A 57,671-nucleotide genomic window follows, 5' to 3' on the forward strand; every position below is an offset into this window, starting at 1 on the left:
CGCCACCAATGGCCACCACGCGCTGCACTTTTCCACGCCAGCGCGTAACCCATTGGTCGATCTCCTGGGGTGAGGCTTCATGAGCGACAATCTCACTACCGACTAAGCATGGTGCCAGTGTATCCGCCAATGAGCCATAAATAGGCCCATTAAGAAATGAACGGCAGGTGAAAAGTAATGTTGGCTGCGGCTCACTGCGCAGCAACGGAATCAAACGCTGGATAGTGCCATGACCAAACCAGGTTTGCCGGTTGGTAATCATCAGGCTTGAAGCCATGTTCGTCACCTTATACCTGTCATACCTCAAGCTCTAGAAGTCAATATCAGAGATAAACAACAAAGAGCAAACATTGATAACGGAGGTTAATCTTCATCAAAACCGGAATTAAACAGTTCAATGACCGCCGCCAAGGCCTGCTGTTCCTCTGGCCCGCTGGCTTCGATCTCAATATGGCGACCCTGAGCAGAGTCCAACATCAGCAGCGCAATCACGCTGCTGGCCTCTGCCTCTGTCCCACTGTCATTACGTAATAACACTTCGGCATCAAAGCTCTGCACTAACTCAAACAACTTCATGGCAGGCCGCGCATGCATCCCCAAGCGGTTTTTGATCTCTACCGTTTGCCTGACCGTCATTGCTTACGCTTTTCCAGCGTGCGGTGACGTGACTGCACATTCTTACCGCGCGAACGAAAATAATCCGCCAGTTGTTCCGCCACATAAACCGAACGGTGCTTACCCCCGGTACAACCAATCGCTACAGTCAAATAGCTACGATTATTGGTCTCTAACATCGGCAACCACTGTTCCAGATAGCTGCGCGTCTGATAGATAAAATTGTGAACTTCCGTATGACGATCAAGAAACGCCGCCACCGGTTTATCCAGACCGGTCATCGGCCGCAGTTTGGGATCCCAATGCGGGTTGGGTAGAAAACGCACATCAAATACATAATCCGCATCGATAGGAATGCCATGCTTGAAGCCAAAGGATTCAAATACCATCGTCAGTTCCCGCTCACGCTTACCTAACAGGCGGGTACGCAGCATCTCAGCCAACTCGTGAACTGACATTTCAGAAGTATCAATGATCAGATCAGCGCGCGAACGTAATGGCTCCAGCAGATCATTTTCTTCATCAATGGCACTTTCCAATGACAGGTTTTTAGCCGAGAGTGGGTGCAGACGACGAGTATCACTGTAACGACGGATCAAGGTGTTACGATCAGCATCGAGGAAAAGGAGTTGCGGCGAGAAGCTCTCTGGCAACTGAGTCATCGCATACTCAAAAACTTCCGGCGATTCCGGCATATTACGCACGTCAATACTCACCGCGGCAGAACTATTGCGCTCAGCCAATGTTTGGGCAAGCTGTGGCAGCAGTACCACTGGCAGGTTATCAACGCAGTAAAAACCCATGTCTTCCAGCGCCCGCAAGGCGACAGATTTTCCAGAACCGGAACGGCCGCTGACTATCATCAGCACCATGTGGCAACTCTCCCTGACATTAGCGTGGTGGTAACACCACGGTTAGGTTTAATAAACAATACAGGCGCTTTCCATACAGGAAGTCTCTGCCTATGTTTACTCGGTGATAATCTGGTACAGTTCTTCATCACTTTGCGCCGTCCGCAAGCGGCGACACACCGTTTTATCAGCCAATCGTTTGGCGACCAGCGACAAAGTATGCAAATGAGTTTTACATTGATCCGCCGGGACCAGTAATGCAAAAAGTAGATCCACCGGTTGATTATCAATGGCATCAAAGGCAATAGGTTGGTCAAGACGGATGAAAACACCTACCGCTCGCAACGTGTCTTCCTCCAGTTTGCCATGCGGGATGGCGATACCATTACCGATCCCTGTGCTGCCCATTCGTTCCCGCGTGAGAACCGCATCAAAAACCACCTGTGAAGGCAGGTTAAGCTGAGTCGCGGCCAATTCACTGATAATCTCCAAAGCTCGCTTCTTGCTGGTGCAGTGTACCGAGCTTTTGGTGCACTCGATGTTTAGCACCGAGCTTAATTGCATTATTTCGTTGTTCATCTTATTTTCACTTAAAACTGCCTCACTCCGCGCTCTTATCAGTAAAAAAGTGAACTTGATTGCGGTGATAAAACAGTTTTCGCCTATTTAACCCTGATGGCTTATCAGCACCAGCCGTTGTAGTAGATAAGGTGCCGATGGTCGTTATGTAGCCAACTCAGCTACGATATGGGCCACCACCGCATACGACGGTGGTAGCCCAGAATGTCAGTATTGTTTTAGTTTGTCTTTATGTTTGTTCAATTGACGCGCCAATTTGTCGATCAGGCAATCAATCGCGGCGTACATATCTTCTTTTTCCGAAGAGGCGTGCAACTCGCCGCCATTCACATGCACCGTTGCTTCCGCAATCTGCTGCACCTTTTCCACACTGAGTACGACATACACCTGATTGATGTGGTCAAAATACTGTTCGAGTTTGGCAAATTTATTATTGACGAACTCACGCATAGGTTCGGTGATTTCGATGTGGTGTCCGGTAATGTTGAGCTGCATAATGTCTTCCTTCTCTATTGAGGTCAAACCAACTTTTTACGTTGATTAGACGGCGGGATGGACAAAGACTCTCGATACTTGGCGACAGTACGCCGAGCTACCATGATCCCTTGTTTGGAAAGCATTGTAGCCAGTTTGCTGTCGCTAAGCGGCTTAGCGGGATTTTCCGCCGCAATTAATTTCTTCACTAACGCCCGGATTGCCGTTGAAGAGGCTTCACCGCCACTATCGGTATTCACATGACTGGAGAAGAAATATTTCAACTCGAAAACACCACGCGGACTGTGCAGAAACTTCTGCGTCGTCACGCGCGATATTGTCGATTCATGCATCTCCACAGCCTGAGCGATATCCGCCAGTACCATGGGTTTCATAAACTCGTCGCCCTGTTCAAAAAACGCCTGCTGCTGCTCAACAATACAACGTGTCACCTTGAGCAGTGTTTCGTTCCGGCTTTCCAAGCTTTTAATCAGCCATTTCGCTTCTTGCAGATTGCTGCGTATAAACTGGCCATCTGCATCATTACGTACACTGTTGCCCATTGCCGCGTAGTGCTGGTTGATTTTCAGACGTGGAATACTATCTGTATTAAGTTCCACCAACCATTGGTCTTGCCCCTTACGCACCAGCACATCAGGGATTACATACTCTGACTCGCCGGTGTTGATCGACTGCCCTGGCCGCGGCTCAAGAGACTGGATCAACACCATCACCTCTTTTAGTGTATCTTCTTTTAGCCGAGTTGTTCGCATCAAGCTACGAAAGTCATGATTAGCCAGTAAATCTAAATGTTCACTGATGATCAACCGGGCTTGTTCAAGATAGGGGGTCTCTTTAGCATATTGCGACAACTGGATCAGCAGGCAGTCACGCAGATCACGAGCGGCGACGCCGACTGGGTCAAAACGCTGTACGCGCTTCAATACCGCCTCAATCTCATCCATCGCCACATTATCATCACCAATACTCTCGAGAATATCGTCCAGCGATACGGTGAGATAACCGGTATCGTCAACAGCATCAACAATCGCAGTAGCAATCGCGGCATCAGTATCAGAGAACGGCGTCAGTTCCACCTGCCACATCAGGTAGTCCTGCAAGGTTTGTGTGGTCTCCCCCTGATAGACCGGCAATTCATCATCACGATAATCGGTACCGGTACCAGACGGGGTGCCCGCCGTATAGATTTCATCCCAAGTGGCATCCAGCGGCAACTCCTCGGGCATCTCCTTTTGCTCCAGCGCCGTGCTGGTATCCATCTCTTCAGTATCGACGGTTTCTTTAGCATCAATTTCCTGATGCTGATCCTCAAACTGTTCAAGCAGCGGGTTGCTCTCTAACGCCTGTTGAATCTCCTGCTGAAGCTCAAGCGTAGACAGCTGCAACAAGCGTATCGCCTGTTGTAGTTGAGGGGTCATCGCCAGCTGTTGGCTCAACCTGAGTTGCAAACCTTGCTTCATAATCTTCTGTTTATTTCCATTAGCAGCGAACTGTGGACGGACGACTGCAATCTAAAGGCGGAACTCTTCGCCCAGATAAACGCGCTTCACCTGTTCATCCGCTAAAATAACGTCCGGCGTACCATGCGCAATCAGTTTGCCCTGGCTGACGATATAAGCATGTTCACAGACGTCTAACGTTTCACGCACGTTGTGATCAGTAATCAATACGCCCAAGCCACTGTCGCGCAGGTGCTCGATAATCTTTTTGATATCGATAACAGAAATCGGGTCAACACCCGCAAAAGGTTCATCCAGCAAGATAAATTTGGGATTAGCAGCCAGTGCCCGGGCTATCTCCACCCGGCGGCGTTCACCACCGGAGAGTGACTGGCCCAGGTTGTCACGCAGATGAGAGATATGGAACTCTTCCATCAACTCAACGGCGCGATCATCGCGCTGCTCATGTGTGAGGTCAGAGCGGATCTCTAACACCGCCATCAAATTATTGTAAACACTCAATCGACGAAAGATTGAGGCTTCCTGAGGCAGGTAGCCAATGCCACGGCGGGCACGAGCATGCAGCGGCAAAATACTGATGTCTTCGTCATCGATCACAATGCGCCCGGCATCACGCTGAACGATACCGACCACCATATAAAATGTGGTGGTTTTACCTGCACCATTTGGCCCTAATAGACCGACAATTTCGCCAGATTTCACTTTCAGACTGACGTCTTCAACGACTTTACGGCCTTTATAGGCTTTCGCCAGATTTTCTGCGATGAGTGTTGCCATAGATGATTAGTTACTCTTCTTTTGAGCGTTTTTGTCTTGCAACTGTGATGGGACCAACACGGTGGTCACGCGTCGGCCTTTATCGCTAAACGCCTGCATCTGTTGTTGCTGCACCAGGTATGTAATACGATCCCCCTGAACGTTGCTGTCAAGCTGTTCAAGGAAAGCATTACCCGTCAGTGTCACCAATTGGATTGCAACATCATAACGCACTTTCTGCGCATGGCCTTTCACCAGTTTGCCATCGTCCTGCATCTGCTGGAAGGTGACGGGGTTACCGAACGCCTCAATAAAGGTTTTGTTCTGATCACCGTCAGGACGAGTCACCACCACTTTATCGGCTTTGATCTCAATCGTCCCTTGCCTGATCACCACCTCATCAGTAAAGGTGCTGACATTGGTTTGCATATCCAGTGACTGTTTCAACGAATTGATGTTGATCGGTTGATCAGCGTCAGATTTCAACGCTAATGCTGACGTGCTGGCGGTTAAAACCAGGCTGACGATCAATAGATTACGGAGTTGTGTTTTTACTTGGAATTTCATAGTTGGTCTTAACCTTATCAATCAGCTCAGCGGTTTTTTCCCGCAGATTGCCACGCATTCTCATTCCGTTAGAGGTAAAATTCGCCCCGAACAGCGTCACTTCATCATCGGAAGAAACATCTTGGGTTATCAGATTAATCTGAGCATTATCTGTTTTGATTTTTTCCAATTGCGAGGTCGTCGTCAAACTGTTCACCTCAACGTTACCATACAGATACAGCATACGATCTTTGGTCAACTTGGCACGATCTGCACGTACTGACCAAGTAGCCAGCGCATTAGTATCAAATAACGTCATCACCGGTTGAGTAAACCAGGTTACTTCATCCTCGGTGTAATGATTAACCTCTTCTGCCACCAGTTTATAGCTCAACTTACCTTCTGGGTTATAAACCACCGTCACCGTATGTTGACTCTGATAAGTCGGCATCTGATTATTGACCGGCATGGTGCCACTGTCATGGCTAACCTCAGTCATATTCCAGCCGATCAACGCCAGCACAATCACCAATAAAATAAGGGTGATACCCAATTTGGCTCTACTCATATCGACAGCCCTTTGGCGCCCTCCAGCTTATTTTGGGCCAGAAGGATCAAATCGCACAATTCACGAACGGCCCCACGCCCACCCGCAATGCGGGTGACATAATGAGCCCGCGGCAACAGCAGAGGATGAGCATCCGCCACCGCCACTGCCAACCCTACCTGGGCCATGACCGGCCAGTCGATCAGATCATCGCCAATATAAGCAATCTCTTCCGGCACCATTGATAGTTTATCCAACAGTTCCCGGAAGGCCAAAAGCTTATCGGACTGCCCTTGATACAGGTGTGTAATATCCAGCGTTTTTGCCCGGTCTTCCAACAATTTAGCTGAGCGACCTGTAATGATAGCCACTTCGATACCGGATGTTTTCAGGCAGCGGATACCGTAGCCATCGCGCACATTGAAGACTTTCAGCTCTTCACCCTGGTTGCCCATATAGATAAAACCATCTGATAGTACACCGTCAACATCACAAATCAGCATACGGATCTTACCGGCACGCGCCATTACGTCTTCAGTTACCGGCCCGTAGCAGGTTTCAACCAAACTCATTCAGTTCGTTCCTTGTATTAAACGACGCCAGCACGCAGCATATCATGCATATGTACCACACCCAGCAATTGGTCGCCATCAGCAACCAGCACTGCAGTAATATGGCGTTGTTGCATCAGGTTAAGCGCATCAACCGCCAACATGTTTGGCCGCACTCGAATACCCCCTGAGGTCATGACATCAGCGATCTTGGCATTGTTGAGATCAATACCCATATCGAACACCCGACGTAAGTCACCATCAGTAAAGATACCAGCAATTTTCATCAGGTCATTGCAGACAGCAGTCATACCCATATTTTTACGCGTAATTTCCAGCAAGGCATCTCGCAAGGAAGCTTCTGCACTGACGTGTGGCATCTCATCACCGGTGTGCATAATATCACTAACGCGTAACAACAGACGACGCCCTAAAGCCCCACCTGGATGAGACAAGGCAAAATCCTCCGGCGTAAACCCACGGGCTTTCAGCAATGCGACTGCCAAAGCATCCCCCATCACCAGCGTGGCGGTGGTACTGGTGGTGGGTGCCAAACCCAGCGGACAAGCTTCCTGCGGGATCTTGATGCAAAGGTGGACATCGGCAGCTTTACCCATGGCACTTTCCGGGTTGCTGGTCATGCAAATTAGCCGGATCTGCAGGCGTTTTAAGACCGGAATCAATGCCAGAATCTCATTAGACTCACCGGAATTAGAGATAGCCAACACAATGTCCTGTGCTGAGACCATGCCAAGATCACCGTGGCTGGCTTCCGCCGGGTGTACAAAAAACGCCGGAGTGCCGGTACTGGCCAAGGTAGCGGCAATTTTGTTGCCAATATGGCCGGATTTGCCTATCCCCATCACCACCACTTTACCACTGCATCCGGCAATCGCTTCACAAGCGCGGGTAAAATCCCCATCAATATACTGCTCAAGTTGAGCCAGACCTTCGCGTTCAATTTGTAGTACTTCTTTGCCGGCCTGCTGAAAATCAAAACCTGGTTGCAACTGGATAGATGACATACACATTCCCATCGATTTTTACCCGCTATCCGTCAGGAACGGCGGTATTGGCTCTCTCTTGGTGCTATAGGACAAAGCCATATGAACTGAAAGGGTTGAAAAACAGCACTGCAAGATACGTAATAAATCCACATAATAACAGAGCCCCCGCCAGATGACCGATACGATGTTTGCGACCAATACAAAGGACGGTAAGCAACATGCTGGCGGTCAACATCACCCAGTAATCGCGCTGGAAAGCCGCAGGATCAATACTGCCCGGTGACAACAGCGCCGGGATACCCAACACAATGACGGTGTTAAAAATATTTGACCCGATGATATTACCGACGGCCATATCATCTTCGCCTTTTAATGCACCGGCGATAGATGTCGCCAGTTCAGGTAGGCTGGTACCAATCGCCACCACGGTCAGGCCAACCACCAATTCACTCATATCAAAGTAATGCGCAATCACTGTGGCATTATCAATCACCATTTTTGACGACAGTGGCAGGATAACAAAGGCCAGAATCAACCAGAGTATCGCGACGGTACTGCTGCTATCTTGTGGCAACTCTGACAGTTGTTCTACTGTCAGTCTATCGTTGCCCTCGCGCTGCGCCAACCTGGCGATTTTCAGCATCAGCAGGATAAATCCCGCCGCTGCAAGCAACAACACCACGCCATCCAACCGACTCAGGGTATGATTCATCAGGACAAAGCCACATAACAGTGTGACCGCTAACAGCAACGGCAGTTCACGCCGCAATACCTCAGAATGTACAGCCAAAGGATGGATAAGCGCTGCACCCCCAACAATCAATAAGATATTGACGATATTCGACCCTAAAACGTTACCGACAGCCATATCTGGCTGCCCATTCAACGCAGCAGTGACCGAAACGAGCAATTCCGGCAACGAAGTACCGATACCGACAATAGTCATGCCAATAATCAGTGGTGGGACACCCAGGGAACGGCTGATGACCGCCGCGCCATACACCAACCTATCTGCCCCATACACCAATAAAAATAAACCAACAATTAACAACACTACCGCGAAAAACATTCAGCGTCCTTTATTGGGTATACTTGCCACTCTTCAAGTCTCAGATGCGTTGGCTGTCGCTTGAATCAATTTGGGTACCAATACCGTAATAACCCGATTATTTACTGCTCATCGTCAGCAATGATCGAGCAACAGAGGTGTTAAATGGCGAAAAGTTAAACAATTTGATTATTTTGCGTTATTGCTTAATTTTGACCGTCTGGGGACAAAAAGTAAAACTAATGACATCATGGGTAGCGAAATAGCGCTATTTTTTTGTAAAAATAGAGTCCATCGTGCGCATAACAGGATGACAGCTCGCTTCAGGACAAAACGCCAGGCGTTTTTTAACAGCGATAGCACTGGCCACTGGTGGCTGAGGCCTCAATTGAGCCAAGTAACGCGGCAAACGAGTTTACCCTCCTGCAATTTGCCGGGGAACAAGATATATTGCTTTGCTGGCACCCAGTGATTTGGCAAACATGACCTGTACAGGATCAACAAACATGTATCAGAAGGCAGAGAATGTGGTCGAAGTGCGCAATATGTGTTTTTCACGTGGCGATCGGCTGATATTTGAAGACATCAATCTGACCGTTCCTCGTGGTAAGGTAACGGCCATCATGGGGCCATCCGGTATCGGTAAAACAACACTGCTGCGTTTGATCGGTGGCCAACTGGTTCCTGACAGTGGTGAAATCTGGTTTGATGGTGACAACATTCCCGCCTTATCCCGCCATCAACTCTATGAATCGCGCAAAAAGATGAGCATGTTATTTCAATCCGGGGCACTATTTACCGACCTGACCGTATTTGAAAACGTCGCGTTCCCGCTGCGTGAGCATAGTTGTCTGCCGGAACCGATTCTGCGCAGCACAGTCATGATGAAGTTAGAGGCAGTTGGGCTACGTGGCGCGGCAGATCTGATGCCTAATGAACTTTCCGGTGGTATGGCACGGCGTGCAGCCCTAGCTCGGGCTATCGCGTTGGATCCAGAAATGATCATGTTCGATGAACCTTTCGTTGGTCAGGATCCCATCACCATGGGAGTATTAGTGAAACTGATCGCGGAACTGAATCATGCGCTAGGCGTCACCTGTATCGTGGTCTCACATGATGTACCGGAAGTGTTAAGTATTGCAGATTACGCTTATATCGTCGCGGACCACCATGTGATTGCCGAAGGATCACCACAGCAATTGCAAAGCAATCCAGACCCCCGTGTACGTCAATTTCTGGATGGTATTGCTGATGGGCCTGTGCCATTCCGTTACCCCGCAGGTGATTATCTGAGCGAACTTTTAGGGGAAGGGAGAAAATAACCTCATGTTTTTACAGGCGTTGGCGTCATTAGGACGTCGTGGCATCAATACCAGTGCCTCTTTGGGACGCGCCGGACTGATGCTGTTTCACGCACTGGTCGGTCGCCCCGAGCCACGCCGACAGTGGCCGCTGTTGCTTAAACAGCTGTATAGCGTTGGCGTTCAATCACTGTTGATCATCATGGTTTCCGGTGTCTTTATCGGCATGGTTTTAGGGCTGCAAGGCTATTTGGTACTGACCACCTATAGCGCAGAAGCCAGTCTGGGTATGATGGTGGCATTATCGTTACTGCGTGAACTGGGGCCAGTGGTTACCGCCCTGTTGTTCGCTGGCCGTGCAGGCTCTGCACTAACGGCTGAAATTGGCTTAATGAAAGCCACTGAGCAGATCTCCAGCCTGGAAATGATGGCCGTTGACCCACTCCGGCGTATTGTGGCTCCACGTTTTTGGGCTGGCCTGATCAGCATGCCGCTACTGACAATGATTTTTGTGGCTGTCGGTATCTGGGGAGGCTCCATCGTCGGTGTCGATTGGAAAGGGATCGACAGTGGTTTCTTCTGGTCAGCCATGCAAGAGGCGGTTGAATGGCGTAAAGATTTACTCAACTGTCTGATTAAGAGTGTGGTGTTTGCGATTACCGTGACCTGGATTGCGATTTTCAATGGCTATGATGCGATACCGACTTCTGAAGGAATTAGTCGGGCAACGACACGTACCGTAGTACATTCGTCACTGGCGGTGTTGGGATTGGACTTTGTGCTGACGGCACTGATGTTTGGGAATTGATACAATGCAAACGAAGAAGAGTGAAATCTGGGTTGGTGCGTTCATGCTAGTGGCACTGTGTGCTATCGTCTTCCTTTGTCTCCAGGTGGCGAATATCAAATCGATCGGTAATGAACCGACCTACCGCATTTACGCCACATTCGATAATATTGGTGGTTTGAAAGTGCGTTCTCCCGTGAAAATTGGTGGGGTAGTGGTTGGCCGGGTAGCGGATATCTCTCTCAACCCGAAAACCTATACCCCTCTCGTGGCACTGGATATTCAAACCCGCTACAACCAGATCCCGGATACCAGTTCGTTGGCCATTCGTACTTCCGGTCTGTTGGGTGAGCAATATCTGGCACTGAACGTAGGTTTTGAAGACCCTGAGATGGGCACCAGCATCTTGCAGGATGGTGGGACGCTTCAAGACACCAAGTCAGCTATAGTTCTGGAGGATTTAATCGGCCAGTTCCTGTACAAAAGTAATACCCCGGCAAGTAGCGATAAGCCGGATACAGTAACGGAACCGGCAACTAATGCCCCTCCTCCACCCGCTAACATTCATTAATAATAGAGGACAACTGGATGTTTAAACGTTTACTGATGATTGCTTTGTTGATGGTTGCGCCGCTGGCTAACGCAGTTGACCAAACTAATCCTTATAGCTTGATGCAAGATGCTGCGGCGAAAACCTTCACTCGCCTGACAAACGAGCAAGCAAAGATCAAGCAGGATCCTAATTACCTGCGTGCTATCGTACGTGAAGAGTTAATGCCGTTTGTTCAAATTAAGTACGCAGGTGCTCTGGTTTTGGGGCGTTATTATAAAGATGCCACCCCAGCACAGCGTGAAGCCTATTTCACCGCTTTCCAAGCGTATCTGGAACAGGCCTATGGTCAGGCACTGGCGATGTATGAAAATCAAACCTACCAGATTGATCGCCAGCAGCCCGTGGATAATGCCGATATTATTGCCATCCGTGTGACTATCATTGATAACGGAGGGCGTCCCCCGGTACGTCTGGATTTCCAATGGCGAAAGAACAGCAAGACCGGCTATTGGCAGGCCTATGATATGATTGCCGAAGGGGTGAGTATGATCACCACTAAGCAGAATGAATGGGCCGCAACGTTACGTCTTAAAGGGATTGAGGGACTGACTCAGCAACTGCAAGCGGCAGCTAAACAGCCCATTACGCTGGATCGGAAAAGCTGATGGCTGAAGCATTAAGCTGGATGTCACAACAGCAAACTTTAGTGTTGCGAGGCGAGCTTGATCGTGAAACGTTACTGCCACTCTGGCAACAACGTGAGATACTGTTGGCGGATAAAACCGCCATTGATGTGGCTCAACTACAACGAGTCGACTCCTGTGGCTTGGCATTATTGTTGCACTTACGCCAGCAACAGCACCTGCAAGGGGTTGAATTGAAAATTTTGGGGATCACTGAACGGTTACAAACACTGATCAATCTCTACAATTTACAACAGATCATTCCCGTTGAAACCACTCATTAGCGCTGTTTCTGCTTACAGTGAGTTACGCCAGGTTTATGCACGTTGCAACAAAAACATTAAGCGTTTTTAAACAGCTCTTGCCCGGCTCCCGAAGGAAATCCCCGGGAGCCGCGCCATAACCCTGCTGCTTAAATAACGACGGACATAGGGTCAATTGGCTGATCTCAGGGCCAATACCGAACTGAACACTATACAAAACTCGATACTATACAAAACTCAATACTATACAGAACCGAATACTATGGAAAATAGCAAAATTGAAGAGGTGCTGATGAACGCATTGGCACTGGATGAAGTCCATGTTACTGGCGATGGTAGCCACTTTCAGGTGGTTGCAGTGAGCGAACAGTTCGCCACCATGAGCCGTGTCAAAAAACAGCAAGCCATCTATGCACCGCTGATGGAGTACATTGCGGATAATAGTATTCATGCTTTATCCATCAAAACGTACACCCCTGAAGAGTGGAAGCGGGATCGCAAACTCAACGGATTTTAAGGCTGTTTGCCGCTAGGCAGGCAGCTCAGAATAGATAATAGAGAGTAGTCAAATGGATAAATTTCGTGTGCAGGGTCGAACCTGTCTTCGTGGTGAAGTCACCATTTCCGGGGCAAAAAATGCTGCCCTGCCGATCCTGTTTGCCGCCCTGCTGGCAGAAGAGCCCGTTGAGCTGCAGAATGTCCCGAAACTCAAGGACATCGATACCACCCTCAAACTACTCAACCAGCTAGGTACCAAAACCAAGCGTAACGGCTCAGTGTTTGTTGATGCCAGCCAAGTCAATGAATTTTGTGCGCCGTATGACCTGGTAAAAACCATGCGGGCCTCGATCTGGGCTCTGGGGCCATTGGTAGCACGTTTTGGCCGTGGTCAGGTATCGCTACCTGGCGGCTGTGCTATCGGCGCTCGCCCGGTTGATTTACATATCACCGGCCTAGAACAACTGGGTGCTGAAATCAAGCTGGAAGAAGGGTACGTCAAGGCTTCGGTGGAAGGTCGCTTGAAAGGCGCACATATCGTTATGGACAAAGTCAGCGTAGGTGCCACCGTCACCATCATGAGCGCGGCAACCTTAGCGACAGGCACCACCATTATTGAGAATGCGGCCCGTGAACCGGAAATTGTTGATACTGCCAACTTCCTCAATACGCTGGGTGCCAAAATCAGTGGTGCAGGCACCGATAGAATCACTATTGAGGGTGTTGAACGCCTGGGTGGTGGGGTTTATCGTGTGCTGCCAGACCGCATTGAAACCGGTACCTTCCTGGTTGCCGCTGCTGTCTCCGGTGGTAAAGTGCTGTGCCGCAATACCCGTCCAGATACACTGGATGCAGTGTTAGCCAAACTGCGTGAGGCAGGCGCTGATATTGAGATCGGTGAAGACTGGATCAGCCTGGACATGCATGGCAAACGCCCCAAAGCGGTGACCATACGCACAGCCCCACATCCTGGTTTCCCCACCGACATGCAGGCACAGTTTAGCTTGCTGAATCTAGTGGCAGAAGGAACCGGCGTGATCACCGAGACCATTTTCGAGAACCGTTTTATGCACGTTCCTGAGTTGATCCGTATGGGGGCCATCGCCGAAATAGAAAGCAATACCGTGATCTGCCATGGCGTAGAGCAACTTTCAGGTGCGCAAGTAATGGCAACGGATTTGCGTGCTTCCGCCAGTCTGGTATTGGCTGGTTGTATTGCACAAGGCGTGACGATTGTTGATCGTATCTATCATATTGATCGTGGCTACGAACGTATTGAAGACAAACTGCGTGCGTTGGGTGCCAATATCGAGCGCATAAAAGGCGAGTAATAGATTTGTCATGATCGGGGCTCACCCACATGCCCCGATGCAACAAACAAACGTTTAAGTATTATCTTCCGGGAACTCCCCCACCGTCATAGTCAATGTCATACGCTGACCATCACGCAATACCACTACCGGGATCTCGGTACCCGGGCGGATCTCTGCCACTTGGTCCATGGTTTCCAATACGGAGATCGCGGGTTTGTTATTTACGTTGATGATGATGTCGTTAATATGAAACCCTGCTCTGGCTGCTGGACCATCAGCTGCAAGCTCTGTCACAATGATCCCTTGCAGATGTTGAATATTGCTATTGGTGGGGCGAGCGGGAATGATGTCCTTCCCTTGAATACCAAAATACCCACGAATCACCCGACCATCGCGAATCAGCTTATCCATAATTTTGGTTGCCAGTTCCACCGGTATCGCAAAACCTAATCCTTCCGGAGTCTCACCATTAGTAACTTTATCGTAAGTCAGCGTATTGATGCCCATTAACTCACCCAGTGAGTTCACCAAGGCACCACCAGAATTGCCGCGGTTAATTGAAGCATCGGTTTGCAGAAAAGTTTGCCGACCAGTGGTACTCAAACTGACTCGGCCAGTAGCGCTGAGGATGCCTTGAGTTACCGTCTGTCCCAGGTTATAGGGGTTGCCTATCGCCAGGACAACATCACCAACATGGGCTGGACGCGCCTTGTTGATAGGGATAACCGGTAAATTACCTGGATCGATCTTTAATACCGCCAAGTCGGTTAAGCTGTCTGCACCCACTAATAACGCTTCATAGCGACGACCGTCCTGCAACACGGCGGTGATTTGCTGGGCATCTTTGATTACATGACGATTGGTGATGATATAGCCGCGATCATTCATAATCACACCGGAACCCAGCGAAAGCAGATTAGTTGCTCCACTTATATTGCGATTATAAATATTAACCACTGCCGGGGCTGCGCGACGCACACCCGCATTGAAGCTAAGGGGGATTTCATCACTGGTACTCTCAGATTTGCTGGTAAATAGATTGCTGGAAGAACGCAACACGGGCATGACCGCCAGCAACAGGCCAGCGACAATCAAACCAACAACAATAGAACGTAATAACTTAGCAAACATGGAGTTTCAGTGCATAGATGGAACGATTGAGAAAGGATAACACGAGTTAACTGGGCACAGTATGCCACTGAGCCCAGTTTTTGAACAAGTTAACGCAATAACAGGTAGATGTTTTCGTCACCGCGTACAATATTCAGCGCTATGACTGCAGGTTTGTTCTCCATCTGCTTACGCAACGCCGTGAGATCCTCGACACGTATACGGTTGACACCGATAATCACATCCCCTTTTTGCAGGCCGACTTGTGCCGCTGGGGTACCCTTATCAACGTTGTCAATCTTCACACCTTTATCGCCGTTGGGTAAAACGCCATTACTCAAGGATGCCCCTTGCAAGGAAGGCGACAAAGTCTCGGCATTGGTTGATGCACTTTCACTGTTATCCAACGTAACAGAAAGCTCCATCGATTTACCTTCACGTAGTAGGCCCACTTTAACGCTTGTGCCTGGAGCGGTGGTACCTACCTTGGCTCGAAGTTCAGCGAAACTGCTGATAGGCTTGCCGTCCAGAGAAATCAGGATATCACCAGCCTTGATACCTGCTTTGGCTGCGGCCGACTTTGGCAATACTTCACTGACAAAAGCACCGCGCTGCGCCTCGGAATTGAACGCTTTCGCCATATCGGCGGTCATTTCACTCCCTTTGATACCCAGCAGGCCGCGTTTCACTTCGCCAAACTCGATCAATTGTTTACTCAGGTTTTGTGCCATGTTGCTAGGAATGGCAAAACCGATCCCGACATTGCCACCGCTTGGTGCTAGGATCGCGGTGTTGATACCGATCAATTCACCATTCAGGTTAATCAACGCGCCACCGGAGTTACCACGGTTGATAGAGGCATCGGTCTGGATAAAGTTTTCCAGCCCCTCCAGATTCAAGCCACTACGACCCAGTGCCGAGATAATCCCTGATGTTGCTGTCTGACCGAGACCAAAGGGGTTCCCTACCGCCACGGCAAAGTCACCGACACGCAGTTGATCGGAATCCGCCATTTTTATCGCTGTCAGATTTTTGCCATCAGTAACCTGCAACAATGCAATATCAGATTGCTCATCACGGCCAATCAGCTTGGCACTATATTCACGGCCATCATTGAGTAACACGCTAATTTTATCAGCGTTATTGATCACATGGTTATTGGTTAAAATATAACCCTTTGCGGCGTCAATAATGACACCGGACCCCAATCCTTCAAAAGGACGTGAGCCTCCCTGTTGCGAAGGTCCATTCGGTCCAAAAAAGAATTTAAACTGCTCAGGTAATTGTTGGCGTTGCACCTGAGTACCTGCCACACGCACACTCACTACAGCAGGCAGTACTTTCTCCAACATCGGTGCCAAGCTTGGCAGTGGTTGCCCTTCAACAGCTACAGGCATTGCGGCGTTGACCATTGGAACAGAAGCAAACGCCAAGCTCATACCTATTGCTAATGCACTAAGAATTAAAGATGGTTTCTTCATCATTAAGAACTCTCTCTTTATACCTGCAGGTGAAATAATGATAATAAAGCAACAGTAACATGTCAGTGAAGTGTAAGACTGTAAATTTGCGCAAAGTATTCACAGGGCTATCAATCAATGATAAGCCACTCTGATACCGATGCACAAATTATGACCATCCTCATGCGTTTCGAACAGCATGGGCATGTGACAAATGGCGAGGCCCAGAAATGGACCTCGCAGTGGAAAAAGAGACGTTCAACCGTAATGGAAATATTCCCATTGGCCGAAATTAATCGCGGTTTGTTGTACCACGCAACAAACCAGATGCCCCTTCAGAGTAGTCACGCGGCATCTCCACAGGTGCTTGATCGTTATCTGCTTCTGATTCAGTCAAGCGATAGCGAAATGGGTTATCCTGTACGGGAAGATCCGGCAACAAGTGATTAGAGCTTTTCGCCATATGCTGATACAACTGACGATAGTCACGCGCCATGTTATCAAGCAACTCGGCACTGTGTGCGAAATGGCCTACCAGTTCCTTACGATACTCTTCCAATTCGGTTTTACTTTTATCCAGCTCGCTCTGCAGGGCTTTTTGTTGCCGTAATTTACTATTACCGAAACGCATCGCTACCGCGCCAATGACGATACCGACCACCAAACCAATCAGCGCATACTCCCAGGTCATAATGACTCCTATGTTAACTTCGTTGTTCCGCAGGGATTTTTTTACTTAATAATATCCACTATAACCGTTAACCTTGTCTAAGTGGAATCTTGTTAAACCTTTACCTGATGTTTATTGGTTTTTCCTCTGGATATAGTGCTGATAAATACCATAAACAGGCAGTGAAGTTGCAGCTATCCGCCACGAAAATTTGCTAAATTAATTCTCAATGTTCTTAGGGATTTTTGAATAAATGCAAGTACAGTCACCATTATCACGCTACCAGCAGGCTCTGGACGCGGGGCAATATCAGGCCGATGCGGTCCAGCACCAGGCTGTTACGCAGTTGGATCATATTTATCAAGCCTTGCAACACCGGCCGACTGACGTTGCGACCAAAAGAGGGAGTCGCTGGAAACTCAGCCACTGGCTGGGCAAAGGGCCAGCAACGACACACCCGCGCCCGGTGCAGGGCTTATATATGTGGGGCGGTGTGGGTCGTGGTAAAACCTGGCTGATGGACTTGTTCTTCCACAGCTTGCCAGATGACCGCAAACTACGCTTGCACTTCCACCGTTTCATGTTGCGGGTGCATGAAGAACTGATGACATTACAGGGACATGAAAACCCGTTGGAAATCATTGCCGATGGCTTTAAGGCACAAACAGATGTGTTGTGTTTTGATGAGTTTTTTGTTTCTGACATCACTGACGCCATGCTGCTGGCAACACTACTGCAAGCCTTATTCGCCCGAGGTATCACGCTGGTCGCCACCTCAAACATTCAGCCAGACGATCTGTACCGCCATGGTCTGCAACGCGCACGTTTCCTACCCGCCATTGCGTTGATCAAAGCGCATTGTGAGGTCATGAACGTGGATGCTGGCATCGATTACCGTTTGCGCACCTTGACACAAGCGCATCTCTACTTGACCCCACTCACTGAGCAGACGCAAGAGGCAATGGACCATATGTTCCTCAGGCTGGCAGGCAACATGGGTAATGCAGGGTTGGTGTTACAAATCAATCATCGCCCCCTCCCAGTTCTGCACGCCGTGGATGGCGTATTGGCCGTTGATTTCCATACATTGTGTGAAGAAGCGCGCAGCCAGTTGGATTACATCGCCTTGTCACGCCTTTACCACAGCGTGATGCTATACAATGTCCGCGTGATGGGGCCACTGAACGAGAGCACCGCTCGCCGCTTTCTGGCGCTGGTTGATGAATTTTATGAACGCCACGTCAACCTGGTGATCAGTGCCGAGGGGTCTATGTTTGAAATTTATCAGGGGGAACAGTTAAAATTCGAATTCCAACGCTGTTTATCGCGCTTGCAGGAGATGCAGAGTGAGGAATACCTAAAGTTACCCCACCTGCCGTAATACTGAGCAATGGGGCTTTTTTTGGCATCCGCCCCATTATCCAGTCTAAAGGGGCATAGTTCCCCCTCGGCGACACAAATAATTGCGCTCAAAATCAAAAACTGTTCGATCTTTGATAGTGACTTCTCTATAATCCTGCGACCCCACGTTACAACAAAGTTTTTTTCCCAAAAACTTTATAGTGCCGGCAATGGCTATTCGAAGGGGTAGGTTTGCTGGACTTGATGGTCGTGTGAGCCTCAACTGTTTTTAAGCGTTGGGTGAACACCTACGTGTAACTAAATTATTGGGTAAGCTTTTTAATGAAAACTTTTACAGCTAAGCCAGAAACCGTCAAACGCGACTGGTATGTTGTTGATGCAGACGGTAAAACCTTAGGCCGTCTAGCGACTGAACTGGCTCGTCGTTTACGCGGCAAGCATAAAGCGGAATATACCCCGCACGTTGATACCGGTGATTACATCATCGTTCTGAACGCAGAAAAAGTGGCCGTTACCGGCAACAAGCGTACAGACAAAGTGTACTATCACCACACTGGCCACATCGGTGGTATCAAAGAAGCGACCTTTGAAGAGATGATTGCCCGCCGTCCTGAGCGTGTGATTGAAATCGCGGTTAAAGGCATGCTGCCAAAGGGCCCGCTGGGTCGTGCAATGTACCGTAAACTGAAAGTTTACGCTGGCACTGAGCACAATCACGCGGCACAGCAACCGCAAGTTCTTGACATCTAATCGGGATTATAGGCAATGGCTGAAAATCAATACTACGGCACTGGTCGCCGCAAAAGCTCCGCCGCTCGCGTTTTTATCAAGCAGGGCAGCGGTAACATCGTTATCAACCAGCGCAGCCTGGAACAGTACTTTGGTCGCGAAACTGCCCGCATGGTAGTTCGTCAACCACTGGAACTGGTCGATATGGTTGGCAAACTGGATCTGTACATCACTGTTAAAGGTGGTGGTATCTCCGGTCAAGCTGGCGCTATCCGTCACGGTATCACCCGTGCACTGATGGAGTATGACGAGACTCTGCGTTCTGAACTGCGTAAAGCTGGCTTCGTCACTCGTGACGCTCGTCAGGTTGAACGTAAGAAAGTCGGTCTGCGTAAAGCACGTCGCCGTCCGCAGTTCTCCAAGCGTTAATTTCTCCTGTTTCGACAGTACGATTTACGCGAAAACCCGGTGCTTCACCGGGTTTTTTTATTGTTACAATAAATTAAAACAACCAAATTTCGCGGTCATACAGATAATTCCACATGAAATCACTGCATGCCCCCCACAAAAAAATCAAAATCTGGTAAACTATTATCCACTTTTGCCCCTGTTCACTACGCAGCTACTGCGAGTCTACCTTTGAGGCCGTGTTCTTGACCTCTGGTTTATCTGTGGCCTGAATGATGACGGGTATTCATCATCGCCATCAGCAGCATAGAGTGAGTAGCATGCAAGGTAATGGGTATTTGGCTATTTGCCATATTTTCTAGATAAAACTTGGAGGTTTTCATGGCTGTCGCTGCCAACAAACGTTCGGTAATGACGCTGTTTTCTGGCCCGACCGACATCTTTAGCCATCAAGTACGTATCGTACTGGCGGAAAAAGGGGTCAGCGTCGAGATTGAGCAGGTTGAACCGGACAATCTGCCGCAGGATCTGATTGACCTCAATCCTTACCAAACCGTACCGACACTTGTTGATCGTGAACTGACTCTGTATGAATCACGTATCATCATGGAATACCTTGATGAGCGTTTCCCTCACCCACCGCTCATGCCGGTCTATCCTGTGGCGCGTGGTGAAAGCCGTTTGATGATGTTGCGTATCGAGCGAAACTGGTACTCGCTGATGTACAAAATCGAGCAGGGCAACGCACAGGAAGCTGAATCAGCACGCCGTCAACTGCGCGAAGAACTGCTGGCCATTGCGCCTATCTTCGCTCAAACCCCTTATTTTATGAGTGAAGAGTTCAGCCTGGTCGATTGTTACCTCGCCCCATTGTTGTGGCGTTTGACGCAATTGGGTATTGAACTGAGCGGTGCCGGCTCCAAAGAGCTGAAAGGCTACATGACCCGCGTCTTCGAGCGTGACGCATTCCTGGCCTCCCTTACTGAAGCCGAGCGCGAAATGCGGCTCCAAACTCGAGTCTAAGTGTTATGGATATGTCGCAAATGACCCCACGCCGCCCTTACCTGTTACGGGCATTCTATGACTGGCTGTTGGATAATCAACTGACCCCTCATCTGGTGGTGGACATCATGTATCCTGGCGTTCAGGTTCCTATCGAGTTTGCTCGCGATGGTCAGATTGTGCTCAACATTGCGCCGCGCGCGGTCGGCAACCTGCTACTGGCTGATGAAGAAGTCAGCTTTAACGCCCGCTTTGGTGGCATTCCTCGCCAGGTTCAGGTGCCGATGGGTGCCGTACTGGCGATTTATGCCCGAGAAAACGGTGCAGGTACCCTGTTCGAACCGGAAGCTGCCTACGAAATCGAAGATAACCTCGGTGAGATAGACCAGCCAGCAACGCCAGCAGGGAATCTGATGTCATTGATTGATGGTGATCGCCCAGATAGCGATGATAACCATCACACTGATGATGAGCCACCACCACCTCCTCGTGGTGGCCGCCCAGCGTTACGAGTGGTGAAGTAACCTGAAATAGCTAGCGTCCAGAACATAAAGCCTGGACGCTATGCATTCCTGAATACCTTTAAATCCCACAGTTGCAAGCATGCTCGACGATCACCTTGGCAATCGCCAAAACCCAATGGGTCAATCAGCAGCCTGATCCACCAAATACAAAATATTGTTATAGGGGATACCTGCATGCTGGCTCAACCCCATCTCACAGGTACGGCTATTACTAAAACCTTGGCGACAGTCAGTAGGCACTTGATGGCGCAAGCTCGATAGCGCAGAGGCGTTTAACTCAGGTGTCATCAACCCCTTATCACCCGCAAAACCGCAACACTGGATGAACTCCGGCACGACCACTTCTCGGGCACAAGCTTTGGCTACCGCAAGCATGGTGCTCTCCAAACCCATGCGCCGGCTGCTACAAGTCACATGCAGCATCACCGTTTCATCAATGGGCGTCACTGTTAGATAAGGCATCAGATGCTCAAGCACAAAAGCAGCCGGTTCAAAAACCCGCAGCCCCCTGCCATTCTCTTCCGCTCGTTCGCCTACCAGTAACCGCTGAACACAGGGACTGGTATCCAGCAGCACTGGCCAGCGGCCTGACTCACTTGCCTGCCACAATGCCTCAGCCAACCCCTGACGTTTGGTTTCTGCAATCTCGCTCATTCCTTTACTGTCGAACGGCATGCCGCAACAAAGCCCATCAAGACCTGTTGGAACAATCACCCGACAGCCTGCTTTAGCGAGCAGCGATTTTACCACCTCGGGTAAAGCCGGTGCGTCGTTCTGTTGCCCAAAGACACGACTCGCACACGAAGGCATATAAACCACGGCCCGCTCTGCCTCTTCACTGAGCAGCACCTTTTCACTTTGTAACTGGTAACGACTCGGCCCCGGCAACGTCGGCAGCCAAGCGGGAGTACGCTGCCCACTCATACGCCGTACGCCATTAACCAGACCTGCCAGCGGGCGTTCACCCACGATTTTACTGACTATCCCCCTGAGCTTCAGTGTGCTGCGAGCCACACTGGTGATACCGGCAAAATGCACCGCACTCCAGCGAGCAATAGGGACAAAACGACGATATTTTTCACTACGCAGTTTTTTTATCAAGGTGCCGGTGTTGATACCCACGGGGCAACGGTCAGCACATAATCCGGTCGCGGCACAGGTTTCCACGCCCTGATAGTCAAAAAGCTTGGCAAGTTGTTCCGTGGCCTCCCCACTACGTTCACGCCGAGCTAGTTCCCGATAGAGCACAATACGCTGACGTGGTGACAATGATAGCGTGCGTGAGGGGCACACCGCTTCACAAAAACCACATTCAATACAGGGGTCCACAATGGCATCACTGGCTGGCATCGGTTTCAGATGAGTCAAATGCGCCTGCGGATCATCGTTGATAATCACACCAGGATTAAGCAGGCCTGTTGGATCGAGTAATGCCTTGATGCGTCGCATCAAGCTCATTCCTTCCGGCCCCCACTCCAACTCCACATAAGGTGCCATATTGCGTCCGGTACCATGCTCAGCCTTGAGGGAACCCCCGAAGCGAACCGCCACCAATTCGGCAACTGCATCCATAAATTTACCGTAACGCACCACCTGATCTGGGTCCTCAAACCCCTGAGTAAAGACAAAATGCAGGTTTCCCTCCAGCGCATGGCCGAAGATAATTGCTTCGTGGTATTCGAAATGGTCGAACAGCTGTTGTAGTTCAACCACGCCTTCAGCCAACCGCTCAACAGGAAAAGCCACATCTTCAATGATGACCGTGGTGCCCGTTGTACGCACAGCACCTACCGCAGGGAAAAGCCCTTTACGGATCGCCCAAAGCGGATCACTGTCTCGAGTAAAAGGGAGTGATGACAAAGGTTCAAACGCGGCAACGCACGCCATTACCTGCTCACAGCGCGCGTTCAATTGCGCCTCATTTTGCCCATGCACCTCCACCAGCAAGGCACAGGCAGCAAGACTCATGCCGTTGATAGAGTCGGGCAAACCCGGCTTACCGGCCACAGCGCGTAATGAGCGCCCATCCATCAACTCCACAGCCGCAACAGGCTCCTGACGCAGACGTGAAGTCACCAGACAGGCTTGTTCAGCGTCTTTAAAGATCAACAACGCAGACGCCTTGAAAGGATGTTCTGGCACGGTATCAAGCACCAATTCGGCGATAAACCCTAAGGTTCCCTCCGAACCGATCATCAGATGAGTCAATATGTCGATGGGATCTTCAAAATCAACCAAGGAATTGATAGCGTATCCCGTGGTGTTTTTAAGACGGTATTTATGATGTATTTTAGCGCTAAGGGCTTCATTGGCCAGAACCTCAGCACGCAAAGCCGCAAGGCCATTGATCAGATCCGGGCGCGCAGCAGCAAAGGCGAGACGACTTTGAGGATCTGCACTATCCAGTAACGTACCATCCGCCAGTAACAACGTCATGGCATGTAAAGTATGGTAGCTGTTTTGCGCCGTACCGCAGCACATACCACTCGCATTATTAGCAGCGATACCGCCGAGCTTACAAGCATTGATGGAGGCCGGGTCAGGACCTATTTTGCGGCCAAACGGTGCCAGATAGCGGTTAGCATCAGCACCAATAACCCCGGGTTGCAGGGCAATACGGCTGCCATCATCCAAAATACGCTGGCCACGCCATTCATCGGTCAACGTGATCAACACCGAATCACTGAGCGCCTGCCCAGAAAGACTGGTGCCCGCAGCACGAAAAGTACAGGGCAAATTAAGTTCTCGGCACACGCCCAAAACAAAACGAACTTCATCCAGCGAGCCAAGGCGTACCACACGCTCCGGTATCAACCGATAGAAACTGGCGTCGGTACCATGGGCGAGACGAAGATCCGGGTCTCGAATGATGCGCTCGGCGGGAATTCGTGTTTGTAATGCAGTATCAAAATCATGCCAGCCCATCAACAATCCTCCACTAATATCACCAGTAAGCGACTCGGACCATGAGCGCCATAGGCTAACGTCTGCTGTATATCGGCTGTTTTCGATGGACCGGATATCAGCAATAAATTTGTCGGCATCCCCTGCTCGAAAGCGTTATTCGCTACCCATTGAGCAAAATTGTCAACAAGCGTAGAGGCTGCGAGCAAAGCAATATGGCAGGGGGGCACTAACGAAAGCGTACGTGGCTCTCCGGCGTCCGGCAACAAGATTAACGTGCCGGTATCAGCAATAGCGGCATAACAATGAGTAATGCCCGCCTGGCAGCGGTCAAACAACGCCTCTTTCCACTCAGCAAACTCTCCCTCAGGGCGTAATACGTCACACCCCTGTATAGCCTCATTCACCGCGTTCTCCCAGCGTCCTCCTCGGCCACAAACCAGGGTCGTTATCTGCTCACGGTTGAGCCACTCCCCTAGTTTCTGAGCAAGCAACCCGTGCTTTACGCTCAGGACTTCAGCATGCGCTGCAGTGATAGCCATACAAAAACGTTGCCTTCTAGCACTATCATCAGCCCCCGTCCAAGGTTGCCACTGAGAGGGATAAACAGGAAGCGGGGCAACATTAGCGCTGCGCAAACGGTTTAAAATAGCGGCCTTACTGGACATCTGTCACTCCTTTCTTTGTTGGCGCAGCAAAGTATTCAGGCTCTTGGGCGCGGGTTTAGGCACCTGCCGACAACGCGTCCAAGGGCCAAGGTGTTTCGGTATCAGGCGCTGAAAACGAGCGATAATCGCGGTGAAAGTATGATAGAGGCGCGGATGGGTGGCTAGCACGGCAAACCCCCGCATCAAAACACGTTCAATCGGTTTGGCTGCTTTACCCTGCCCAGCGAGCGGTAAATGGCCTGGTGCCGCAGGGTGTTTGGCTTCACGCCGCAAGCGCTGCAGCAAATCAGGAATCGGAATACGTACTGGACACACTTCACCACAGGCGCCACACAAGCTGGAGGCGGTGATCAGATGCTGGGTGTTCTCAAGCCCCAGCAAATGAGGAGAGATTATCTTGCCGATAGGGCCGGGGTAGACCGTACCATAAGCATGGCCGCCAATACGGGTGTAGACTGGGCAATGATTCATGCAGGCACCACAACGAATGCACTGCAAGGTCTGACGCAAAGCCGGGTCCTGATAAGCTTGGCTACGGCCATTATCAAGCAGCACCAAATGCACCTCGTCTGGGCCATCAAGCTCCCCAGGGCGACGCGGACCACTGATCAGATTGAAATAGGTGGTGATGGCCTGACCGGTGGCCGATCGCGTCAACGCACTGTACAGCGGGGGCACATCACTCAACGACGCCACCACCTTCTCAATTCCGGTAATGGCAACATGTACTCGCGGTATGGTGGTACACATACGGCCATTGCCCTCGTTTTCCACCAGACAGAGGGTACCGGTTTCAGCGACCGCGAAATTAACGCCCGATAACCCCATATCGGCTCGGCGAAATTGTTCACGCAATGCCCTGCGCCCAGTCTGAATCAACGCATCCACATCATGGGTAGGGGTAAAACCATCAAGGTGTTCAGCAAAGGTATCGCTGACTTCCTGTATGTTCTTATGGATAGCCGGCATGATGATGTGAGAAGGGGCGTCACCGTCCAGTTGGACGATATACTCCCCCATATCGCTTTCCAGGCAGTGGATGCCATGAGCAGCCATCGCATGGTTGAAGCCCACCTCTTCGCTCACCATGGACTTGCCTTTGACAATAGTCTGCACTTGGTGACGCTTTGCTATCTCATAAATGATGGTATTCGCTTCATCTGGCGTCTGCGCCCAGTGCACCTGAATACCATTCTCCTGACAGCGTGCCTCGAGTTGTTCCAGCAATGCCGGCAAATGCGAGAGACAGCGCTGGCGGATCTGCTCAGCAGCATCACGCACTGCCGCTTCTTCCGCCGGGTCAGCAAACGCCTCTCGTCGTTTAGTGCGAAGGTAATCCATCGCTCCACGAAAATTCTGACGCAACACCGGATCCGCCAACGCTGCCTCCGCCTGCGGATGGAAATTGCGGGGTGAAAATTTAGCCTGTGTACTCATCCTTTCCCCCCTCTTTGTGATGAGTCAATACCGGGTTGCTCTGTTCACTCTCTTTGGGAACGCTCTCCTGCCGCTGGCTGTGAGCCAACAAAAAACTGGCCAGATGCTGAGCGGGTAACACCTTCCCCTGATAAGCCAAGGCCCCCTTGATATTCAGCAGACATCCCCAGTCAGCACTCACTAACATTTCTGCTCCGGTATTCTGCAGATGGCGAACTTTGTCTTCCACCATAGCCTCGCTAATCGCCGGGTGTCGAACCGAGAAGGTACCACCGAAACCGCAACACTCACTCTCTTCAGCCTGTTCAAGTAACGTGACCCCCGCTAACTGCTCCAGCAGGCTGCGCGCTGTGGTATGCACCTGCATCTCCCGCCGAGCCGAGCAAGCCGTATGCATCACAATTCGTGCCTCTCCCACGCCAAACCAGCGCACCCGACAAACGTTTACCAGAAACTCGGTAAGCTCAAATACGCGATCACAAAAAGCGGCCACTGCGCCACTGTCAGGAAACAACCGCCGATAATGATGGTGCATCATTCCACCACAAGAGCCAGAAAGCACCACCACCGGCCAAGGCTCAGGAAACAACGCCATCTGGCTGGTTGCCACCGCTCGCGCTTCGTCCTCGTAACCCGAGGTATAAGCAGGTTGGCCACAGCAGGTCTGTTTCGGCACAAAGTGTACATTGACGCCTTCACGTTCAAGCAAAGTGATCGCATCAACTCCTGCTTGTGGTTCAAACAGATCCACCAAACAGGTCGCGTAAAGGTATACATCAGCAGGCTTGGCAGGATATACGCGCATGACCTTCATCGTGTTCTCTCCTTACTTTAACTGCATCAATACATCAGTTACCTGGAAACCGTAAATCAATAACAAACCGATAAGACCGGTCGCTAAAAGGTAATATAACGTCGGCAGCACGGTCTTGCGCAGCGTCACCCCTTCTCTTCCAAGCAAGCCGACAGTGGCTGAGGCAGCGACCACATTATGAATAGCGATCATGTTACCCGCTGCCGCACCTACCGCTTGCAGAGCCAGCATAACCACAGTAGAAATCCCAAGAGTCTGAGCCACTTCAAACTGGAATTGACTAAACATCATGTTCGATACGGTATTAGAGCCAGCAATAAAGGCCCCCAACGCGCCGATAGTGGCACTGAGCATAGGGAAAAACTCGCCAACCAAACCCGCAGCAAAGTTAGCGGTAGCCACCGGCATACTGGCAAGATCAGCACCATTAACACCTGAGTTAATGAAAATACGCACCATAGGGACGGTAAACAGCAACACAAAACCAGCACCGATCAGCGTACGCCCAGATTCGCCCAGCGCCTTACCCACGGGTGCCAGTGAGCGACAATGCATGAGGCTTGCCATCACTGCACAAAACACCAAAAGCCCGCCAGGTAGGTAAAGGAACTCAATGGAGGCGCCGACCCCTTTTTCGCCCAGTAAATCGTTGAACGCCAGATTCACTGACAGTAATAGGGTTTTAAATTCAGGGATGATGCGGCTTGCCACTAACAACAGAGCCAACAGCACGTAAGGCAGCCAAGCTAATGTTAACGACATAGGGCGTTCGGTAGTCGCTTTTCGATCGAATTTGATAGAGCCGAGCCACACCGCAGGCCATTGAGATTCTGGCGCAAAGTCCCAATGCTTTTTCGGCACCAGAAAACCATAACGCGCAGCGGTAACCACCAAGACCAACCCAACCAAGCCACCCACCAGTGAAGGAAATTCTGGGCCGAGCAGTATACCGGTCAAAGCATAGGGCACAGTAAAGGCCAACCCAGCAAAAATAGCGAATGGCAAAATGGCCAACCCTTCACGCCAACTGCGGCCAGGCCCAAAGAAGCGGGTCAGCATCATCACCATCAATACGGGCATAAAGGTACCAATGCTCGCGTGGATCAGCGCAACATAAGTTGTCACCTGCTGCAAATAGATGTCCCAGCTACTTCCTCCCGCCGCCAATGTTTGGCCAATGGCTTGGCTATCAAGCCCTTTGTTAATCCCCACCAGTATCGGGGTTCCCAGGGCGCCAAAAGAGACCGGTGTTGACTGAATCATCATGCCGAGCATCACGGCAGCAAGCGCCGGAAAACCAATCGCCACCAACAGAGGAGCAGCGATGGCGGCCGGCGTGCCAAAACCAGACGCACCTTCAATAAAGGTACCAAAACACCAGGCAATGATAATGGCTTGAATACGTCGATCAGGTGAAATATGGCTAAAACCGCTTCGGATCGCCGTAATAGCACCGGTGTGTTGAAGCGTATTGAGCATCAGAATGGCGCCAAATACGATCCACAAAACGGTCAGCGTAATCACCAAACCCTGCAAGGTAGAGGCAAGCACCCTGTTCGGGCTCATCTGCCATCCCCACAGGGCGATCAATACAGTTAACAGAAAGGCAATCGGCATGGTCCGCTTGGCTGACCAATTAAAACCGACCAAAAGCACGCCACTTACCACAATAGGCGAAAAGGCCATCAAGGCCTGTAGGGTATCCGTCATCATTGCATCCTTATTCTGGGTGGCGCTACTGCGCCCGCCTTGTTGCTATTTTGTTATGCAAAAGTGACTTTACTCTGTTCGATTTAAACGATATATGGAGTTAATGAATAATATTTGTTCCAAAAGTGGATTAATATGGCCAGTACTGATGACCTTATTCTGTTTGCTCACGTTGTAGAAGCCGGCTCTTTCAGCAAGGTTGCTGAGCAGTATTCCCTTACAAACTCAGTGGTTAGTAAACGGATTGGGCGCCTTGAAGAACAACTTGGGGTGCAATTGTTCTATCGCACCACCCGAAAACTTACCCTGAGTGAAGCAGGTAAAACGCTCTATCAAGGTGCGAAAAATGTGAAGGCTGCCGCACTTGAAACCTTCGATGCGGTTGCAGGATACGGAGAAAAACTCACCGGTCATCTGCGCATATCAGTACCGACGATTTCAGGGGAGTTACTACTGGCTGATGCGGTGGCCGAATTCTGCCAACAGCACCCAGGATTGACTGTAGACATGTCGTTGGAGAACCGTTTTGTCAATCTGGTGGAGGAAGGATTTGATCTGGTGATCCGCACCAGTGTTATGGACGACTCAAACCTCATTGCCCGTCACATCTTGGATTCACAATGGGTGATCTGCGCGGCACCGGCCTACGTGCGGCGCTTCGGCATCCCCCATGAACCTAATGACTTGCTCACTCATAACTGTTTGCATTACCTCTACCAGAGTACCGGGGCATCAGAATGGGCTTTCAAAGGCAAGCATGGTAACTATCTGCTGTCGGTTTCTGGCAATTTCTCAACTGACAATGCTGGCGCCCTGCGCAAAGCCGCGCTAGGAGGACATGGCATTGTGTATGTGCCGCGCTGTCTGGTCTATCACGACCTAATGAATGGGGATCTGGTAGAACTGCTTTTGGATCAGGTCGGCAAGAAACTTGGTATCTATGCGGTCTATCCTTTTACCCGCCAGCCACCCCGCAAGATCCGGCTGCTGATCGAACATATCCGCCAACGTTATCTTGAAATCGCCCACTATTTCGTTTGAGCAGAGGGCAGCAGATTGCCACCGTTCCTGATTGCCTTGCTGGAAAAGCAACACCAAAGCTGGCGCGATAGGCATAATCGAGCTGGAAGGTGCGTTTGCAGGACTGACAACGGTAACGCTAATGGCCTCTTTTGCCATAACCGTGTTTCCTCACAGGGTCCGTTTGTTCACAAAACGGATACCTTACATCAACTTTAGCCATTCTCTCCCCACATCCAGAAGCAGAGATTTTACACTGCACTCAACACATTGAATACTTGACCCAGTTTACATTGGTGATAACTTAATTCCTTCAGCAATAGCAATGACCGCAGTTACACCAGATGGGAGATTCACAGTTAGAGCAACAATATCCAACGGATTGTTTCAAAATAGAAAATAATATAAGGAAGAACTATGTCACAAATAGAAACTCTATTTAATTCAAAATCAATAACATATGTACCAACATCTGATATGGTATTAAAAAGCCAAAAAGATATTGGAATAATATTTCCAGATTCATATGTTGAATTTACATCTTATTATGGAATAGGTACATCAAATGGTTTTTTTATTATAGACACCCCAATTACCCTTAAAAATTACAGTGGCCTTCATAACAGAATAATTCAAAATAAAAATGCATTTAACTCAAAGTTACAACCTGCGATTGATGATGGGTTTAATATAGGAGACATTGACTGCCTTGAACCTCTGGACAAAGAAAGTGAATTTTTAGTTGAACACATAAGCAATATAATTATATATGGAAGAAGTATTAATGGTGATTTCCTGGTTTGGGCTAGCAACGGAAATATTTTTAAGTTTTTTTTCGTCGACTCTGATTGCTTTTCTATTAGATATACAGGGGAAAGCATACGAGATTTAATTATAAAAACACAGACCGAACAGATAAAATATATACTTGGCACCGGATATTCTCCTTTGCCACGTATTTTTGATGGAGCAAAGAATTTAGATTGATATTTGAAATAAAAATATATCATAGCCATTTCAATAGAGGAGAGTGTAAGTTGAACTGTATCCGGCGGACGTTCTTGCCTCCCTGACATTACCACTTAACCTGATGTCCCCGTTCTTTGACATCGTAAACTAACCCTGTTTTCATTTGCGAAGATCAACCAGGCTCTGATTTTTGGTCTCCGAACCGAGTTGTATGGCCGGATAAGGTTGAGGCTCGGTGACAGTTTTTGCGAGGTAAGAGTTTAACCCTTGTGCGAGATGGCGAGAAGCAGGAAATTGCGACTATAATGCAGCGATACTCGATGAACTTAATGCACTAGAAAAAACTGTTAATGCAAACAATTGTAGCAAAAAATGCGCGGCGTTGAAAATACGCCAGTTACAACTGAGATATAGACCTTTTCTGAGTACAGGGGCTTTAACCTTAGCAAAACCGTGTTAATGGAGATTAAAATGTTTTATTCGTTAGTATCAAGTTTTAAGTATCATCCTGATGCCTGCTTACAAGAAACAAATTATGAGGATGCTATTAGGGTAAATAACGACATATTTGATAATAATATCAATTATAATGGAACATTTATTGCCAATGACTTTCCTCCTGAGTCTCTTATATTCACTGACATTATAGATACCTTATCAGGAATCAAGGTGGTTTCTCATAATTTTATGGACTTTTTAACTAAAATATGTCCCAGTGAAGTTATTTTTTCAGAATGTACATTAACATATTCTGGTCATAACATCCTGGATTACATCGGAGATGATGTTAAGGGGTTTTATATTATGAAGGTAGTTAAATATATAGATATTATTGATAAAACCAAGAAGCCAATAAATTTTTATCCTAAATTAAAAAAATTCAAGCTTGAAGATTTTGTTATGAAGAAAGTAGATGATGATTTTTCTCTTTGCCGGGATGAAAAAGAACTAAATAAAGTGATTTCATCTGAGGAAATGAAGTCTTTATGTGAGACAGCGGGAATGAATATTGATTTTCGTCCCCTGCCGTACCCATTCTAGATTATGTCAGGGCTTAATCCATCTCAAGCTGTCTAACCACCACGTGTACAGTTTTGTACAGTTAATGAATGATAGTTACTTGCTCTTTGACATCGTAAAACCGTTATCCTCTTTGCCGAAGATCAACCGGATTCTGCGTTCTATTCTCCGAGCTGGGTTTTCGCTTGAATCACTTGGGCGGGGCATGAGGAGGCGATGAAGACGCAGCAGCTTGGCATTAAACCACAAGCTACAGCCAATGTTATCTTGAAATCGCCCACTATTTCGTTTGAGCACCAGACACCAACTCGGTTGAGCAGAGGGCACCCAAAAGGTGCCTCTGCCTTATCAAGCTGTGCTAAGACCCTCGGCAAAAAGAGGGCTTAATACACTACTAAACCTCGAGATAACTGAGGATCCCCTCAGCAGCCTTACGCCCTTCGGCAATCGCCGTGACCACCAAGTCAGAACCACGAACGGCATCACCACCAGCGAAGATTTTAGGATTACTGGTCTGGAAAGCACAATCAACGGACTCCGGTGCCAATATACGGCCCTGCCCATCAAACTGTACCCCTTGCTCACTCAACCACCCCATCGAATGAGGCCGGAACCCAAAGGCCATAATGACCGCATCAGCATCAATCACATGCTCTGAGCCGGGCACTTGTTCAGCAACCTGGCGACCGTTGGCATCCGCAGCCCCTAATTGTGTGCGCACCATTTTAATCCCCGCCACACGGCCAGCACTATTCACCTCAATGCTTAATGGCTGCAAGTTGAATTTAAATTCAACCCCCTCCTCGCGCGCATTTTTCACTTCACGCCGGGACCCCGGCATATTGACTTCATCACGGCGGTAGGCACAGGTGACCTGCGTCGCCCCCTGGCGAATAGCAGTACGCACGCAGTCCATCGCGGTATCACCACCACCGAGTACCACAACACGTTTGCCGGACAGGTCGATATAAGGCTCATCCGGCTGTGCAGAGTACTTCATCAACTGCTTGGTATTGGCGACCAGGTACGGCAGTGCATCATAAACGCCCGGAGCAGCTTCGTTTTCCAAGCCGCCTCGCATCGACTGATAAGTGCCAACACCAACGAACACCGCGTCGTAGTCACTCAGCAGTTTATCCATGGCGATATCTTTACCGATTTCCGTATTGAGCTGAAATTCGATACCCATGGTGCTGAAAATTTCGCGACGCTTGATCATCACCTCTTTTTCCAGCTTAAACGAGGGAATGCCAAAAGTGAGCAGGCCACCGATTTCTGGATGGCGATCATAAACCACCGCCTTCACACCGTTACGCGCCAGCACATCCGCACAAGCCAAGCCCGCCGGGCCTGCCCCAATGATAGCCACCGTTTTACCGCTGGGATGAACATGAGTCATGTCTGGCCGCCACCCCATTTCGATGGCTTTATCACTGATATAACGCTCAATGTTACCAATGGTGACGGCACCAAACTCGCTATTCAGCGTACAGGATCCCTCACACAAGCGATCTTGCGGACAAACGCGGCCACAAACCTCTGGCAGGCTGTTGGTCTGGTGCGCCAGATCCGCCGCCTCCATAATCCGCCCTTCATTCGCCAGCTTCAGCCAGTTGGGGATATAGTTATGAACCGGGCATTTCCACTCACAATAAGGGTTGCCACATGACAGGCAACGGTCAGCTTGTGCTTTCGCCTGGGTTTCTGAAAACGGTTCGTAAATCTCAACAAACTCGACTTTACGGATCTTCAGCGGTTTCTTTGGCGGATCAACACGCTGTAGGTCGATAAATTGATAAACATTCTGACTCATTCAATATGACCTCTTACTGTGCCTGAACCCGCAGCTCAGCGGCGCTGCGACTACGGTGACCCAACAATGCCTTCACATCACTGGACTTCGGTTTGACCAACGCAAACTTCGCTGCCCATTCCGGCCAATTCGCCAGGATCTCTTCTGCGCGTGAGGAACCGGTCGCCTGTACATGTTCGGTAATCAAACCACGCAGGTGTTCTTCATGGATGGCCAGTTGGTCAACAGCCAAGACTTCCACCAGTTCTGGGTTAACACGTTTACGAAACTCACCGTCTTCATCCAAGACATAGGCGAAACCGCCGGTCATTCCCGCACCAAAGTTAATGCCGGTTTTACCGAGGACACAAACAATCCCCCCGGTCATGTATTCACAACCGTTATCGCCAATTCCTTCGACCACGGTAATGGCGCCGGAGTTACGCACCGCGAAACGTTCACCCGCACGGCCTGCCGCGAACAGCTTGCCCCCGGTGGCACCATATAGGCAGGTGTTACCCACAATGCTCGCTTCATGACTGCGGAAGAATGACCCCACTGGCGGACGCACGGCAATACGGCCACCAGCCATCCCTTTACCCACATAGTCGTTGGCATCCCCGGTCAGGGTCAGTTCAACCCCACCGACATTCCATACACCAAAACTCTGCCCAGCAGTCCCGGAAAAATGCACTTTGATCGGGTCGGCAGCGATGCCCTGGTCACCATGCCGCGCGGCAATTGCCCCTGACAGGGTTGCACCAACCGAACGGTCAGTATTGCAGATATCAAAGTAGAGCGTCTTACTTTGCTTGGCTTCAACATGCGGCAACGCCTGCGCCAGCAACGCTTTGTTTAGCACGCCGTGATCGAATGGCGGGTTACTGCTTTCGGTACAAAACGGCGCTTTACCTGCATGAGGTGTCGCGGTTTGCAGCAACGGCGACAGATCCAGCTTGCTCTGTTTCGCCGTAATCCCATCCAGTTCGTTAAGCAGATCGGTGCGGCCAATCAAGTCAACCAGTTGGCTAACACCCAATTCCGCCATAATTTCGCGGGTTTCACGGGCGATAAAGTGGAAATAGTTAACCACCCGCTCTGGCAGACCGTGATAGTGATCACGGCGCAATTTTTCATCCTGGGTCGCAACCCCTGTCGCACAGTTATTCAGGTGGCAAATTCGCAGGTATTTACAACCCAGCGCCACCATCGGCCCGGTACCAAAACCAAAGCTTTCTGCCCCCAGGATCGCCGCTTTAACAATATCAACACCGGTTTTCAGGCCGCCGTCCACCTGTAGGCGAATTTTATGACGCAGACCATTAGCCACCAGCGCCTGCTGAGTTTCCACCAGCCCCAGTTCCCACGGGCAACCTGCGTGCTTGACCGATGAAAGCGGACTGGCCCCCGTACCACCGTCATAGCCAGCAATGGTGATCAGGTCAGCATAGGCTTTCGCCACCCCAGTCGCGATAGTCCCGACCCCCGGCTCTGAAACCAGCTTCACCGAAATCATGGCCTGTGGATTGACCTGCTTAAGATCAAAGATCAACTGAGCCAAATCTTCGATGGAATAAATATCGTGATGAGGAGGTGGTGAAATCAGCGTTACGCCCGGTACGGAATAACGTAATTTAGCAATGTAAGGGGTAACTTTATCCCCGGGTAATTGCCCCCCTTCACCGGGCTTGGCCCCTTGAGCCACTTTAATCTGGATCACATCAGCGTTAATCAGGTAAGCCGGGGTGACACCAAAACGGCCAGATGCCACCTGCTTGATACGAGACACTTTGTTAGTGCCATAACGCGCTGGATCTTCACCCCCTTCACCGGAATTGGAGAAGCCCCCCAGGCTATTCATCGCTATCGCCAGTGATTCGTGTGCTTCCGGGCTGAGTGCCCCAATGGACATCGCCGCCGTATCAAAGCGCTTAAACAGTGACTCAGCCGCTTCAACCTGCTCAACCGGAATAGCCGTCTGTTGCGGTTTGATGGCCAACAAGTCACGCAACGTAGCTATTGGGCGTTGATTTACCAGCTTGGCATAGGCCAGGTAATCACGGTATTCGCCACTGTGTACTGCCTGCTGCAATGAATTGACAACATCAGGGTTATAAGCGTGATATTCCCCACCATGAACAAATTTTAGCAACCCGCCCTGCTCCAACGGTTTACGTTTCATCCAGGCGCGCTTGCTCAAATTCTGCAAATCTTGTTGAAAATCAATAAAGTTGGCACCACCAATACGGCTGACCACCCCTTGAAAACACAAATCAGACAACTCACGGTGCAGGCCAACCGCTTCAAACAATTTCGAGCAACGGTAAGAGGCAATAGTGGAAATGCCCATTTTGGACATGATCTTGTAGAGCCCCTTATTAATGCCATTGCGGTAGTTCAGCATTACATCGCGGTGTTTTTTATCGATCGCCCGGTCATCTACCAGCTTGGCTAAACTTTCATAAGCTAAATAGGGGTAAACTGCGGTGGCACCAAAACCCAACAGTACCGCAAAGTGGTGAGGATCACGGGCGCTGGCGGTTTCTACGATAAGGTTAGCATCACAACGCAGGCTTTTTTCCACCAGCCGGGTCTGAATCGCCCCCACGGCCATTGGTGCAGGAACAGGCAAACGCTGGTTGCTGATAGCGCGGTCAGACAGCACCAGCAATACCGCCCCACTACGCACCTTACGCTCTGCTTCATCACACAAAGAACGGATAACCTGCTCCAATTCTGCTTCTGCCGGATCAAAGGTCAGATCAAGAATATCGGCTCGATAGTATTCACCTTCCAGCGTGGTGAGCTGCTTGAAATCTGAATACAGCAGAATCGGGGATTTAAAGCTCAAACGGTGGGCCTGACCTTCGGCTTCACAGAACACGTTCATTTCACGACCAATACTGGTGGCCAATGACATCACATGCGCTTCACGTAATGGGTCGATAGGTGGGTTAGTCACCTGGGCAAACTGCTGGCGGAAGTAATCATAAATAATGCGTGGACGGCTGGACAACACCGCAAATGGGGTATCGTCCCCCATTGAGCCGGTTGCTTCCTGGCCCATATCCCCCAACACTCGAACCACCTGTTCAAGCTCTTCACTGCTGTAACCAAACTGCTTCTGGTAAGTCTCCAGGGTGGCATCATCCATTTCACGGCTGCCCACCTGATCATCCGGCAGATCTTCAAACGGCACCAGACGCTTAACGTTTTTCTCCATCCACTCTTTATAGGGGTGGCGACTTTTCAGGTCATTGTCGGTTTCGGCAGAATGCAAAATCTGACCCGTGCGAGTATCAATCACCATCAACTCACCGGGACCTACACGGCCTTTTTCCACCACTTCATCGGGCTGGTAATCCCAAATACCCACTTCTGACGCACAGGTAATCAATTTATCTTTGGTGATCACATAACGTGCCGGGCGTAGACCGTTACGATCCAGGTTACAGGCTGCATAGCGGCCATCGGACATCACGATACCTGCCGGGCCATCCCACGGCTCCATATGCATCGAGTTGAAGTCAAAGAAGGCGCGTAAGTCAGCATCCATATCCGGGTTGTTTTGCCAAGCTGGTGGCACCAACAGGCGCATAGCGCGGATTAAGTCCATTCCCCCACTGAGGAACAGTTCCAGCATATTATCCAGCGAACTGGAGTCAGAACCGGTTTCATTAACAAACGGCGCGGCATCGCGCAGATCCGGAATCAGTGGCGTTTTGAATTTATAGGCACGAGCCCGCGCCCACTGGCGGTTACCGGTAATGGTGTTGATCTCACCGTTGTGCGCCAGATAGCGAAATGGCTGCGCCAAAGGCCAACGCGGCACGGTATTGGTAGAAAAACGCTGATGGAACAGGCAAATAGCAGATTCCAAACGCAGATCTGCCAAATCGAGATAGAAGCGCGGTAGATCTGCCGGCATACACAAGCCTTTATAGATCGTCACCAAGTTGGAGAAACTGCAGACATAAAAGTCATTATCCTCCACGCGCTTCTCAATACGGCGGCGGGCGACAAAAAGGCGACGCTCCATATCCCGTGGACGCCAGCCTGCGGGAGCATTAACGAAAATCTGCTCAATACGCGGCAAAGAAGAGAGCGCTATCTCACCCAGCACATCCGGGTTGGTGGGAACCTCACGCCAACCGACAATCGACAGTGTTTCGTTCTGCAGCTCCTCTTCAACAATACGGCGGCTGGCACGGGCCTGCTCTTCGTCCTGACTGAGGAACATCATCCCTACTGCATAGTTTTTAGCTAAGCGCCAACCGCGATCTTCCGCCACCATGCGGAAAAAACGGTCAGGTTTTTGCAATAACAAACCACAACCATCCCCTGTCTTACCATCAGCGAGAATAGCACCACGGTGCTGCATACGAGCCAGTGCGTGGATCGCAGTACGCACTACCTTGTGGCTAGGTTCGCCTTCTATATGGGCAATCAGGCCGAAACCACAGTTGTCCCTCTCTTGGGATTTATCGTACAACATCATCAATGAACCTCCCCGGGCTCTGTGTAACGCTTACAACCTACTGCGAGGGGGCTTCCCAAGAAGTCCAATCAGCAAGGTCAAGATCGACAATCTGCTTTTCCGCCCTCTATCAATGGCCTCTGGTGAAAAGATTCACAAGTGGTAGCTAACTTGTTCTAAGAGGGGGTCTTAAGTTAATGCATAATTATGACGAGATATTTGCCCGCCAAGAAAGCTTTCCAGCGGACTCCCAACTTAGCGAGAAAGGATACTCAGGTCAAATATCGCTTACACAGCGGCTTTCACGCTAGAAACAGCAATTAATCATCTGAAAAATAAAATATTTTAGCATTTTTGACCGTAATGAAAAGGCAGATGAGTAGAGTGAAAAACGTGAGCGACATCACTATACTTTCCCCATCACATCTCTTAAGCATGCTGATTAAAGTGATATATTCAGATTATTACTCTTATAAAGGCATAGTAATTATTATTTGTAACTATTTTTCACTGTTATGCCATAAATAACTTAACCCAACGATGAGGATTAGCAAATTTAATTACCACTCTAATGAGTTTATTTGCACTAATGATGAATAGTTATGTAATTTTCCGCCTTTAAAGAAAAGCGTTGATCTCGGTCATCGCAGGGAAAGTCTTTTCTGGTTATACCTAGGGGACTGACATGACAAGCAGCATACACCGGGCTGCCCGCCTCTCTGTAACTTGAATGACGACAGGCATCATCCCCCGTTTTAAACACAGAGAGACCTCAGAATTATGCAGTTGCCACAGCTAGTCAATATGTTTGGCAGCGATCTTCAACGCCGTTATGGTGAAAAAATCCATAAACTCACGCTGCATGGTGGGTTTAGCTGCCCAAATCGTGATGGCACGCTAGGAAGGGGAGGTTGTACTTTCTGCAACGTGGCCTCGTTTGCCGACGAACAGATGCAACAGCAAACTATCGCCGCGCAGTTAGCCATTCAGGCGAAAAAGGTCAATCGGGCAAAACGCTATCTGGCCTATTTCCAGGCCTATACCAGTACCTATGCGGAAGTCGAACTGCTGGCCAATATGTATCAGCAGGCGCTGATGCAGGCAGAGATCATCGGTATCTGTGTCGGCACCCGGCCAGATTGTGTGCCCACAGCGGCGCTTGATCTACTGGCCAGTTATCGTGAACAAGGTTTTGAAGTATGGCTGGAGTTAGGGCTACAAACGGCACAGGATAAGACCCTCAAACGTATCAACCGTGGTCACGACTTCGCCTGTTATCAGCAGACCACACGCCTGGCACGCCAACGCGGTCTGAAAGTCTGCTGCCACCTGATTGTTGGCCTACCAGGGGAAACACACCAGCAACACCTGTCTACACTACAAGCGGTCATTGACTGCGGGGTTGAGGGTATCAAGCTGCACCCACTACATATTGTCACCGGTAGTATTATGGCACGAGCCTGGCAGGCCGGGCGTCTGCCCGAGTTGCCCCTGGAAGAGTATGCTTTCAGCGCCGGTGAAATGATCCGCCATACGCCTAAAGAGATTATTTACCACCGTATTTCCGCCAGTGCACGCCGCCCCACCTTACTGGCCCCGTTATGGTGCGAAAACCGCTGGAATGGTATGCAGGCTGTAGGGGGCTATCTCCTGAACCAAGGTGGACAAGGTTCTGCCCTGAGTTCAGACCAGCGCTATCATCCCTAGACTGACTACCGGGTAGTAATTTGCAATCACTCCCACACTTCATTGTAAGGTTGCTTATTTCCACCCTATTTTGCGGTATGATTTATATCCGTCATCAATCATGCTGTCGCGTTGTTGACTGCAACTGAAAACCACTGACCTCTGCTAGGAATAGCTCATGAAGCAAATCCGGATGTTAGCGCAGTATTATGTTGATTTAATGGTAAAACTAGGGCTGGTGCGCTTTTCGCTGTTACTGGCTTCCGCGCTGGTGATTCTGGCCATGGTGGTACAGATAGCGGTCACCATGCTGTTGAGTGGTCGGGTAGAAATGCACGATATTCTCCCTTCTATCCTGTTCGGTTTAGTCATCACCCCTTTGGCAGTCTATTTTCTTTCCGTGGTGGTGGAACAACTGGAAGAGTCGCGACAACGCTTGGCTCGGCTGGTGGATAAACTGGAAGAAATGCGCCACCGTGATCTCACCCTGAATCAACAGATGACAGAGAACATCACCCAACTCAATCAGGAAATTGTTGACCGTATCAAAGCGGAAGAAGAGCGCCACCAGGTGATGGATAAACTGACCAAAGAGATGGAACAGCGTGAAATTGCCCAGGTGGAGTTCGAACAACAGTCCGTTCTATTGCGTTCCTTTCTCGATGCTTCACCAGATTTGGTTTACTACCGTAACGAAGTTAGACAGTTCTCCGGCTGCAACCGGGCAATGGAACTGTTAACCGGCAAAAGTGAAAAACAATTGATTGGTCTTACCCCCTTTGAGGTGTACAGCAAAGAGGTCGCGGAAAAAATCATCGAAACCGATGAAAAAGTCTTCCACCACAATGTCTCTCTGACTTATGAACAATGGCTGGTCTATCCCGATGGGCGCAAAGCCTGTTTTGAACTACGTAAAGTGCCCTTTTATGACCGCGTCGGTAAACGCCACGGGTTGATGGGCTTTGGCCGTGATATCACCGAACGCAAGCGTTACCAAGACGCCTTAGAGAACGCCAGCCGGGAAAAGACCACCTTCATATCCACGATCAGCCATGAGCTGCGTACACCGCTGAACGGCATTGTCGGATTAAGCCGCATTCTGCTCGATACCGAATTGAACGACGAACAACTGAAATACCTGAAAACTATCCATGTCAGCGCCATTACCCTGGGTAATATTTTCAATGACGTCATCGAGATGGATAAACTCGAACGCAACAAAGTACAGCTTGATAATCAGCCCGTCGATTTTACCGGTTTTCTAGCGGATCTGGAGAATCTTTCCGGCCTATTAGCCCAGCCCAAAGGGCTGCAATTGGTGATGGAACCGCAACTGCCACTACCAGCTCAAGTCATGGCTGACGGCACGCGCTTGCGTCAGATCCTGTGGAATCTGATCGGCAATGCGGTGAAATTCACGCAGCAGGGGCAAATCGTCGTACGCATCAAGTATGAGGAGCAAAAACGGCTGGTGTTTGAAGTGGAAGACTCTGGCATGGGGATCCCGCTGGAAGAACAAGAGAAAATTTTCGCCATGTACTACCAGGTCAAAGACCAGCATGGTGGCCACCCAGCGACGGGAACCGGTATCGGTCTGGCGGTTTCTAAACGGCTGGCACAGAGTATGGGCGGGGATATTACGGTAAAAAGCGCACCGGGGCAGGGTTCCTGCTTTACCTTGACCATCGTCTCTCCAGCCATGGAACCGACAGAGGACCAGATAGAGGTTGAGGAAGAGCTACCACTGCCAGCACTGCATATCCTGTTGGTGGAAGATATTGAGCTGAACGTCACCGTTGCCTGCTCGGTGTTGGAAAAACTGGGAAACAGCGTAGAAGTCGCGATGAATGGCCATGATGCGCTAGCGATGTTTGACCCTGATGAATTTGATCTGGTATTGCTGGATATACAATTGCCGGATATGACTGGACTGGATATCGCACGCATATTACGCGAGCGTTATGCTCACCGCACCCTGCCCCCATTGATTGCCTTGACAGCTAACGTATTGAAAGACAAAAAAGAGTATCTGGCTGCAGGTATAGACGATGTGCTGAGCAAACCGTTATCAGTACCCGCCCTAACCGCGATGATTAAACATTATTGGGATCATCAACCGCTACATACCCTAAAGAAAACGGAGCAAGAACCGATGCAGATTAATGAGTCGTTTCTGGATACCACTATGTTGGAGCAATACATAGAGCTGGTTGGGCCTCAGTTGATTCATCAAAGCCTGGCCATGTTTGAACAGATGATGCCAGGTTATCTGGCGCTGCTGGATTCCAATATGACCGCACGCGACCAAAAAGGGATCGCTGAAGAGGGGCATAAAATCAAAGGTGCCGCTGGTTCCGTAGGACTTAAACATTTGCAGCAATTGGCACAGCAGATCCAGACGCCAACCTTACCAGCTTGGTGGGATAACGTGCAGGATTGGGTCGATGAGTTGAAACAAGAATGGCGCAATGACGTAGCGATGTTACGTGCTTGGGTAGAGAGCGCTGAAAAAAAATGACCCCGACCGAAGCCGGGGTGCGCGAAGTATTGCGCCAACACCAGGGAAATCGACTACCTGTACATTGGTATTGCGTGTTCTGTCGAACAGGTCTTAAATAACTCATGCACATCATACAGTGAACAACATAGCAAATGTAAGTGTTCTCGTTAGAAGATTCATTAAAAAATGTGATGTACTTATTATTTGTAAACACTAAGTCCACCTTGATAGGTCATCCTAACCGGGAGAGCCGCAATCAAGCGAGTGAGTATCGTGCTAAGTGGTTAGCTATTGATGATAGTGCCCAGATCCATAAAGTGTTCCTTACGTTAATCGCATAAGATGATATTGGTATACCAGTGGTTTCTTTTTATACAAAAAGAGAGCAACAACCTATAATTAAACAGTTATCCAGCGATAAAATACCCGGGCAATGTGACGTTTTTTTTGCGGCGACATCGATTATCCGAAGAGAAATTTATCGCCTATCACAAACAGATGCTAATCAATTGGGTGGGGTAATCGCTCTTGGTGGATGCACTGGGGTAAAGAATTTGAGTGATTTTACTAATGATGGTGCTGAATATTTGGCTGATAAATATTTAGCCAAACTTACTCAACCAATGCATAAGATAGGTAAAACAATAGAACTTATCTGCTTTCCCTTTGTTTTATTGCCCAAAATTCACGTCTGACCATTGGAATCGTTCCCTCTCTTGATAACGTGATGGATAACCTGGGTAGGGAAAAGGTGATTTTCTCTGTCGATGATATCGAGACAAGTGAGTGTTGAATTTAACGAAATGAGAATACTTTCACGCAAAACCCTATTGCCTCGCCTGTGGTCTTGGGCAAAACGTGGTGCCATAACCCTCATGGGCTTATGGTTGGCAGGCATTATCCTGTTTGCTTTTCTGCCTGTACCATTTTCCGCCGTAATGGTGGAACGACAAGTCAGCGCCTGGCTCAGTGGTAATTTCCGTTATGTGGCCCATTCCGACTGGGTTGCACTGAATGATATTTCACCCAATATGGCCTTGGCCGTGATGGCTTCTGAAGATCAAAAGTTCCCTGACCACTGGGGATTCGATATTGATGCCATCGAAAAGGCCATCAGCCATAATGAAAAAAACCAGACGTCTATCCGTGGCGCCTCTACACTATCGCAACAAACAGCAAAGAACCTGTTCTTGTGGGATGGCCGTAGTTGGCTACGCAAGGGGCTGGAAGCTGGATTAACAACAGGTATTGAACTTGCCTGGGCCAAGCGCCGTATCTTAACCGTTTACCTGAATATCGCCGAATTCGGTGACGGAATTTTTGGTGTAGAAATGGCAGCACAACGCTTTTTCAACAAGCCCGCGATACGCCTAACCTCTTCCGAGGCGGCCTTGCTGGCAGCCGTGTTGCCTAACCCGCATCGTTTTAAAGTGAATGCCCCTTCTCGCTATGTGATTCAGCGACAACAATGGATTTTGCACCAAATGCAGCAACTCGGAGGAAAGAGCTTCCTCAAGGAAAATGAACTGAATTGACCGACGATTTCACCATAGGGGCGCTCTGGTGCGCCCCTATGATGCTAAATACTCGACAACTCAACTACTGATGTTTATTAGCAATGTTTATTACCGATGCCGGTACATTTTATTATCGTTGGGCATCACTGCCCGGCGATTTTCATTTCTGGCAACAGAACAGAACCACATTGAATATTGCTACGTGTTTCAATATCACTACCGATACTCACAATATTGCGTAACATATCCTTCAAATTACCAGCAATGGTGATCTCACTGACAGGATATTGGATCTCGCCGTTTTCAACCCAGAAACCAGCAGCACCACGGGAATAATCGCCGGTAATACCGCTGACCCCCTGCCCCATTAACTCAGTGACCACCAGCCCTGTCCCTAGCTGCTTAAGCATGCCAGCAAAATCATCCCCTTGCCCGGCTATGCGCCAATTGTGGATCCCTCCGGCATGACCAGTGCTACGCAACCCCAGCTTACGTGCCGCATAGCTAGTCAGGAGCCAAGTCTGCAACACGCCCTCTTTGACAATATCACGGCGTTGAGTGCGAACACCTTCGCTATCAAAAGGCGTTGAAGCCAACCCTTTCAGCAAATGTGGGTGTTCTTCAATGGTCAGCCACGCAGGCAGGATCTGTTGGCCCAGCGAATCAAGCAGGAAGGTGGACTTACGGTAAACACTACTACCACTGATGGCACCCACCAAATGGCCAAACAGACCGGTTGCCACTTCAGAAGCGAACAATACTGGCGCTTTCATGGTCGCCAGCTTACGAGGTGCAAGACGGGCCAAGGTGCGGCGTGCGCACTCCTGCCCCACCCACTCCGGGCTCGCCATATCTTCTATTGCGCGGCCAATGGTATAAGCGTAATCACGCTCCATATCACCTTCTTGCTCGGCAATCACACTACTGGAGAGCGAATGGCGGCTAGAGCAGTAACCTTGCAACATGCCATGACTGTTACCGAACACCTTGATCCCGTAATGGCTGTTGAAACTCCCGCCCTCGGTATTGGTAATCCGCTTGTCGGCTGCCAGTGAAGCCTGTTCGGCACGAGCCGCCAGTTCAATACCTCGGTCAGCATCCAGTTCTGTGGGGTGAAAAAGATCGAGATCAGGGGCATCAAACGCCAGTAACTCTTTATCTGCCGGACCTGCGTTAGGATCTGAAGAGGTATAACGCGCGATGTCCAACGCCGCCTGGACTGTGCGGGAAATAGCGTCTGGGCTGAGATCGGTAGACGAGGCACTGCCTTTACGGTTTTGACAATAAACCGTAATACCTAATGCGCCATCGCTGTTGAATTCAATGTTTTCCACCTCACCAAAACGGGTGCTGATGCTAATACCGGTGGTTTTGGTCACGGCAACTTCTGCTCCATCGGAACCGGCACGCGCCAACTCCAGAGCCTGTGAAACCGCTTGTTCCAGCGCCTTGCGCTGTTCTGCAACTTGAGTGACTACTTTCATCAGTCGGCCATCATTGATCAGAGAATCGTTGGAAAAAGTGCCGTAGCGGCATAATCTTACACCCAATAGCACGCTAAAATTATTTCAGGCTGCACATTTATGCTCAAATGATGCCAGATTGGAAGCTCAAATGATGCCAGATTGCAGTCTGAAATGAACTCGAATAGATGAGTTTGAGTCTAACAGGAACCGCACGAAATTTCGCATAAAGCCGACAACCTGTTAGGATTAGCCTCTTTTTAACGGAGCCTGCCATGAACAAACTGCCTAAAGACTGGCTCGACGATGTCCCGCAGAACGAAAACCAGGACGAAGACGAGATTATCTGGGTCAGTAAAAGCGAAATAAAACGTGACGCTGAAACACTAAAAGACTTGGGAAGCGAACTGGTCGAGTTGGGTAAAAATGCGCTGGAGCGTATCCCGCTGGATGAAGATCTGCGCGCAGCCATAGAATTGGCACAAAAGATCACCAGAGAAGGTCGACGCCGCCAGCTTCAACTGATCGGTAAAATGCTACGTGCGCGTGATGTCGAACCGATTAATACCGCCCTCGATAAATTGAAGAACCGCCATAACCAGCAAGTTTCGCTGTTCCACAAGTTGGAAACGCTGAGGGATCGTCTGGTGGAAGAGGGTGACGATGCCATCCCCTCGGTGTTGGAGTTATATCCAGAAGCCGATCGTCAACAATTACGTGCACTGGTGCGTAATGCGCAAAAAGAGAAGGCTGCTAACAAGCCGCCGAAATCATTCCGCCAAATCTTTCAATACCTGCGCGATCTGGCTGAAGCGCAACAATAACTCACCCACCGCCTCACCAGGAATGAATGATGCTCATCCCTGGTGATGGGTTAGCGTATTGCTGACCTCTCGCATATTGAACCGCAGTTTACCCTCCAGCTCTTCCTCCGCTTCCTCAAGTAACAGAATAATGGCGCCAAAACGGCGTGTGCGGCGAGCATTAAGATTGAGAAATTCAATCTCCACCGGCAGATTAATACCGCCAGTCACCTCATCCCATAACGCATCAAGATTGGCACCAAATTCGCCATTTTTACCCAATCCGAATTGTTCGGCAAAGCGGCGATAGAATGTTGGCAAGTCTGGTATCTGGTTAAAATCAAACTCTACTTTCCCCATTGGCTCACTCCACTCGAACGAAGTTTTTATAATGGTCATTGGTGGCAAAAATCAAGCCATCACTGGAATACAACAACCGATCACTCCCGCGGTGACCACATTGATAGTTAATATCCGCTTCGTACCATACTCGTTTGTTGGTAGTAGGTAACTGCCGTTCACGATTTGAAAAATAGTCACCGCCAATAGCCTTACCCGGTAATACAGAACAGAGATCGCCTTTGCGGGAATTCCAGCCTTGCTCCCGTGCCTGCTTTTTCGTGATGTAGTAGTCCGGCAGCCGCCGATGCTGCTGCAAATAGCTAACCACGCGTTTCTGCTCTGTCAGCTTATCGATGCTTTCCGCCGCTGCTGCCGGGGCAGAAACAGGAGCGATAACACGCCCTTCATTCTCATATAGCACACTGAAACCGGCGACAGCAGCAATAAGCATCGCTATTAGCGTACGTTTACTCATACATTCCCTGATTAATAGCAAAAAATAATGAATTAAGGATGACAGCCCAGTAACATTTGCTCTGCCATTGACGGCAGGCAGCACCAACAGATATCGCCATCAATCATGCCACTTTCTAACACACCTGACACCTTGTATCCTCAGGTTGATGCATGCTGCAGCGGATATCCCACTTGAATCCATCTGAGGATTAAATCTGTCACCTTTCTTTTTATCTCATCGCGATGAGCCCCCCTTTACCTTCAAATGGCTCTGATTCTCTATTAGAAACTTTAGGCTATTTTCATCCACTCGCCAAACGGTTATGCGATAAAAATAGCTTAACTCGAGCTAAAAATTCGTCGAGATAAACATTTAAAGCATATCCCACCAATTAAGTTGAGATGGCGATTCTGACCCCGATCTGGCCCCGGTTAGTGCCTCTTGCTTCCATCCCAACGGATATGATTTATTAATCCGTTCCGGCAAGGAAAGTGGCGTTGAAACGACACATTGAGATTCATGCCACCAACACAATATCAATACAATAATAGGAATCACCATGGAGAAGATCCCACGCACGCATGTGGTTTACGCCATGTCACGTGATAATGCCCCTGTCATCAGTATCGCCAGCGGCAGTGACGTTTGTTTTGAAACCTGTGACTGCTTTGAAGATCAGATTGCTTCTGAGCAGGCCACGTTTACCGAATTAGATTGGAGCCGAATCAACCCAGCCACTGGCCCAGTTTACGTACAAGATGCCGAGCCTGGCGATATATTGCGGGTCGCAATCAAACGTATTACCCCACGCAGCAACCAGGCGGTGATGGTCACGGCTCCCGGTCTGGGAGTGATTGGCGATCAACTCCAGCAACCGCAAATTCGTACCATCCCCTTGGAAGAGGGATACGCACTACTGCCAGGCGGTGTGCGCTGGCCGTTAAAACCGATGATTGGTGTAATTGGTGTTGCCCCAGCAGGGGAAGCCGTGCCTTGCGGAACACCTGATGCTCATGGCGGTAATATGGACTGCAAAATTATCACTGAAGGCTGCACACTTTGGCTACCGGTGAACGTTCCTGGTGCCCTGTTTGCCCTTGGTGATTTGCATGCCGCCATGGGCGATGGCGAAGTGTCAGTCTGTGGGCTGGAGATCCCAGGTGAAGTCGTGGTGAATTTGACCGTAGTAAAAGAGTGCACTCTGCCCACTCCGATGATAAGTACCCAGGAAGCACTCTATACCGTGGCCTCGGCGAAAACCCTGGATGACGCGGCCAAATTGGCGACACACAATATGGCACACTTTGTCGCCGATCACAGTCAGCTTTCCCTCGCCGATGCCATTAATGTGCTGAGTATCACTGGCGACCTGCAAATCTGTCAGGTGGTTGATCCACTGAAAACTTGCCGCTTCTCGCTACCACGTAGCGTGGCAACCCAGTTAAACATCAGCCTGGACTAGGAGTCCGAAGCATGTCTGTAGAACAATTTGGCTATAAACAGGAATTGCACCGTACCCTGACACTTAAAGATCTGGTGATTTACGGCATGATCTTTATGGTGCCCATCGCCCCCTTTGGCGTCTTCGGCTATGTGTGGGATGGCTCAAACGGAATGGTGGCACTGGCTTATCTGATCGGTATGGTCGCGATGTTCTTCACCGCGATGAGCTACTGGTCAATGTCCCTTGCCTTTCCGGTTTCCGGTTCGGTTTATGCTTATGCGCAGCGTGGTATTCATGAAACCGCCGGTTTCTTTGCCGGTTGGCTAATCCTGCTGGATTACATTCTGGTCCCTTCACTACTGTATATCGTCAGCGCGGCGGCTCTGAGGCCGATTCTGCCTGATGTTCCGTCCTGGTTATGGATAGTGAGCTTTATCGTCATCAACAGTGCCGTCAACCTGGTAGGGATTAAATTCACTGCCCGGGCTAACCGCTACATTTTGGTCGCTGAGATTGTGATCCTGACCATCTTTGTAGTGATGGGGCTGATTGCACTCTATTCCGGCGAAGGGGCGGGTGGGCTGACGCTAAACCCACTCTATAATGCCGAAAAATTCAGCCTGCCGCTGGTTATGGGGGCGGTCTCCATTGCGGTGCTCTCCTTCCTGGGTTTTGATGGTATTTCGACATTATCTGAAGAGAGTAAAGGTGGCGCCGATGCTGTAGGCAAGGCCTCCCTGTATGCCTTGCTGCTGGTAGGGACGCTATTTATCCTGCAAACCTGGATCGCGGCAGACTTGGCTGCAGGTAAAAGCTTCACCAATCTGGATACCGCGTTCTATGACACCGCCAATCTAGCGGGGGGAACCTGGCTAAAACAGGCCACTATCTGGGCAACAGCCATCTCTTGGGGGATCGCCAATGCGTTAGTGGCACAGGCGGCGATCTCACGCATTCTATTTGCCATGGGGCGTGACCGTCAATTGCCGCAGATCCTGGCAAAAGTACACCCCCGGTTTAAAACCCCTTATGTCAGTACGCTGCTGGTTGCGGTGATCTCTCTCGCTTCTGGGATCTATTTTGATGGCAGGATCGATAACCTGAGTCGTCTGGTTAACTTCGGGGCTTTGATGGGCTTTATGCTGCTGCACCTATCAGTGATTAACCACTACATTATCCGTCAGAAATCCACTGCGTGGGTGAAGCACCTGTTGTTCCCGTTCGTTGGTCTGCTCATCATCGGCTTTGTGCTGTATGAAATGGATATGGAAGCGAAAATCCTCGGTCTGAAATGGCTGGGCTTGGGCATCGTCTACTACTTTGTGCTGCGGGTGGTTCTGAAGAGAAAAGCCGTGCTAAATTTGGAAGATTAACCCGCTATAACGATAAAACCAGCTATAACGATAAATTGCCGGGCAAAGCGGTAATACGTTTTTGAACGGTACTTGCATCGGGCCTCGACATGTAGTGTCGAGGCCCGGTGATTATTACGCAGTGCCACCAACGGTTAAAGAATCAAGCTTCAACGTCGGTTGCCCAACGCCAACCGGTATACTTTGCCCCTCTTTACCGCAAACACCCACGCCTTGATCCAGCGCCAAATCGTTACCTACCATCGAAATCTGTTGCATCGCCTCAATACCCGCACCAATCAGCGTAGCCCCTTTCACCGGGGTGGTAATGCGACCCTTTTCGATCAAATAAGCCTCTGACGTGGAGAACACAAACTTGCCAGAGGTAATATCCACCTGACCTCCACCAAAGTTTGGCGCATATAAGCCATAATCGACGCTGGCGATAATCTCTTCCGGTGTAGATTTCCCCGCCAACAGATAGGTATTGGTCATGCGCGGCATCGGTAAATGGGCATAAGACTCACGGCGACCATTACCCGTCGGGGCCACTCCCATCAAACGCGCATTGAGTTTGTCCTGCATATAACCTTTAAGAATACCGTTTTCGATCAACACATTGTACTGACCTGGCACCCCTTCATCATCAATAGACAACGACCCTCGACGCCCCTGAATCGTGCCGTCATCCACCACGGTACAGAGTTCAGAAGCCACCTGCTTGCCCATCTGCCCACTGAATACCGAAGTACCACGGCGGTTGAAATCACCTTCCAAACCATGCCCGACAGCTTCATGCAACAGCACGCCAGGCCAACCTGCCCCCAAGACCACCGGCATGGTACCAGCAGGCGCGGCCACGGCGGAGAGGTTGAGCAAGGCCATACGCACCGCTTCTTTGGCATAAGCGTCAACACGGATTTCACCCTCAACGCTTTGCAGAAAATAGTCATAACCAAAACGACCACCGCCGCCACTGGAGCCACGTTCGCGCTTGCCATCCTCTTCCACCAGCACACTAACGGAAAAGCGCACCAATGGCCGAACGTCCGCAGCCAAAGTGCCATCGGTTGCTGCCACCAGCACTTGTTCATAAACACCGGTAATACTGGCCGTAACTTCCTGCACCCGTTTATCTTGCGCGCGTGCCACTTTATCCACCCGATGCAACAGGGCAATTTTCTCTTCACGCGGCAGGCTTTGTAGCGGATCAAGCAGTGGATACAGCGCCTGATGGCTGATTTCACCCAGGGTATGCACTTTGCCGTTGCCACCGTCACGCACAATGCTGCGTGCCGCCTGAACACTTTGGTTCAACGCATTCAACGTTAGCTGGTCGGCATAGGCAAAACCGGTCTTTTCACCGCTCACCGCACGCACACCAACACCTTGATCTATATGGTATGAGCCCTCTTTGATAATGCCATCTTCAATTCCCCAAGCTTCATGATAGCTGGATTGGAAATAGAGGTCGGCGTAATCAAGGCGGCGTTCAGCCAGTTGCCCCAATGCGGAGAAAAGGTCTTGATGACTCAGCTTATTCACAGCGAGTAACTGCTCACTGACAAACGTCAGGCTCATAGTTTTTTCACTCTTTATTGGCGGAAAGGGATTCAGCCGGTGCAATCAGCGTTGGCTGGAATCTATTGTGTTGCATTACGGGCATCTGGCTGCGTATTGTTTGTAACTTACTGCGATCCACACGCACCTTCAGCGCACAGACCCCATCGGCGTTTTCTGCCAACACATTGCCCCAACCATCGACTGCCATGGTATGTCCCCAGGTACGGCGCGTGGTACCGTGGCGGCCAACCTGAGCTGGTGCCAGGATCACACACTGGTTCTCGATAGCACGAGCACGCAGCAAGATCTCCCAATGCGCCTCACCAGTCACCCGGGTAAATGCCGCAGGCACCGAGATTAACTCAGCCCCTTGTGCCCGCAATGCCTGAAACAGACCGGGGAAACGCAGATCATAGCAGATTGTCATGCCCAAACGGCCCACCGGGGTGTCAACCACCGTCAATTGGTGACCATGCTGATAGGCGTCAGATTCACGGTAATGTGCATGCACATCGTTAATATCCACATCAAACATATGCATTTTATCGTAACGACCACGGATTTCACCTTGATCATCAAACAGTAAGCTACTGGCGGTAATACGCTGTGGGTCTTCGCGGCTAATTAGCGGCATCGACCCTACCAACAACCACACCCGATAACGGCGGGCCATTTCACGCACGGCCTGCTGCAATGGTCCATCCCCTTGCTGTTCTGCATGCTCACGATAAGCAGCGGTGTTGGCAAACAGTAAGGCATTCTCTGGTGTCATAACCAGTTTAACCCCAGTACCGAGTTGCTTAATCTGCTGCTCTATCTGGGCCAGGTTATCTCGTACCTGTTCACCACTACACAGTTGTAGCAACGCAACATTGGTATTTTTCATTGTGCCTTCTCCTCCCTTGGCTTCCGTAACACCTCATTAATATTGGGTTGATCGAGGCTACCGGTAATGTCATAACGAATAAACGAAATCTTGCTCCACAAGGGGCCCAACACTTTCGAAGCAGCAAATACCGCGACCCCAACAATCGGGTTAATCACAAAGGCCGTCGCCACGCCCACTGTCGCAGAAATTTCTGGGGCAATCACTGCTTGCATGGCAATCTGCCGATTGACCAGATCAATATGCCCACTCATGCCAATATCAGCGGACAGGCCATCAATCAACAAGTTATCCGTATGCATTATGCCATTTTTCACACTGGCCGTGCCGCGTATTGAGTCAAAGTAAAACCCGCTACCAAAGATATCGCTAAAATCGAACTGCAATTTGCGTAACAAAGCATCAAAGCTGACCAGACGCAATAACTGCCCAGCCCGCCCCGTCTCAATAACATCACTCTGGCCTTTACCCAAGTCAATGTCCAGCATGCCGTTTAATGTATTGAACTGCGGCTTCCAGGGTTGCCCACGCCAATTCAGATCAAAATCAATATTGTAAGGCGCATTCTTCAATGGAATGGTTATGCCAAAGAAACCGACGGTCTGATCAATTTTACTGCCCTGTAGTTTACCTTTCAGCGCAGTTCGCTCCTCCTGGCTACTCTGTTTCCACAAACCTGTGACGTTCATCCGACCATAGCCGGTATCCACCACGCCATGCTCCAAGACTAATTTGTCATCCAGATGCTTAATATCAGCTTCTACCATCCCCAGGTTCTGCCCCATAAACCAGCAGGATTTACAGCGCAATATCAAAGAGGGCAACCCGCGGAACGAGATCTTCTCAGAGGTGGCAAATGGGTTACTCGGGCCAGTACCGTTGTTATCATTGGAAAACTGCGGGTTATAATAAAGATAAGCGAGATCCGCACGCCATGGGCCATTGTCCGGTATCGACAAGCGGCCATCCAGCTCTTTGCCTTTAGCAACTACCATCACACCCGCCAGCTGCTGTTCCACCGCGAGGTGGATATCACGCCACAGTTGTCCACCCAACTGTAATTGGCTGGTATTGAGTATCAGCATGGCCGGGAAATTAAAACTCCCCATGTTGTCTGAGCCACTGCGCTGTTTTTTTGCCGGAGCCATTAACGCTAACCATGGTTCACCATCCACTGTCGGCAAATTAAGGACTAACGATTTATCCTTGGGTAAGGCGGGCGTCACCGTCGTATTGTCGTCCCACACTGCGCGCGTCAAGTTCACCTGTTGTTTTGACAGTAACCACTCACTATTAAAATGATTCTGCTTACCAACATTCCCTTTGAGCATAAACCCGTTCAGGCCACCATTAACATTAATACTAACCGGTAATACTTCGCCAGCTGCTTTACTCAGTGGAGCAGGTAAGTGACTACTTACTTTTTTCAGGTCGGCATTAACATCAATATTATAACTGGGCTGACCTGTTTGGTGAGGCAGATTAATCGCCACCTTCCCTTGCCAACCGGCATTGCCGGCGAGCGATTTAGCCAGCTCAGGGGATAGCCCCTCAAGCTTGGCCAGTTGCCAGTTACCTTTCATAGCAACGTTAACTTTATAGTTGTCAGCCCCGTCCTCAGTAGTAAAGTTGACCGCCAGCGGTTGCCCGAACCAATTAGCAGCCAGGGTATCACTCTCCAGGTTACCGTTATTGAAACGGAATTTACCACTGACTTGTTCTAACTGACTGCCTAGGGGGTTAATCAATAACGCGTTGTTATTGAGCGTCACTTCACCTTTAGCAATCACCTGCTCACCATTAAGTGGAATATCAAGATGTAAGCGCCCACTAACATTCCCCCCTACCTGCAATTCATCCAGAGCAGCTCCAACTGAATCATCCAATGGCGTCTGTAGGAAATAGTCATGGATAGCCTGCCCTGTACCCGCGACTTCGGCATCAATAACTAGCCGTTGCATCAGGTAATCAGAGATCACCGCAGAGATATTGCTACCCACGACATTACCCAACAGCGTCTTCGGAGCCTGCATCCACAAACCCTGGTTGGAGAAATCAAGATCAATAGCCAGATCATGCAACGCTGGCCAACCCGGCTGAAACTGGAAAGTGGCATGGCGCAACGGGACAGATACCTGGAAATGGCCCTCATTTTGCCTATAGGGAAAGTTTTGTGGATTACCGGCATAGATCAGTGAAGCATTGTCTACCTGCCCCCCTTGAATAGCTGCGCTCAGGTAGTCCACCAGATGTTTACCCATCAAGGGTTCGGGGAAATAGCGCCAGGCATCAGCGCCATCATACAGACGGATCCCCGCGAGAATCTCCAGCCAGGGTTCCCCGTTCACCGGTTGCTGGTAACTGAAATCACCATTAGCCCACAGCGATTTGGCTTGCACATCCAACCCCTGCCCCGCCAGTTCCCAGCCCTGGTCACTGTGCTGCCAAGTTAATGAGCCCCGCGCACGGCTTATCAACAATGGCGCACGAAACATATCGCCATAGGGTAGTGTGCTATTGTTTAACGCTAAGGTCAGGCGGGCATGTTCCGTGCTCCCCTGTAATTCACCAGAAAAGTGATTTCCCCCCGGTAAACCTTGCCAAGGCTGCCAATTCAGATCCTGCCACCAGGCCTGAAAACGGATTTTTTCTGGCTGCTGCAGCGGAATATCCAGTGCCAACGCCGGTAACTTGCCTTGTGGTTGCAGGTGTTGCCAGTATGACATCAACGTTGGGCTGAGGAATGAGAAAGCCGGAAGCAACCCTTCAAGGCGTTCCAACTGAATATTGCTGGCTCGGATACGCAGCTCTTCCTGCTGATTTGATCCGATGGGTTGGCGACGTTCTGGCAGCCATAGGGCGGTAAAAGCCCCCGGAGGCCAAGCCTGGCCATCGGTTTTCAGCTTCAGTTCCGGCACATGCAACTGCCAGCCACTGTCTTGGTTACTGAGCATCAACGCCAAATTATCCACCGCTAACTGGTGGCGATCACTGCCTGCCAACCAACTGGCGGTCCCCTGCTTGAGTAAAGCATCCCCACTGCGAATTTGACCCGACTTGAGATGTAACCAAGCGGCAAGGCTGAAGTTGGCACTTTCCAGACCGGTGTTCGTTTTCAACCAGCGACTAAACCAGGGTTTCATGTCAATATCATCGGCCTGCAGATAAATAGTGCCGGTATTGAGTAAGCCTTCCTCATCACGCAGGTCCAGGCGCAGCTGTAGCTCACCATGCTGACCATTGAGCGTCGACAGGCTAAGCTGCCCCTCTGCGCGGTGGCGGTTATGATTATTTAGCCAAGTGAGTTGCGGGATATGGAATTGAACTGGCGAGCCGGAGGGTGCCAGAAACGAGACCCGGCTGTCACGCAGAACAAAATGGTCCAACTGATAGAGAAAAAGATCGGTGACTCTGCCCGGCTGGAGCCCATTGCTGTTCTCATCACTAGTGGTGAGCTGGGTGTTCAGATCGAGTTGTAGCTGATAGAAAGTCAGATCGCGGAAACGCCAACGCCAGTGCAACAAAGACTGCCACACATCTAACGCCAACGTCACCCGGGCTATCTGCAGGGAACTTTGCGGGAGCGTCAGGTGGATATTGCGGACTTCCAGTGTCGGCCCAAAGGTTTCCCAACTGCCTTGAACAAAGTCTGCTTCAACCGGCACCCCAGAGATGGCCTGCACTTTTTCCAGCAATTGCGGGCGATAGCGGTCCAGCTCAGGTAGCACCAAACGCAACCCGCTGATCAGCAATGCCACCACAACAATTAAAATGGTGCCTGTGGCTAACAGGATCCCGGGCAGTCGCCTCACGCACTTCTCCTTGTTTCCGTTGACTGGCAACGTGAATTCTCTGCACCAGCGAGTCAGTCTACTGCCCCTACCAGGTAGGTGTTTCAGCACAACCAAGCCGCTACATCATCACAACATCAAACTGTTCCTGGCTGTACAACGGTTCGATCTGCACCTTAACCTGTTTACCCACAAAGATTTCGACCTCCGCCAGAGCATGGGACTCTTCACCTTTTAATGCATCACCCACGGCGGCTGACGCATAGACCAGGAAACGATCAGAATCGTAAGCATGGTGAACGCGCACAATTTCACGCATGATCTCATAACAGACGGTTTCTACCGTTTTCACCGTTCCTCGGCCATGACAGGTCGGGCAATCGTTGCACAGCACATGTTCGATGCTTTCACGCGTCCGTTTACGCGTCATCTCTACTAATCCTAGCTGAGAGAAACCGTTGATCGTGGTTTTTACCCGATCTTTACTCAATGCCTGTTCTAGAGAATGCAATACCCGGCGACGATGCTCTTCATTACTCATATCAATAAAGTCGATAATGATAATGCCGCCCAGATTACGTAACCGTAACTGCCTGGCAATCGCCTGAGTGGCTTCAATATTGGTATTAAAGATGGTTTCATCAAGATTACGGTGACCAACAAAAGCCCCCGTATTGATATCCACGGTGGTCATCGCTTCAGTTTGATCAATAATCAAATAACCACCGGACTTCAACTCAACCTTACGTTCCAGCGCCCGTTGAATTTCGTTTTCCACATCGTACAAATCGAAAATCGGTTGGCTACCGGCATATAGTTCAAGTTTGTGGCTAATATCCGGAATATACTCGCTGGTGAACTCCACCAGTTGATCATGGGTCAGCCGTGAATCGATACGGATCCGATCCAGCGCCGCTCCGGCAAAATCACGCAGAATGCGGTGTGCCAGCGCTAACTCACCATACAGTTTGCACTTGGTCTGGTTACGCTTTTTGCGCTCCATCACCTTGGTCCACAGACGCTTGAGAAAAGCCGCATCCTGTGCCAACTCCTCTTCACCCACGCCTTCAGCCGCAGTGCGGATGATAAAACCACCTAAATCGTCGCAATATCCCGCTACCGCCGCCTTGAGTCGTTCACGTTCGGCCTCACTTTCAATCCGCTGAGAAACGCCCACATGGGCGGCTCCGGGCATAAAAACCAGATAACGTGAAGGCAAGGTAATATCCGTTGTCAGCCGAGCCCCTTTAGTACCCAGCGGATCTTTCACCACCTGAACCATCAGATCCTGCCCTTGGCGAACCAATTCGGCAATATCACGTACATTGAAATTCTTTTGTTCATCACCCGCGACACACTCGGTGTGCGGCATGATATCGGAAGCATGCAAGAATGCTGCCTTATCCAGGCCAATATCGACAAAAGCCGCCTGCATACCGGGCAACACCCGGCTGACGCGCCCTTTGTAGATATTACCCACGATACCGCGCTTAGCTTCGCGCTCAATATGGATCTCTTGCAGAATACCGCCATCAATATAGGCAACCCGCGTTTCAGCCGGTGTGATATTAACCAGTAACTCAGCTGTCATGTTCTCTCCTCGGAGCCTGGGTATGGGTTGCCATTAACCTTCCATTCTTCACCATCGCCAACTTTATACCGTGTGAACGACTATAGGGATGCAACACCATCAACCGACCCTTGCTTTTTGTAATGCAATAAAATGATTGAACAGTTCCTGAGTCTCCACCAAGGGTAAGCCAACCACTGCGTGATAACTCCCGGTTATCGTTCTGACGAAACACCCGCCCTTTCCCTGGATCCCATAGGCGCCCGCTTTATCCATCGGCTCACCGGTGGCGATATAGTCGCGAATATCTTGCGGCAACAAAGTGCGGAATGTCACCTCAGTCACCACCCGTTGGCACAGCACGTCCC

Annotated in this window: 52 protein-coding genes and 1 pseudogene (2 of these 53 cut by a window edge); 22 read left to right on the plus strand and 31 right to left on the minus strand. The window is 49.9% G+C overall.

Annotated features, from left to right (window positions below):
- The 12 genes from IO95_RS05190 to IO95_RS05245 form a co-directional block, all read right to left on the minus strand.
- Nucleotides 1-277 carry the start of an iron-containing alcohol dehydrogenase gene (locus IO95_RS05190; protein ID WP_023489726.1) on the minus strand. 851 nt of this gene lie to the left of the window's left edge, so 277 of the gene's 1,128 nt are visible here — the first part of the coding sequence; its start codon is at nucleotides 275-277; its stop codon lies beyond the left edge, outside the window.
- An 86-nt stretch (nucleotides 278-363) separates the two neighbouring features.
- Complete coding sequence (npr, locus tag IO95_RS05195) at nucleotides 364-636, minus strand: PTS phosphocarrier protein NPr (RefSeq protein WP_023489727.1); 273 nt, start codon at nucleotides 634-636, stop codon at nucleotides 364-366.
- Nucleotides 633-1,487, minus strand: coding sequence for an RNase adapter RapZ (gene rapZ, locus IO95_RS05200; RefSeq protein ID WP_023489728.1), 855 nt, complete (start codon nucleotides 1,485-1,487; stop codon nucleotides 633-635). The genes npr and rapZ overlap by 4 nt, the downstream gene beginning before the upstream one ends.
- 96 nt (nucleotides 1,488-1,583) lie before the next feature.
- Nucleotides 1,584-2,045, minus strand: coding sequence for a PTS IIA-like nitrogen regulatory protein PtsN (gene ptsN / locus IO95_RS05205; RefSeq protein WP_152554902.1), 462 nt, complete (start codon nucleotides 2,043-2,045; stop codon nucleotides 1,584-1,586).
- A gap of 207 nt (nucleotides 2,046-2,252) precedes the next feature.
- Nucleotides 2,253-2,540: a ribosome hibernation promoting factor gene (gene hpf / locus IO95_RS05210; protein ID WP_023489730.1), complete on the minus strand. Its 288-nt coding sequence runs from the start codon at nucleotides 2,538-2,540 to the stop codon at nucleotides 2,253-2,255.
- 23 nt (nucleotides 2,541-2,563) lie between these two features.
- Nucleotides 2,564-4,000 (minus strand): RNA polymerase factor sigma-54, encoded by a 1,437-nt coding sequence (gene rpoN / locus IO95_RS05215; protein ID WP_037384158.1) that lies wholly within the window; start codon nucleotides 3,998-4,000, stop codon nucleotides 2,564-2,566.
- Between the two features lie 51 nt (nucleotides 4,001-4,051).
- A complete protein-coding gene (gene lptB, locus IO95_RS05220; RefSeq protein ID WP_023491991.1) occupies nucleotides 4,052-4,777 on the minus strand; it encodes an LPS export ABC transporter ATP-binding protein in 726 nt (241 codons plus the stop codon).
- Nucleotides 4,778-4,783: 6 nt separating this feature from the next.
- The gene (gene lptA / locus IO95_RS05225) at nucleotides 4,784-5,323 is read right to left on the minus strand and encodes a lipopolysaccharide ABC transporter substrate-binding protein LptA (protein ID WP_023491990.1); all 540 of its coding nucleotides are present in this window, start codon (nucleotides 5,321-5,323) and stop codon (nucleotides 4,784-4,786) included.
- Nucleotides 5,292-5,870: an LPS export ABC transporter periplasmic protein LptC gene (lptC, locus tag IO95_RS05230; protein ID WP_037384161.1), complete on the minus strand. Its 579-nt coding sequence runs from the start codon at nucleotides 5,868-5,870 to the stop codon at nucleotides 5,292-5,294. The genes lptA and lptC overlap by 32 nt, the downstream gene beginning before the upstream one ends.
- A complete protein-coding gene (gene kdsC, locus IO95_RS05235; RefSeq protein WP_023490496.1) occupies nucleotides 5,867-6,421 on the minus strand; it encodes a 3-deoxy-manno-octulosonate-8-phosphatase KdsC in 555 nt (184 codons plus the stop codon). Before kdsC ends, lptC begins: the two co-directional genes overlap by 4 nt.
- A 17-nt stretch (nucleotides 6,422-6,438) precedes the next feature.
- Nucleotides 6,439-7,425: an arabinose-5-phosphate isomerase KdsD gene (gene kdsD, locus IO95_RS05240; protein WP_023490497.1), complete on the minus strand. Its 987-nt coding sequence runs from the start codon at nucleotides 7,423-7,425 to the stop codon at nucleotides 6,439-6,441.
- Between the two features lie 64 nt (nucleotides 7,426-7,489).
- The gene (locus tag IO95_RS05245) at nucleotides 7,490-8,476 is read right to left on the minus strand and encodes a calcium/sodium antiporter (RefSeq protein WP_023490498.1); all 987 of its coding nucleotides are present in this window, start codon (nucleotides 8,474-8,476) and stop codon (nucleotides 7,490-7,492) included.
- Nucleotides 8,477-8,961: 485 nt separating this feature from the next.
- On the opposite strand from IO95_RS05245, the gene mlaF reads away from it, so the two are divergent.
- From mlaF to murA, 7 genes are all read left to right on the plus strand, one after another.
- The gene (gene mlaF / locus IO95_RS05250) at nucleotides 8,962-9,777 is read left to right on the plus strand and encodes a phospholipid ABC transporter ATP-binding protein MlaF (protein ID WP_023490499.1); all 816 of its coding nucleotides are present in this window, start codon (nucleotides 8,962-8,964) and stop codon (nucleotides 9,775-9,777) included.
- A gap of 4 nt (nucleotides 9,778-9,781) precedes the next feature.
- Nucleotides 9,782-10,564 (plus strand): lipid asymmetry maintenance ABC transporter permease subunit MlaE, encoded by a 783-nt coding sequence (gene mlaE, locus IO95_RS05255; protein ID WP_023490500.1) that lies wholly within the window; start codon nucleotides 9,782-9,784, stop codon nucleotides 10,562-10,564.
- A gap of 4 nt (nucleotides 10,565-10,568) precedes the next feature.
- Nucleotides 10,569-11,114 carry an outer membrane lipid asymmetry maintenance protein MlaD gene (gene mlaD, locus IO95_RS05260; RefSeq protein ID WP_023490501.1) on the plus strand — a complete coding sequence of 182 codons (546 nt, stop codon included), beginning with the start codon at nucleotides 10,569-10,571 and terminating at the stop codon, nucleotides 11,112-11,114.
- Nucleotides 11,115-11,131: 17 nt separating this feature from the next.
- The gene (mlaC, locus tag IO95_RS05265) at nucleotides 11,132-11,761 is read left to right on the plus strand and encodes a phospholipid-binding protein MlaC (protein ID WP_023490502.1); all 630 of its coding nucleotides are present in this window, start codon (nucleotides 11,132-11,134) and stop codon (nucleotides 11,759-11,761) included.
- Nucleotides 11,761-12,063, plus strand: coding sequence for a lipid asymmetry maintenance protein MlaB (gene mlaB / locus IO95_RS05270; protein WP_023490503.1), 303 nt, complete (start codon nucleotides 11,761-11,763; stop codon nucleotides 12,061-12,063). Before mlaC ends, mlaB begins: the two co-directional genes overlap by 1 nt.
- Before the next feature lie 241 nt (nucleotides 12,064-12,304).
- Nucleotides 12,305-12,559: a BolA family iron metabolism protein IbaG gene (gene ibaG, locus IO95_RS05275; RefSeq protein ID WP_037384164.1), complete on the plus strand. Its 255-nt coding sequence runs from the start codon at nucleotides 12,305-12,307 to the stop codon at nucleotides 12,557-12,559.
- Between the two features lie 52 nt (nucleotides 12,560-12,611).
- A complete protein-coding gene (gene murA, locus IO95_RS05280) occupies nucleotides 12,612-13,871 on the plus strand; it encodes a UDP-N-acetylglucosamine 1-carboxyvinyltransferase (protein ID WP_023490505.1) in 1,260 nt (419 codons plus the stop codon).
- A 54-nt stretch (nucleotides 13,872-13,925) separates the two neighbouring features.
- On the opposite strand, the gene degS is transcribed toward murA, so the two are convergent.
- From degS to zapG, 3 genes are all read right to left on the minus strand, one after another.
- Nucleotides 13,926-14,984 (minus strand): outer membrane-stress sensor serine endopeptidase DegS, encoded by a 1,059-nt coding sequence (gene degS, locus IO95_RS05285; RefSeq protein ID WP_023490506.1) that lies wholly within the window; start codon nucleotides 14,982-14,984, stop codon nucleotides 13,926-13,928.
- A gap of 89 nt (nucleotides 14,985-15,073) precedes the next feature.
- Nucleotides 15,074-16,444, minus strand: a complete 1,371-nt coding sequence (gene degQ, locus IO95_RS05290; protein WP_037384246.1) for a serine endoprotease DegQ — start codon at nucleotides 16,442-16,444, stop codon at nucleotides 15,074-15,076.
- Nucleotides 16,445-16,715: 271 nt separating this feature from the next.
- Nucleotides 16,716-17,114, minus strand: coding sequence for a Z-ring associated protein ZapG (zapG, locus tag IO95_RS05295; protein ID WP_023489376.1), 399 nt, complete (start codon nucleotides 17,112-17,114; stop codon nucleotides 16,716-16,718).
- A gap of 232 nt (nucleotides 17,115-17,346) precedes the next feature.
- On the opposite strand from zapG, the gene zapE reads away from it, so the two are divergent.
- From zapE to sspB, 5 genes are all read left to right on the plus strand, one after another.
- Nucleotides 17,347-18,474, plus strand: coding sequence for a cell division protein ZapE (zapE, locus tag IO95_RS05300; protein WP_037384168.1), 1,128 nt, complete (start codon nucleotides 17,347-17,349; stop codon nucleotides 18,472-18,474).
- 302 nt (nucleotides 18,475-18,776) lie between these two features.
- Nucleotides 18,777-19,205, plus strand: a complete 429-nt coding sequence (gene rplM, locus IO95_RS05305) for a 50S ribosomal protein L13 (protein ID WP_023489378.1) — start codon at nucleotides 18,777-18,779, stop codon at nucleotides 19,203-19,205.
- A 15-nt stretch (nucleotides 19,206-19,220) separates the two neighbouring features.
- The gene (gene rpsI, locus IO95_RS05310; RefSeq protein WP_023489379.1) at nucleotides 19,221-19,613 is read left to right on the plus strand and encodes a 30S ribosomal protein S9; all 393 of its coding nucleotides are present in this window, start codon (nucleotides 19,221-19,223) and stop codon (nucleotides 19,611-19,613) included.
- A gap of 360 nt (nucleotides 19,614-19,973) precedes the next feature.
- A complete protein-coding gene (gene sspA, locus IO95_RS05315; RefSeq protein WP_023489380.1) occupies nucleotides 19,974-20,615 on the plus strand; it encodes a stringent starvation protein SspA in 642 nt (213 codons plus the stop codon).
- Between the two features lie 5 nt (nucleotides 20,616-20,620).
- Complete coding sequence (gene sspB / locus IO95_RS05320; protein ID WP_023489381.1) at nucleotides 20,621-21,118, plus strand: ClpXP protease specificity-enhancing factor; 498 nt, start codon at nucleotides 20,621-20,623, stop codon at nucleotides 21,116-21,118.
- A gap of 120 nt (nucleotides 21,119-21,238) precedes the next feature.
- Here sspB and IO95_RS05325 read toward each other — a convergent pair whose 3' ends face one another.
- Genes IO95_RS05325 through IO95_RS05345 form a run of 5 tightly spaced genes read right to left on the minus strand, consistent with a single transcriptional unit; the run spans nucleotide 21,239 to nucleotide 28,654 of the window.
- Nucleotides 21,239-24,043, minus strand: coding sequence for an FAD-binding and (Fe-S)-binding domain-containing protein (locus IO95_RS05325; protein WP_023489382.1), 2,805 nt, complete (start codon nucleotides 24,041-24,043; stop codon nucleotides 21,239-21,241).
- Nucleotides 24,043-24,690, minus strand: coding sequence for a lactate utilization protein C (locus IO95_RS05330; protein ID WP_023489383.1), 648 nt, complete (start codon nucleotides 24,688-24,690; stop codon nucleotides 24,043-24,045). The genes IO95_RS05325 and IO95_RS05330 overlap by 1 nt, the downstream gene beginning before the upstream one ends.
- 3 nt (nucleotides 24,691-24,693) lie before the next feature.
- Nucleotides 24,694-26,127, minus strand: coding sequence for a LutB/LldF family L-lactate oxidation iron-sulfur protein (locus tag IO95_RS05335; RefSeq protein ID WP_023489384.1), 1,434 nt, complete (start codon nucleotides 26,125-26,127; stop codon nucleotides 24,694-24,696).
- Nucleotides 26,111-26,941: a (Fe-S)-binding protein gene (locus IO95_RS05340; protein WP_023489385.1), complete on the minus strand. Its 831-nt coding sequence runs from the start codon at nucleotides 26,939-26,941 to the stop codon at nucleotides 26,111-26,113. The genes IO95_RS05335 and IO95_RS05340 overlap by 17 nt, the downstream gene beginning before the upstream one ends.
- A gap of 12 nt (nucleotides 26,942-26,953) precedes the next feature.
- Nucleotides 26,954-28,654 (minus strand): L-lactate permease, encoded by a 1,701-nt coding sequence (locus IO95_RS05345; protein WP_200874151.1) that lies wholly within the window; start codon nucleotides 28,652-28,654, stop codon nucleotides 26,954-26,956.
- Between the two features lie 132 nt (nucleotides 28,655-28,786).
- On the opposite strand from IO95_RS05345, the gene IO95_RS05350 reads away from it, so the two are divergent.
- Nucleotides 28,787-29,692 carry a LysR family transcriptional regulator gene (locus IO95_RS05350; RefSeq protein WP_023489387.1) on the plus strand — a complete coding sequence of 302 codons (906 nt, stop codon included), beginning with the start codon at nucleotides 28,787-28,789 and terminating at the stop codon, nucleotides 29,690-29,692.
- 121 nt (nucleotides 29,693-29,813) lie between these two features.
- On the opposite strand, the pseudogene IO95_RS25050 reads toward IO95_RS05350, so the two are convergent.
- Nucleotides 29,814-29,894: pseudogene (locus IO95_RS25050) on the minus strand (IS1 family transposase); the annotation flags it as partial.
- 194 nt (nucleotides 29,895-30,088) lie between these two features.
- Between IO95_RS25050 and IO95_RS05355 the strand changes: the two are divergent.
- Both IO95_RS05355 and IO95_RS05360 read left to right on the plus strand, forming a co-directional pair.
- On the plus strand, nucleotides 30,089-30,658 hold the full coding sequence (locus tag IO95_RS05355; RefSeq protein WP_037384172.1) for a hypothetical protein: 570 nt from the start codon (nucleotides 30,089-30,091) through the stop codon (nucleotides 30,656-30,658).
- Between the two features lie 453 nt (nucleotides 30,659-31,111).
- Nucleotides 31,112-31,681 carry an imm11 family protein gene (locus IO95_RS05360; protein ID WP_037384177.1) on the plus strand — a complete coding sequence of 190 codons (570 nt, stop codon included), beginning with the start codon at nucleotides 31,112-31,114 and terminating at the stop codon, nucleotides 31,679-31,681.
- A gap of 373 nt (nucleotides 31,682-32,054) precedes the next feature.
- Here IO95_RS05360 and IO95_RS05365 read toward each other — a convergent pair whose 3' ends face one another.
- Both IO95_RS05365 and gltB read right to left on the minus strand, forming a co-directional pair.
- Nucleotides 32,055-33,473, minus strand: coding sequence for a glutamate synthase small subunit (locus IO95_RS05365; RefSeq protein ID WP_023489915.1), 1,419 nt, complete (start codon nucleotides 33,471-33,473; stop codon nucleotides 32,055-32,057).
- Nucleotides 33,474-33,486: 13 nt separating this feature from the next.
- On the minus strand, nucleotides 33,487-37,947 hold the full coding sequence (gene gltB, locus IO95_RS05370) for a glutamate synthase large subunit (protein ID WP_037384251.1): 4,461 nt from the start codon (nucleotides 37,945-37,947) through the stop codon (nucleotides 33,487-33,489).
- A 762-nt stretch (nucleotides 37,948-38,709) separates the two neighbouring features.
- On the opposite strand from gltB, the gene IO95_RS05375 reads away from it, so the two are divergent.
- From IO95_RS05375 to mtgA, 4 genes are all read left to right on the plus strand, one after another.
- Nucleotides 38,710-39,636 carry a TIGR01212 family radical SAM protein gene (locus IO95_RS05375; RefSeq protein ID WP_023489913.1) on the plus strand — a complete coding sequence of 309 codons (927 nt, stop codon included), beginning with the start codon at nucleotides 38,710-38,712 and terminating at the stop codon, nucleotides 39,634-39,636.
- A 157-nt stretch (nucleotides 39,637-39,793) separates the two neighbouring features.
- Nucleotides 39,794-42,133 (plus strand): aerobic respiration two-component sensor histidine kinase ArcB, encoded by a 2,340-nt coding sequence (arcB, locus tag IO95_RS05380; RefSeq protein ID WP_023489912.1) that lies wholly within the window; start codon nucleotides 39,794-39,796, stop codon nucleotides 42,131-42,133.
- A 341-nt stretch (nucleotides 42,134-42,474) separates the two neighbouring features.
- On the plus strand, nucleotides 42,475-42,810 hold the full coding sequence (locus IO95_RS23425) for a hypothetical protein (protein WP_051791112.1): 336 nt from the start codon (nucleotides 42,475-42,477) through the stop codon (nucleotides 42,808-42,810).
- 108 nt (nucleotides 42,811-42,918) lie between these two features.
- Entirely contained in the window at nucleotides 42,919-43,650 is a 732-nt protein-coding gene (mtgA, locus tag IO95_RS05390) for a monofunctional biosynthetic peptidoglycan transglycosylase (protein WP_037384254.1), read from the plus strand.
- A 125-nt stretch (nucleotides 43,651-43,775) separates the two neighbouring features.
- Here mtgA and pmbA read toward each other — a convergent pair whose 3' ends face one another.
- Entirely contained in the window at nucleotides 43,776-45,116 is a 1,341-nt protein-coding gene (gene pmbA, locus IO95_RS05395) for a metalloprotease PmbA (RefSeq protein WP_023490108.1), read from the minus strand.
- A gap of 254 nt (nucleotides 45,117-45,370) precedes the next feature.
- Between pmbA and yjgA the strand changes: the two genes are divergently transcribed.
- Nucleotides 45,371-45,919 carry a ribosome biogenesis factor YjgA gene (gene yjgA, locus IO95_RS05400; protein ID WP_023490109.1) on the plus strand — a complete coding sequence of 183 codons (549 nt, stop codon included), beginning with the start codon at nucleotides 45,371-45,373 and terminating at the stop codon, nucleotides 45,917-45,919.
- A 33-nt stretch (nucleotides 45,920-45,952) separates the two neighbouring features.
- Here yjgA and IO95_RS05405 read toward each other — a convergent pair whose 3' ends face one another.
- Nucleotides 45,953-46,258, minus strand: coding sequence for a barstar family protein (locus IO95_RS05405; protein WP_023490110.1), 306 nt, complete (start codon nucleotides 46,256-46,258; stop codon nucleotides 45,953-45,955).
- A 4-nt stretch (nucleotides 46,259-46,262) separates the two neighbouring features.
- On the minus strand, nucleotides 46,263-46,715 hold the full coding sequence (locus IO95_RS05410; RefSeq protein WP_023490111.1) for a ribonuclease domain-containing protein: 453 nt from the start codon (nucleotides 46,713-46,715) through the stop codon (nucleotides 46,263-46,265).
- 541 nt (nucleotides 46,716-47,256) lie between these two features.
- Here IO95_RS05410 and IO95_RS05415 point away from each other — a divergent pair.
- Both IO95_RS05415 and IO95_RS05420 read left to right on the plus strand, forming a co-directional pair.
- The gene (locus IO95_RS05415) at nucleotides 47,257-48,159 is read left to right on the plus strand and encodes an acetamidase/formamidase family protein (RefSeq protein ID WP_023490112.1); all 903 of its coding nucleotides are present in this window, start codon (nucleotides 47,257-47,259) and stop codon (nucleotides 48,157-48,159) included.
- A gap of 11 nt (nucleotides 48,160-48,170) precedes the next feature.
- Nucleotides 48,171-49,514: an APC family permease gene (locus IO95_RS05420; RefSeq protein WP_023490113.1), complete on the plus strand. Its 1,344-nt coding sequence runs from the start codon at nucleotides 48,171-48,173 to the stop codon at nucleotides 49,512-49,514.
- Between the two features lie 114 nt (nucleotides 49,515-49,628).
- Here IO95_RS05420 and tldD read toward each other — a convergent pair whose 3' ends face one another.
- The 5 genes from tldD to IO95_RS05445 all read right to left on the minus strand — a co-directional run.
- Nucleotides 49,629-51,074 carry a metalloprotease TldD gene (gene tldD / locus IO95_RS05425; RefSeq protein WP_023490114.1) on the minus strand — a complete coding sequence of 482 codons (1,446 nt, stop codon included), beginning with the start codon at nucleotides 51,072-51,074 and terminating at the stop codon, nucleotides 49,629-49,631.
- Between the two features lie 7 nt (nucleotides 51,075-51,081).
- Entirely contained in the window at nucleotides 51,082-51,942 is an 861-nt protein-coding gene (gene nit1, locus IO95_RS05430; RefSeq protein ID WP_023490115.1) for a deaminated glutathione amidase, read from the minus strand.
- Complete coding sequence (yhdP, locus tag IO95_RS05435) at nucleotides 51,939-55,754, minus strand: AsmA2 domain-containing protein YhdP (protein ID WP_023490116.1); 3,816 nt, start codon at nucleotides 55,752-55,754, stop codon at nucleotides 51,939-51,941. Before yhdP ends, nit1 begins: the two co-directional genes overlap by 4 nt.
- Before the next feature lie 100 nt (nucleotides 55,755-55,854).
- On the minus strand, nucleotides 55,855-57,324 hold the full coding sequence (gene rng / locus IO95_RS05440; RefSeq protein ID WP_023490117.1) for a ribonuclease G: 1,470 nt from the start codon (nucleotides 57,322-57,324) through the stop codon (nucleotides 55,855-55,857).
- Nucleotides 57,325-57,423: 99 nt separating this feature from the next.
- Nucleotides 57,424-57,671, minus strand: partial view of a nucleoside triphosphate pyrophosphatase gene (locus IO95_RS05445; protein WP_023490118.1) — the end only. Its footprint extends 337 nt past the window's final position; 248 of the gene's 585 nt are visible here — the last part of the coding sequence; the start codon falls outside the window, past its right edge; its stop codon occupies nucleotides 57,424-57,426.

Source organism: Serratia sp. DD3, from assembly GCF_000496755.2.

What these genes read in the sequence shown, in the direction of transcription:
- npr (WP_023489727.1), bottom strand. Translation starts at nt 636, where the DNA reads ATGACGGTCAGGCAAACGGTAGAGATCAAAAACCGCTTGGGGATGCAT.
- rapZ (WP_023489728.1), bottom strand. Translation starts at nt 1,487, where the DNA reads ATGGTGCTGATGATAGTCAGCGGCCGTTCCGGTTCTGGAAAATCTGTC.
- ptsN (WP_152554902.1), bottom strand. Translation starts at nt 2,045, where the DNA reads ATGAACAACGAAATAATGCAATTAAGCTCGGTGCTAAACATCGAGTGC.
- hpf (WP_023489730.1), bottom strand. Translation starts at nt 2,540, where the DNA reads ATGCAGCTCAACATTACCGGACACCACATCGAAATCACCGAACCTATG.
- rpoN (WP_037384158.1), bottom strand. Translation starts at nt 4,000, where the DNA reads ATGAAGCAAGGTTTGCAACTCAGGTTGAGCCAACAGCTGGCGATGACC.
- lptB (WP_023491991.1), bottom strand. Translation starts at nt 4,777, where the DNA reads ATGGCAACACTCATCGCAGAAAATCTGGCGAAAGCCTATAAAGGCCGT.
- lptA (WP_023491990.1), bottom strand. Translation starts at nt 5,323, where the DNA reads ATGAAATTCCAAGTAAAAACACAACTCCGTAATCTATTGATCGTCAGC.
- lptC (WP_037384161.1), bottom strand. Translation starts at nt 5,870, where the DNA reads ATGAGTAGAGCCAAATTGGGTATCACCCTTATTTTATTGGTGATTGTG.
- kdsC (WP_023490496.1), bottom strand. Translation starts at nt 6,421, where the DNA reads ATGAGTTTGGTTGAAACCTGCTACGGGCCGGTAACTGAAGACGTAATG.
- kdsD (WP_023490497.1), bottom strand. Translation starts at nt 7,425, where the DNA reads ATGTCATCTATCCAGTTGCAACCAGGTTTTGATTTTCAGCAGGCCGGC.
- IO95_RS05245 (WP_023490498.1), bottom strand. Translation starts at nt 8,476, where the DNA reads ATGTTTTTCGCGGTAGTGTTGTTAATTGTTGGTTTATTTTTATTGGTG.
- mlaF (WP_023490499.1), top strand. Translation starts at nt 8,962, where the DNA reads ATGTATCAGAAGGCAGAGAATGTGGTCGAAGTGCGCAATATGTGTTTT.
- mlaE (WP_023490500.1), top strand. Translation starts at nt 9,782, where the DNA reads ATGTTTTTACAGGCGTTGGCGTCATTAGGACGTCGTGGCATCAATACC.
- mlaD (WP_023490501.1), top strand. Translation starts at nt 10,569, where the DNA reads ATGCAAACGAAGAAGAGTGAAATCTGGGTTGGTGCGTTCATGCTAGTG.
- mlaC (WP_023490502.1), top strand. Translation starts at nt 11,132, where the DNA reads ATGTTTAAACGTTTACTGATGATTGCTTTGTTGATGGTTGCGCCGCTG.
- mlaB (WP_023490503.1), top strand. Translation starts at nt 11,761, where the DNA reads ATGGCTGAAGCATTAAGCTGGATGTCACAACAGCAAACTTTAGTGTTG.
- ibaG (WP_037384164.1), top strand. Translation starts at nt 12,305, where the DNA reads ATGGAAAATAGCAAAATTGAAGAGGTGCTGATGAACGCATTGGCACTG.
- murA (WP_023490505.1), top strand. Translation starts at nt 12,612, where the DNA reads ATGGATAAATTTCGTGTGCAGGGTCGAACCTGTCTTCGTGGTGAAGTC.
- degS (WP_023490506.1), bottom strand. Translation starts at nt 14,984, where the DNA reads ATGTTTGCTAAGTTATTACGTTCTATTGTTGTTGGTTTGATTGTCGCT.
- degQ (WP_037384246.1), bottom strand. Translation starts at nt 16,444, where the DNA reads ATGAAGAAACCATCTTTAATTCTTAGTGCATTAGCAATAGGTATGAGC.
- zapG (WP_023489376.1), bottom strand. Translation starts at nt 17,114, where the DNA reads ATGACCTGGGAGTATGCGCTGATTGGTTTGGTGGTCGGTATCGTCATT.
- zapE (WP_037384168.1), top strand. Translation starts at nt 17,347, where the DNA reads ATGCAAGTACAGTCACCATTATCACGCTACCAGCAGGCTCTGGACGCG.
- rplM (WP_023489378.1), top strand. Translation starts at nt 18,777, where the DNA reads ATGAAAACTTTTACAGCTAAGCCAGAAACCGTCAAACGCGACTGGTAT.
- rpsI (WP_023489379.1), top strand. Translation starts at nt 19,221, where the DNA reads ATGGCTGAAAATCAATACTACGGCACTGGTCGCCGCAAAAGCTCCGCC.
- sspA (WP_023489380.1), top strand. Translation starts at nt 19,974, where the DNA reads ATGGCTGTCGCTGCCAACAAACGTTCGGTAATGACGCTGTTTTCTGGC.
- sspB (WP_023489381.1), top strand. Translation starts at nt 20,621, where the DNA reads ATGGATATGTCGCAAATGACCCCACGCCGCCCTTACCTGTTACGGGCA.
- IO95_RS05325 (WP_023489382.1), bottom strand. Translation starts at nt 24,043, where the DNA reads ATGGGCTGGCATGATTTTGATACTGCATTACAAACACGAATTCCCGCC.
- IO95_RS05330 (WP_023489383.1), bottom strand. Translation starts at nt 24,690, where the DNA reads ATGTCCAGTAAGGCCGCTATTTTAAACCGTTTGCGCAGCGCTAATGTT.
- IO95_RS05335 (WP_023489384.1), bottom strand. Translation starts at nt 26,127, where the DNA reads ATGAGTACACAGGCTAAATTTTCACCCCGCAATTTCCATCCGCAGGCG.
- IO95_RS05340 (WP_023489385.1), bottom strand. Translation starts at nt 26,941, where the DNA reads ATGAAGGTCATGCGCGTATATCCTGCCAAGCCTGCTGATGTATACCTT.
- IO95_RS05345 (WP_200874151.1), bottom strand. Translation starts at nt 28,654, where the DNA reads ATGATGACGGATACCCTACAGGCCTTGATGGCCTTTTCGCCTATTGTG.
- IO95_RS05350 (WP_023489387.1), top strand. Translation starts at nt 28,787, where the DNA reads ATGGCCAGTACTGATGACCTTATTCTGTTTGCTCACGTTGTAGAAGCC.
- IO95_RS05355 (WP_037384172.1), top strand. Translation starts at nt 30,089, where the DNA reads ATGTCACAAATAGAAACTCTATTTAATTCAAAATCAATAACATATGTA.
- IO95_RS05360 (WP_037384177.1), top strand. Translation starts at nt 31,112, where the DNA reads ATGTTTTATTCGTTAGTATCAAGTTTTAAGTATCATCCTGATGCCTGC.
- IO95_RS05365 (WP_023489915.1), bottom strand. Translation starts at nt 33,473, where the DNA reads ATGAGTCAGAATGTTTATCAATTTATCGACCTACAGCGTGTTGATCCG.
- gltB (WP_037384251.1), bottom strand. Translation starts at nt 37,947, where the DNA reads ATGTTGTACGATAAATCCCAAGAGAGGGACAACTGTGGTTTCGGCCTG.
- IO95_RS05375 (WP_023489913.1), top strand. Translation starts at nt 38,710, where the DNA reads ATGCAGTTGCCACAGCTAGTCAATATGTTTGGCAGCGATCTTCAACGC.
- arcB (WP_023489912.1), top strand. Translation starts at nt 39,794, where the DNA reads ATGAAGCAAATCCGGATGTTAGCGCAGTATTATGTTGATTTAATGGTA.
- mtgA (WP_037384254.1), top strand. Translation starts at nt 42,919, where the DNA reads ATGAGAATACTTTCACGCAAAACCCTATTGCCTCGCCTGTGGTCTTGG.
- pmbA (WP_023490108.1), bottom strand. Translation starts at nt 45,116, where the DNA reads ATGAAAGTAGTCACTCAAGTTGCAGAACAGCGCAAGGCGCTGGAACAA.
- yjgA (WP_023490109.1), top strand. Translation starts at nt 45,371, where the DNA reads ATGAACAAACTGCCTAAAGACTGGCTCGACGATGTCCCGCAGAACGAA.
- IO95_RS05405 (WP_023490110.1), bottom strand. Translation starts at nt 46,258, where the DNA reads ATGGGGAAAGTAGAGTTTGATTTTAACCAGATACCAGACTTGCCAACA.
- IO95_RS05410 (WP_023490111.1), bottom strand. Translation starts at nt 46,715, where the DNA reads ATGAGTAAACGTACGCTAATAGCGATGCTTATTGCTGCTGTCGCCGGT.
- IO95_RS05415 (WP_023490112.1), top strand. Translation starts at nt 47,257, where the DNA reads ATGGAGAAGATCCCACGCACGCATGTGGTTTACGCCATGTCACGTGAT.
- IO95_RS05420 (WP_023490113.1), top strand. Translation starts at nt 48,171, where the DNA reads ATGTCTGTAGAACAATTTGGCTATAAACAGGAATTGCACCGTACCCTG.
- tldD (WP_023490114.1), bottom strand. Translation starts at nt 51,074, where the DNA reads ATGAGCCTGACGTTTGTCAGTGAGCAGTTACTCGCTGTGAATAAGCTG.
- nit1 (WP_023490115.1), bottom strand. Translation starts at nt 51,942, where the DNA reads ATGAAAAATACCAATGTTGCGTTGCTACAACTGTGTAGTGGTGAACAG.
- rng (WP_023490117.1), bottom strand. Translation starts at nt 57,324, where the DNA reads ATGACAGCTGAGTTACTGGTTAATATCACACCGGCTGAAACGCGGGTT.